This window comes from Pseudomonas sp. P7758 (assembly GCF_013386485.1).
Lineage (GTDB): Bacteria > Pseudomonadota > Gammaproteobacteria > Pseudomonadales > Pseudomonadaceae > Aquipseudomonas.
Window position 1 is genome coordinate 57672 of record NZ_JACARS010000078.1, and the last position, 46641, is coordinate 104312.

Consider the following 46641-nt stretch of genomic DNA (forward strand, 5'->3'; position numbering starts at 1 on the left):
CACTCAAGTCGGCACTCAGTTCGCGTTGCACCAGGCCGGCGCGATAGCTCTGCACTGACGGCCGAGGATGGTCGGTGGGCAGGGCCAGCAGCGGGCTGGCGTCACTGTCGCGACGCTCAAGAGTGTGGGTCCAGTAATCGAGTTGGCGCTTGAGTTCAGCACCTTGCAGATGCTCCCGTTGCCACAGGGCAAAATCCGCGTATTGCAGCGGCAAGACCGGCAATTGCGCGGCTGCACCATTGCAGCGGGCTTGATACCCCAAGGCCAGTTCGCGCAGGGCGATGGTGGCCGACCAAGCGTCGGAGACCAGGTGATGCAGCGCGATGCCCAGCACATGTTCGTCCGGCGCGACCTTCAACAGGCGGGCGCGCAACAGCGGCGGTGCGGTCAGGTCGAAGGGCTGTTCAAAGGTAGCTTGCAGTGCGTTGAACTGCGCGCCCTCACGGGCTGTTGCGCCTAAGCCGGAAAAGTCTTCAAACGGGAGCGCAAAGTCCAGGGCTTCGCTGATGTGCTGGCTCGGTACGCCATCCACGCTGCGGATGCCGGTGCGCAGGATTTCATGGCGCACCAGCAAGTCATTCAGGCTGGCGTGCAGTGCTGCAACGTCGAGTTGACCCTTGAGGTGCAGGGCAAACGGGATATTGAACAGCGTGGTGCCGGGCGTCAGTTGCTCGATAAACCACAGGCGTTGTTGCGAGAACGACAGCGGCAACAACGCCGGGCGTGCCTTGGCATGCGGTGTGTCGAGGACGGCGGTCTGCGGTGCAGCGGCTCTTGCCTCACGCTCAGCGATGGCCACGGCCAGCAGCGCGACGGTCGGCTGTTCGAACAGTACACGCAGCGGCAGGTCAAGTTTGAACTGGCTGCGCAAGCGCGCGACGATCTGGGTCGCCAGCAACGAGTGGCCACCAAGGGTGAAGAAGTTGTCTTCCACGCCGACGCTGTCGCGGCCGAGCACCTCGGCCCAAGTCCGGGCGATGGCGGCTTCGCGCTCGTTACGTGGCGCGAGACTTTCACGGGTGCCAGCCTGCCAGTTCAATTGCAGCGCGGCCAAGGCTTTGCGGTCGACCTTGCCGTTGTTGTTCAACGGCAAGCGTTCCATGCATTCGAACGCTGCCGGTACCATGTACGGCGGCAGTTGGGCGCGCAGGTGTTCGCTCAGGCCGGTGCTGCCCAGTGTGTCGTCATGGGCCGACCAGTAGGCCACCAGCCAGGCTTCGCCTACGTTGTTCTCGCGCAGCAATACCGCGGCTTCACGCACGTTGGGGTGTTGGGCCAGGCGGTGTTCAATTTCGGTCAGTTCGATGCGATGGCCGCGCAGTTTCACTTGTTGGTCGCGACGGCCGAGGTACTCGATCACACCGTCGGCACGCCAGCGGCCGAGGTCGCCGGTGCGGTACAGGCGACCCTCGATTTGTGGGTGTTGGATGAACGCTTCGGCGGTGCGCTGCGGATCATGCAGGTAACCCCGGCCGACACCCACGCCGCCGACGCAGATCTCCCCGACCACGCCAATCGGCACCGGGCGCAAGGCCTCATCCATCACGTACAGGCGGTTGTTGGCCGTGGGTTGGCCGATGGGCATGTGGCTGACGTTGGCGTGCGGAGCTTCGGTAATCGGCTGGAATGCCACGTCGTCGGCGCACTCGGCCGGGCCGTAGGCGTTCATCAGCGCGATGTCCGGGAAGCGCGCGAACCAGTCGCGCGCCACGGTCGGCGGCAGCGCTTCCCCCGTGGGCAGCACCCAGCGCAGGTCGGGTAACTGCAAGTCGCACGGGCTTAGCGCGAGCAGGGTGCGCATCAGGCTTGGGACGATTTCCAGCACGTTGAGCCGTTCGCTGGCGAGCACTTGCAGCAGGCGTTGCGGGTCGTGGGCCACTTCATCCGGCAAGATATGCACGGTGGCGCCCAGGACCGGTGCGGCGAGGAATTGCCACACGGAAATATCGAAGGCCACCGAAGCCGTCTGTGGAATGCGGTCGTTGGCGCTGAGCCCCAGGGCCGGGACTTTACCGAAGATGTTATTGAGCATGCCGCGTTGCTCGATCATCACGCCCTTGGGCATACCGGTCGAGCCCGAGGTAAACAGCACGTAGGCCAGGCTGGCCGGGCCGCCGGCCAGCGCCAGTGGTGTGTCGTTGGGTGAGTTCCAGGCAGCCTCGGCGAACAGTGCCGTGGGCGCGTGGTCGAGGCCGCTGAGCAGTTGATCGAGCAGGCCACTGCAACCTTCACTCGCCACCAGCAGCGGGGCGCGGGAGAGGTTGAGGATCTCGCGCAGGCGCTCCGGCGGGTGATTGACCTCCAGCGGCAGCATCGCGGCGCCGGCCTTGAACACGGCGAGCATGCTTGTCAACAACGCCAGGCCTCGGGGGGCGACCAGCGCGACCAACTGATCCTCTGCGGCACCGGCTGCAATCAGCGCATGGGCCAGGCGCGTGGAGCGCTGATCCAGCTCTGCATAGGTCAGGGATTCACCGGCGCAGATCGCGGCGATCTGATCGCCACGCTTGGCAACCTGGGCGGCAAACAGTTCGGCGTAGCTTTTATCCAACGGAAAATCGTGGGGGTTGAGTGCCCACTCGCCGAGCAATTGCTGGCGCTCGTCTGCGGCCAGCAGCTCGAAGCTGCCCAACGGCGCTTCAGGCGCGGCCAGCATGCCGCGCACCAGGCTGGCCAGGTGGCCGAGCAGGCGCTGCACCGTTTCCGCTTCAAACCGTTCGCGGTCGTAGGACACGCGAATGCCCAGTTGCTCGCCGGGCAGAATCACTACGGTCAAGCCGTAGTGGGTGTGCACGCTGTGGTCCATGCCGTCGAGGCTGAACTCAAAACCGCCGTCCAGAATCTGTTCATCGATCGGCGCGTTTTCAAACACCAGGATGCTGTCAAACAAGGTTTCGCCACGGGGGAAGTCGCTCCAACCCTGAATGTCGGTCAGCGGCGTGTGCTCGTAGTCGCGCATCTCGACGTTCAGTCCCTGCAACGCGCTGAGCCAGTCGCCCAGCGTCGCCTGCGGATCGACGCTGACCCGCAGTGGCAGGGTGTTGATGAACAGGCCAATCATCTCGGCGACGCCGGTCAACTCAGCGGGACGCCCCGCCACGGTAACGCCGAAGACCACGTCACGCTGACCGCTGTAGCGTGACAACAGCAATGACCAGACACCCTGGAAAAACGTATTGGGGGTGATCCGGCGGTGACGGCAGAAGGTCGCCAGGGCCTGGGTTTCGTCCTCGCTCAGATGGATCAACTGGTCGGCCACCAGCACCGCGTCGGTGTAGCGGTCGCGGCTCACGCCGTTGTCCACGGTCAGCGGCGTTGGTGCGTTGAGCCCGCGCAACTGACCGCGCCAGAACTGCTCGGCTTTGCCTGCGTCCTGGCGTTGCAGCCATTGAATGTAGTCACGAAACGGGCGTGGGCTTTTGATCTGTGGCGTACGGTCGTTGCACAGCGCCTCGTAGACCTTGAGAAAGTCCACGGTCACCAGGGAAATGCACCAGGCATCCATCAAGATATGGTGAAAGCTGCGAATGAACTCATAGGACTCATCCGCCAGGCGCACCAGGCGGAAGCGAATCAGCGGTGGCTTGGACAGGTTGAAGCCGATTTTCTGCTCATCTTCGAGCACACCGCGAATCCGCGCTTCCTGCTCATGGGGCGCCAGGCCGCGCAAATCGAGGGTGTCCAGCGGCACCTTGACCTCGCGGTGAATCACCTGCACCGGTTGCTTCTGGGTTTTCCACTGGAAGCTGGCACGTAGCGAGGGGTGCAATGCCACGACTTGACGCCAGGACTCAAGGAATGCGCCTTCATCAATGGCCCCACCGATGCGGTAGCGATCCTGCATCAAATAAACGCCGGAGTCTTCATGCAGCAGGGAGTGGAACAACATCCCCTGTTGCAGCGGTGACAGCGGGTAGACATCTTCGATCGGATTGCTGGTGGTCTTGTCGGTGGTCATTCAAAACGTCCTGCAGAAAAAGGGGCAACGGCGATACGCGCGGCGGTTACAGGTCGGCGTCGTTGAGCTCGGCCATCAACGCGTTAAGCTCGTCTTGCGACATGCCGGAGGCACTGAACTCGGCACTTTCGGGTTCGACGTGACGGGCCTCCAGCGGCTGCGCGACGTCGGCCATGGCCGCGATGGTCTGATGTTCGAATACATGCTTGGCCGACAGGGCAACACCTTGTTCGTGGGCCTGGGCCACCACTTGCAGGCTAAGGATTGAGTCGCCGCCCATGGCAAAGAAACTCTCGGTGACACTGACGTTGTCGAGCTTCAAGACCTTGGCGACGATGGCGTGTAGCGTGGTTTCCATTGGCGTACGCGGGGCGACATAGGCGCTGTGGTCGAACTGGTCCGGGTCGGGCAGCTGGCGGGCATCGAGTTTGCCGTTGGGGGTACGGGGGAAGGCTGATAATGTCAGCACCCGCGTTGGCACCATGTACGCCGGCAGTCGCTCGCCGAGGTAGCGCTTGAGTGCTTCCGAATCCGGCGCGTAGCCATGGGCGGCGAGGACGTAGGCGACCAGGCGCTTGCCCGCGGGCTGGTCCTGCACGATCACAGCGGCTTCGCGCACGTCACTATGGCTGCACAATTGACGCTCGATCTCGCCGAGTTCAATGCGATAGCCGCGCAACTTGACCTGGTGGTCCTTGCGCCCCAGGAACGCCAGGCGCCCGTCGGCGAGCCAGCACGCCAGGTCACCTGTGCGGTAGGCGCGGGTACCGTCGGCCAGGGTGACAAAAGCCTTGGCGGTTTCCTCAGGCTTATTGCGATAACCGCGGGCCAGGGTCGGGCCAGCGAGCACGATTTCACCCGGTTCACCGATGGCGCTGACGATGTCGTGTTCATTCAAGACGCGCAGGTCCATGCCGGCAATCGGGCGGCCGATGGTTAATGCGCGGTCGGGGCTGAGCACATCGTAAGTCGCCCACACGGTCGCCTCAGTGGGACCGTATTCGTTGACCAGCAGCGCGTGGGGCAGGGTGTTGCTGTGCTGGGCGATCAGGTGTGGCGGGCAGGCTTCACCGGCGACGATCCAGCATTGCAGGCTGGCAACGCTGCTAAGTTGATCCAGCAGCGCTTGATACAACGAGGGCAACGACAGGCCGTGGCTGACGCGGTGCTGGGCGATCAAGTGCGCCAGGCGAGGCATGTCCAGTTCTTCGCCGGGTGCCGGCAATACCAGGCGGCCACCTTGGGCGAGGGTCCAGAAGATACCGGCCACGGAGCTGTCGAAGGCAAACGAGGACAGCAACAGGTATGCGCTCATGGGCGCCTCATACGCCGCCATGCGTACCTGGGTGGAATAGCTCAAGGCCGCGTGAGTGATTTCGACGGCTTTCGGTGCGCCGGTGGAGCCGGAGGTGTAGATCAGGTACGCGAGGCTGTCGGCGCGGGGTAGCGGCAATGGCGGCAGGGTGTTGGAGGCGTGCAGGTCGTCCAGCACAAAGCTTTGCAGGCCGAATGGGACGCTGTCGGCCAACTCCGGGCTGACGACGATGTGCGCGATGGCACTGTCGGCGAGCATGTAGGCGCGGCGGTCCAGCGGGTAGCTCGGATCGATCGGCACATAAGCGCCACCGGCCTTCAACACGGCAAGCATGGCGACAATCGCGGCGTTGCTGCGTGGGAACAGAATACCGACCGGCACACCGGCACCGATGCCGGCAGCGACCAGTTGGTGTGCCAAGTGTGCAGAGCTTGCTTCCAGTTGCGCGTAGCTCAACTCGCCGTGCTGGTCGCTGAGGGCGATGGCTGTTGGCTGTTGCTGCACTTGGCGAGCAATCAGTTCTACCAGGGTCACCGCTTCAATCACCGGCGATTGCGCCTGGCTGGCGATGATGTGCGCTTGCTGCGGCCCGCTCATGGACAGGTGCGCCCAGGGTTGTTGCGGTGCGGCCAGAGCCGATTGCAGTAACTGCGCCCATTGCTCGGCCATACAAGCGGCAACCTCGTGGCTTAGCAGGTTGCGATCGTAGATGAGCTGTGCGTCGAGCTGGTCGGCGCCTTGGTGGACTTGCAGGCACGCCTTGGCCGGGTTCATCACCGCGCTGGCGTCGCGTTGGCGCGCATCACTGGCTCGCCAGGCGTAGGCATAACCGCCCTTCAACTCGTGGGTGTAATAGTCCTGCCAGCCTGCGGCATGCTCGATCACGGCGTTGATCTGGCGGCTTTGTTCCAGCAAGGTCGCCTGGGCTTGCAGATCGATGCGCACGGGCAGGGTTTGCTCGAACAGGCCCAAGGCGCTGTCGAGTTCCGGGCCGCGACTGGCATGGATCAGGGTGATCGGCACCTGCTGTTGGCCAGACAGACGACCGAGCAGCACGGCCCAGGCCGCCAGCATCAGCTCGCAAGTCAATGCCGGGTGGACGGGCAGGTTGATGTCGATACGTTCCGGGCTGAAGCCACCGGAACGGGGTGTTTCCAGCGACAGCTGCAAGCTGGGCTGTTCGCTGTCAGCCGAAGGCTTCCAGAACAGCGCGCCGGGGTGCTCGGGCTCGTCTTCGGCAAGGCTCCAGCGCCACTCGGCGTAATCGGCGTATTGCAGGGTTTCGGACAGGTCCGGCGGGGTGTCTTGCAGCAGGGCAATTGCCAGCAGTTTCAGGCTGGTGAGGTCAAGATGACTGCTCGCTGCGGCCAGGTGCAGTACGTGCCCCTCGGTCAACTGCACCAGCGTTACGGTCAGTGGCGCAACCCAGTCAAGGGTGGTCAGGGCAACGCGCTGGTCTGCCGGGCTGAGGTGGCGCAGGTCCTTGGTCGCGACGGTCAGCGCGGCCTCGTCATGAATCACTTGCACCGGGTGGCGCAGGCCGGGCACCGGTGTCAGTTGTGTACGCAGGATCTCGCTGCCGCTGGCCATTGCTTGCAGGCGCTGGGTGAGGGTGTCGGCGTCTACCGCCTGGTCGATCGTCCATTGCAGTTGGCAACTGAACGTGTGTTCGGGTGCGTCGTTGAGGTGCGGGTAGAGCGACGCCTGTTGCGGTGAGATTCGAAAGCCTTGAAGTCCGTTCATGTTCAACTCAACTGCAAAAAAGGGGTGGATAGCGGTCAGACAGCCACGTCGCTGGACAGCAAGGCCTCGGCCATGCCGGTCATGATTGCGCGGTTGCCGGTAAAGGGTTCACGACCGTGCACCGCGAGCATGTTGTCGATAAACAGCACGTCGCCTTGTTGCCAGGAGAAACGCACCAGTGAATCCAGGTAGGCGGCGCGCAGCGACTCCAGCACCTCTGGCTCGATCGGTGCGCCGTCGCCATAGAAGGTGTTGGTCGGCAGGTCGAGGTCGTTGAAGTTGCTTTGCAGCGAATCGCGCAGGGCCGGCGGCAGGGTGCTGATGTGAAAAAAGGTCGCGTGGTTGAACCAGACCTCTTCGCCGGTACGCGGGTGACGCACCACCGCCGGGCCGCGTTGGCGGGTGCGCAGGCGGTTGTTTTCTTTCCATTCCACTTCGATGCCGACGCTGGCGCAGTAGGCTTCGACTTCGCTGCGGTCGGCGGACTGGAACACGCTTTGCCACGGCAGGCCGAAACCGTCGCCGTAATTGCGCACGTAGAGCACGCCTTTTTCACGAAAGCGCGCTTCGATGTCGGCGCTGATCCTGGCCTTGACCGCGCGGGTTGAGCCGATCGGCGTTTCACCACCGGTCTCGGACGGCAGTTGGCAATAAAAGAACAGCCGCAGCGGGAAACGCGGCGAATAGGAATGTTCGTTATGCGGGAAAATCATCTGGTCGGCCGGGTAGTCGGTCGAGGTATAGATATTGCCGCCGACCCGCGTACGCGGTGAGGCGCGGAACATGTATTCCAGCGCGCCGGGCGACAGCGCAGCGATGACCTGATCGAAGTGTTCCACCGATGCGACGTCGAAACCGCGGAACAGCAGGGCGCCGTATTGCAGCAGTTTCTGTTCCAGGGCTTCGCGTTCGCCGGTGGCCCAGGCCACCAGGTCGACACCGTTGACTGCCGGCTCGATGACCAGCGGCAAGGCGTGATCGGGGCTGAGCAGGCGCTCGCTGACCAGTTGCTGGGGAGCGACGTTCATGGCTTTGCGGCGCACACCCCCCAGTGTGCGTGCGGCTGGGGGCACGATAGGCATACAAGCATCCACCTTGATCAAAGGGTCAGTGAGCGACGTTTGGTTTGCAGCAACTGGCTGCGACCGGCGAGGGCTTGGGATTGCTGGCGTTCATTGCGCAAAGCCTGATCCCAGGTGTCGATGCGTTGGGCCAATGCAGTCAGCGGCTCATCCAGCAGGTCGCGAGCTTCGTCGAGCAGGCGCGTCCACAAGTGTTGCAGGCGTTCGGCGCGTGCCTGATCGAAGTATTCCCCGCGGTATTTGAGCGTGGCGTCGATGCCGTGGCTGGCATGCACCAAGTCGAGCACCAAATGGAAGTCTCCCGGCGCCTGCGCGACGTCCACAGCCGTCAGCTGCGCCCCGGCAAGAGTGGTTGGCTCGACTCGCGAAGGTTGATAGTTGAGCTTGACCTGGAACAGCGGTGAATGGCCGGGGCGGCGTGTTGGCGCCAGCGCCGCGACGACCAGATCGAACGGCAGGTCTTGGTGGGCATACGCCAGGCGGGTCTGATCACGCACGTGCGCGAAAAAATCGGCCAGCGTGCCGTCCTCGCCGACCTCGCAGCGCAGGGTCAACTGGTTGACGAAGAAACCGATCATCTCGTTGTGCGCGGCCAGCGGGCGGCCGCTCACATCCGTACCCAGCAGGAAACGTTGCTGGCCGCTCAATTGCTTGAGCACCAGTTGATAGCTCGCCAATAGCAGCATGAACAGCGTCATGCCCTGTTCACGGGCGACACCGGCCAGGGTGTCGCATGTGGCTTGGGGCAGGCTGAAATTCACGCTGTGTTCGGTGTGTGTGGTGCCGCTGCCGCCCAGCTCCAGGGTTTGCGGCATATCGGCCAGGTGTTCGCGCCAGAAGTCCTGGTGGGTAGCGATGCGTTGAGCTGTCCAGTGCGCGGCTTCCCAGCGGGCGAATTCGAGGTACTGCTGCGGTGCGTCATCGGTGGCCTGAGTCGACAATTCAGCCAGTAGCAGTTGCGCGGAACGGCCATCGAAGGCGATGTGGTGCAGGGTCAGCAGCAGATCGTGCTGGTGATCGTGGCTGATCAGGTGGGCGCGCAGCAGTGGGCCTTGCTTGAGGTCGATCGGGGTCGCGTGCTCCTGGGCCAGGCAGTCCGCTAGATGATCGTGGAGGATCAACGGCACGTTGCTGGCCGCCAGCACCTGTTGCTGCGGGCCATCAACGCTATCGTGGTAGATCGTGCGCAGCACGCTGTGGCGCTCGACCAGGGCACTGAGCCGTTGCGACAACAGCGCCTTATCCAATGGGCCGTGCAGCTTCAGTTGCAATACCAGGTTGTGGTGGGTGTCCTGCGGGTTCAATTGATGCAGGAACCACAGGCGGCGCTGGGCGAAGGATTGGCGGCTATGGTGAGTAGTCGCGTCTGATTCGGGGCTGGCAATGGGCATTGGCGTGCCGAGGTACACCCGCAGCGCCTGCGCCCATTCGGCCAGGCTTTGTTCGCCGAACAGGCTCTGGGTGTCGAGGTTCCAACCCAGGTCGCGGTAAAGGCGGGCGGCAAAATCGGCGATGCCGATGGAGTCCAGCCCCAATCCGATCAGGCTGAGTTCAACGTCGACCGTGAGGTACGGATTGACCTCGTGCAAGACCTGCTCCAACCACTGACGGCAGGCAGACAGGCTCGGTTGCTCACGCAATTGCTCGGCCTCGATCCGTTCCACCGGCGCGCTTGCTTGCCCGCCGCTCTGGGCGATGATGCTCAAGGTGCCGGCCGCCAGTTGGCTACGTGCGCCTTGACGGGCGATCTTGCCGCTGGTGGTCATCGGAATGGTGCCGGCTTGCACCAGCACAATCTGGTCGATACCGCAGTCGGCCGCTTCACGCACGGCGGTTTGCATCGACGCGAACAGCGCCGGGTGATGCGCCGGGTCAACGAACTTGCGCTGCGGTTCGGCAACGATCACTAGTTTCTCGCGGCCCAGCAGCGGGTCCATCTGCGAGAAGGCGGCGATGCGCCCGGTGCGGATGCCCGGCTCGCTGTCAGTGATCGCAAACTCGATATCGTGGGGGTAAAGGTTGCGACCGTTGAGTATCAGCAGGTCTTTGAGGCGCCCGCAGATGACGATCTGACCTTCATGCATGAAACCCAGGTCACCGGAGCGCAGGTAATGGCCGGGTTCACCGACTATTTGCGCCTCAAACGCGTAGCGGCTGGCTTCGGGGTTTTTCCAGTAGGCCTCGGCGTTGCTCGGGCCTTGCAGCCAGACTTCACCGATGCGGTCCGCGGCGCAGCGTTCGTGGGTGTTCGGGTCCGCGATGGCGACAGCGTGAAGCGCTTGCGGGTAGCCACAGGCGACAAATTCAACCGCAGCAGCGTCGCCGGACGCCAGGGTGACCTGGCCGGTTTCCAGTACGCTTTTGTCCAGGCGCAACACCACCGGCAGCTTGTTCGCAGGTGTTGCGCTGACGCACAACGTGGCTTCGGCCTGGCCGTAACCGGGGCTGATGGCCAAGGGGTTGAGACCGCACGCGGCAAAGCGTTGGGTGAAGGCGTCGAGCGTGCCGGGGTGGATCGGTTCGGCGCCGTTGATTGCATGCTGCCAGGCGCTCAAATCGAGCTGGGCGATAAGATTGTCGCTGACGACGCGGTGACACAGGGCATAGGCAAAGTTCGGCGCGAAACTCGCGGTCGCGCGGTAGCGGCTCAAGGCCTGCAGCCAGGTGGACGGTGCATTCACGAAGGTTTGCGAGGCCATCAGGTAGCACGGCATGCCGCTGTAGAGCGGGGCGAGTACGCCGCCGATCAGGCCCATGTCGTGGTACAGCGGCAGCCAGTTGACCATGGCGCCGTGCTCATCGAAACCGTAGGCCTGGCGCATCAATTCGACGTTGGCGATCAGGTTGCGCTGGCGCACTTCGACGCCTTTGGGCGTGCCGGTCGAGCCCGAGGTGTATTGCAGGAACGCGACGGTAGCGCCATTGACCGACGGCCGTTGCCACTGGCTGGGCGCCGGTGTGCCGAGGTCTTTGACGGTCAACACCTCGACGCGGTTTTCCACCAGTTCGCGCAGACTGTCGCAATGTTCCAGCGGCGTGAGGATCAGCGCTGGCTGCGCGTCGATCACCACATTGCGCACACGGTCCAGATGCCGCGGTTTACGCGACGGCGGCGGGAACAACGGCACGGCGATCAGCCCGGCATATAAGCAAGCGCAGAACGCTCGGGCGTAGTCGAGGCTGCTGGGCAGCATCAACAGCACGCGGTCGCCTGGGCTGCAACGCGCCTGCAAGGCGGCGGCCAGGGATTGCGACTGCTCGTGCAATTGGGCAAACGTCAGGGTTTCGCCGATCTCGACGCCGTCGGGCAGGAAGTGCAAGGCAGCACGCTGTGGGAAGTGCAGGGCGTTAGCCTCCAGCACTTCGATCCAGTGATTGAATGCAAACATGGTGGGATTTACGCCATGGCCACGATGACTTTACGGTCACCGGTATAAGGATTGCGCCCGTGGGCGACCAGTCGGTTGTCGAGCATCAGGATGTCGCCGGGCTCCCAGGGGAAGCTGACGGCGGTCTGGTCATAGACCGCACGCACCGTATCGAGCATCGCATCGGGGATCGCCGAGCCGTCACCGAAATACACATGGCGCGGCAGGTTCTCTTCACCGACGGCCGCCAGCAGGCTGGCACGCACACCGGGTTCAATGGCCGAGACGTGGAACAGGTGCGCCTGATTGAACCAGACCCACTCACCGGTCTCGGGGTGCTGCAACACGGCGGCGCAGCGCTGGCGGGTGCGCAGGTCGCCGTCAGCTTTCCATTCCCACTCGATGTTGTTGTCCTGGCAGTAGCGCTCGACCTGGGCGCGGTCTTCGGTGTTGAACACCTTTTGCCAGGGCAGATCGAGGGCGCCGCTGTAATTGCGCACATAGAGCAGCTCACGGCTGGCGAACGCTTCGCGAATCTCGGCCGGCATGCGCTGGTAGGTCAGGCGGCTATCGCAAATCGGCGTTTCGCCGCCGGTTTCACTGGCCTTGATGCAGTGGAACCAGATGCGCGCAGGCCAGGGCCGGGTATAGGCCTGTTCGTTGTGCAGGGGGATGAATTGGTGAGCCGGGTATTCCGTCGAACTGTAGACCCCGGCGAACACTTTGCTGCGCGGGGTGGAGCCGAATTCGTAGCTGGCCAATGGCGCGCCGAAGCTGGCGGCGAAACGCTTGAAGTCGATGGGCGTGGCGACATTGAAGCCGCGAAACAGCACACCGCCCGCCGTACGCAAGCTGTCGTCGAGGCTGTCGCGGATCGACTGTTCGAGCGCATGGATCGACTGGCCCGGGCTGGCTTGCACGCGCCTTGGCAGAACGGCTGCGCCAGGGGCTTGATCCATGATTGAAACAGGCTCCGAACGTCCGTTCGGGTGTTCGATTGAAGTCATCCTTTGCACATCCTGTTTGTTTTTTTTGGCTCTGTAGCGACGTGACAGCAGGCCGTGAAAACTGGGCAGTGGCCTCGATGAAGCTTTGCAACGAAATGCTTACATCTCGTTACATGTGGTCATACTAGGTGTTAATGAGATGGATTATCAATACTATTCCTTTAATATTTTTTTTCGTCTAGACTCCGGCCCCGCTGGGGAAAAACAGCGATTTGCCAACGGATAAAAATACAAATAACTGCGGTAGGGGAGCGGGGCGTGAATTACAAAATTAATACACTTGCGTTGGCGGTAGGGTCTGCTATGTGCCTGTTGAACAGTGCATGGGCGGAGGATCAAACCTCGGCGGTGGAGATTGCGCCGATCACCGTCACTGGTGAAAAAATCAACCGCACACTTGAGCAGACCCAGTCGAGCGTCGCCGTTGTGACGGAACAGCAACTGCGCGACAAAGCCGATCACAACCTGATCGACGTGTTTGCCCGTACACCGGGTGTGTACAACCAGGCGGGCAACGAAAACTGGGGTATCCGTGGTGTGCCGGTGTCCGGTTTCGATGACCAGGGCCCGGCGACGCTGAACGGCGCAGTGTCGGTGTATGTCGATGGCGCGCAACAACCCAACCGTGCGCTGACGCTAAGCCCGATCGGCCTGTGGGACACGGAGCAGGTCGAGGTTTTCCTTGGCCCGCAGTCCACCACCCAAGGTCGCAACTCCCTGGCTGGTGCGGTAGTAATTCAGACCAAGAACCCGACCTTTGAACCGTCCTTCTCCGCCCAAACCAACATCGGCAACTACGGTGAACGCGGCGTGGCCGTGGCTGGCGGTGGCTCGATCGTCGACGACAAGATCGCCGGCCGTATCGCCATCGACACTCAGGACGGCGACGGTTATATCCGCAACACCACTAACCACGACGATGCCAACCCGCACCGCACCAGCAACTACCGCGGCAAGTTGTTGATCACGCCGAACGATGACACTGACGTGCTGCTGACCTACGCGCACAACGAACACCGCCAGGGCGACAACTCGATCACCCGCATCGGCGACAAGGTCCAGTATTACAAGATTGCCTCGAACACCAAGGCCTACGACAACCTTAACCAGGATACGGTGAGCGCGAAGATCGACTGGCGCCTCAACGAGGCCTGGACGCTGACCAACCTGACCACTTACACCCATTCGTCCTATACGGCGCGCAAGGACTTCGACCAGACCGCCACGGTGAATAACGAAATCCTGCGTAACCAGGCCGGTGACATGTTCAGCCAGGAACTGCGTTTGGGCTATACGTCCGACACCATCCGCAGTTTCGGCGGTGTGTACTACGGCCGTACCACCAACAGCTTCCACGACCGCCTGCTGTTCAATAACGTTCAGCGCGGCGCCGCCAAGGGCGATGTCGATATCAACAACGCCGCGTTGTTCGGTGAAGTGGACTGGGATTTCGCGCCGAACTGGACCCTGATCACCGGCCTGCGCTACGACTACGAAACCAACGATACCGACATCGAGCAGGATGACTTCTCCAGCCCTGGCAAGGTCAAGAAGACCTTCCACGCGCTGTTGCCGAAACTGGGCGTCGACTATCAATTCATCCCCGACCAGTACGTCGGTTTCATGGTGCAGAAAGGCTACCGTGGGGGTGGCGTCAACGTGCGAGCCGGTGGCGGTCACCAGGCTTACGATCCGGAATACACCACCAACTACGAGCTGTCGTACCGGGGTTCGTTCCTCGAGAAGAGCCTGCGCGCACGTGCCAACCTGTACTACACCGACTGGAAAGACCAGCAGGTCAGCGTGCTTGACCCGTCGGGTGATTTCTTCCTCGTCTACAACGCCGGTCGCAGTGACATCAAGGGCCTGGAAGTCAGCGTCGAGAAAGACTTCGGTGAGCAGTTGACCTTGAACATCGGCGGTGCCATCACCGACGCCAAGTACAAGGACTTCAATACCGGTGACGGCCTTGACCGCAGCGGCCAGCCGTTCCTGTACTCGCCGAAATACAAGATGTCTGTGGGCGGTACCTACCGTTGGAACGATCGCTTGACCCTCAACACCGACCTCACTTACCAGAGCACCGCGCCGTCTGACTTCGAATTTGACGCCAACGGCAACGTGAGCAAAGTGCGCCGCAGTGACAACTACGTCCTGACCAACTTCAGCACCGAGTACAAGGTGACCAAGAACGTCGCCGTGTCCGGCTACCTGAAAAACGCCTTCGGCAAGGAATACGTCACCAGCAACCGCATCGGCGACATCATCGATGTGGGCGCCCCGCGCACATTCGGCCTGGTACTGCGTTACGACATGTAAGTCGATGGGCGCAGGGGTGCGCATTCCCTGCGTCTGGTTTCAAGACTTTTGCTGCCTGGCGCGTTCGTGTCCAGGCAGCGCTGCTTGCTTCCAAACCCAGCCTCCATGGAGGACCTCATGAACGCTTTTTCGAATGCCACAACCGGTGGTGCGCAACAGCTACGCCTGTTGCACACTGGGCTGTCCCAACCTTACTGCCTGGACCTGACGCCGATACTCGAGCGCCAGCAACAGCAAGAATCCAACGCCCGCAGCTACCCACGACGCATCCCGCTGGTGCTTGAACGCGCCCATGGGATTTACGTACAGGACAGTCGCGGGCAAGTGTTTGTCGATTGCCTGGCGGGTGCCGGAACCCTGGCGCTGGGCCACAATCACCCGGTGATTATCGAAGCAATCACACAACTGATGGCCGCCGGTGTGCCGATGCACACGCTGGACCTGATGACGCCGGTCAAGGACGCTTTCGTTCAGGAAGTCTTCGGCTGCCTGCCGCCCGACTTTGCACGCAATGCCCGCATCCAGTTTTGCGGCCCCAGTGGGGCCGATGCGGTGGAAGCTGCACTCAAATTGACGCGCACCGCGACCGGGCGCCATTCGGTGCTGGCCTTCGAAGGCGCCTATCACGGCATGACCCTCGGCACCTTGGCCATCAGCGGCAACCTGTCCCCAAAAAATGCCCTCGGCGCGTTGATGCCGGGCGTGCAACGCCTACCGTACCCGCATGATTACCGCTGTCCGTTTGGTGTCGCCGGCGATCAAGGCGTGACCCTGAATGTGCGCTACCTGGAACACCTGCTCAACGACCCGGAAAGCGGCGTCACCTTACCGGCCGCGATGATTCTTGAGCCGATCCAGGGCGAAGGTGGGGTGATTGCCGCGCCGGATCGCTGGTTGCAGGAACTGCGACGCTTGACCCGCGCCCACGGTATCCCGCTGATTGTCGACGAAATCCAATGCGGCATTGCTCGCAGTGGCCGTATGTTCGGCTTCGAGCAATCGGGCATTACCCCGGATGTGATCACCCTGTCCAAGGCCATCGGTGGTGGCTTGCCGTTATCGGTCATGGTCTATAACGATTCGCTGGATGTCTGGCAGCCCGGCGCGCACGCCGGCACCTTCCGTGGCAATCAGTTGGCGATGGCGGCCGGTACGGCGACCTTGCGCTTCATTCGCGACAATGACCTGGTGGCGCACGCCGAGACCGTCGGCGCGCACTTGCGCAAACACTTGCAGGCGCTGCAGAGTGAATTCGCCTGGGTCGGTGACGTTCGCGGTCGCGGCCTGATGCTCGGCATGGAAATCGTCGACCCGCACGGGGTATCTGATGTACAAGGGCACCCACCGGTGGACACTGCGCGGGCCAAGGCTTTCCAGCAAGCGTGCCTCAAGCATGGGTTGATCGTCGAGCTGGGTGGGCGTCATGGAGCAACGGTGCGCTTCCTGCCGCCGTTGATCATCACCGAGCAAGAAATCGATTTTGTTGCGCAAATCCTGTTCCAGGCTGCCCACGCGATCACCACGCGGCCCTGATCGAGCCATGCCCGGTGCCTGCCAAGGGAATGGAAGGGCGCATTTTTCAGCGAAAGGACGACACATGCACAAGGCTGTATCGACACTGCTGTTTGCTGCGCTGACCCTGGGCGGCTGCGATGTTAGGCCGCTGCCCGTTGCTTCCAAGACGCTGCCGCCGCAGGTCAAGACCCTGACCGTACAACCCCGCGCCTTCGCCATGACTGCCGAATTACCGGGCCGCATTGAGCCGGTGCGCGTCGCAGAAGTGCGCGCACGGGTCGCCGGGGTGGTGCTGGCGCGGCATTTTGTCGAAGGCAGTGACGTCAAGGCGGGCCAGTTGCTGTTCAGCATCGACCCGGCGCCGCTCAAGGCCAAGTTAATGCGAGTTGAAGGTGACCTGGCCAGGGCCGAGGCGGATGTCTATCGCGCCAACGCCCATGTGCAGCGCTATACGCAACTGGTCGAGATCAATGCGGTCAGCCCGCAATTATTTGATGACGCGATGGCCGATCTCAAACGCGCCAAGGCCGACCGCCTGGCCGCAGAGGCCGACCGGGCCACCGCGCAACTCAATTTGGACTACTGCCAGGTGCGTGCGTCGATCAGTGGCCGCATAGGCCGTGCGCTGGTCAGCGAAGGCGCACTGGTCGGCCAGGACGAGGCCACACAGATGGCACGGATTCAACAACTGGACCCGATCTACGCCGACTTCACCCAGCCCGCCGAACAGGTCGTGGCGCTGCGCCAAGCCGTCGCCAACGGCCGCCTGGTGTTGACCGGGGAGGGCGCGGCCCAGGTCTCGTTGCAGGTCGGCAACCCGATGCAGACCCGCGCGGGCAAGCTGTTGTTCTCAGATATCTCCGTAGACCGCAGTACCGGCCAAGTCACTTTGCGCGGTGAGTTTCCCAACCCCGATAACGTGCTGCTGCCTGGCATGTACGTCAGGGTAGTGGCACCGGCCGGGGTGGACCCACAGGCGATGTTCGTGCCGCAGCAGGCGGTGCAGCGCGGCACTGACGGGCAGGCCCGGCTGATGCTGGTCGACGCCCAAGGCGTGGTGCAGGAGCGCATCGTCAGCACCGGCGCGATGCTCGGTCCCGACTGGCAGATCACTCAAGGCCTGAAGGCAGGTGAGCGGGTGGTGGTGGAGCGGGTCGACAAGCTCAGCGCCGGTAGCAAGGTCAGCGTTGTTGCTCTGGCTGCGCGACAGGCCGCAGACTGAGATGGCCGACTTCTTCATTGATCGTCCGAATTTCGCCTGGGTCATCGCGTTGTTTGTCGTGCTGGCGGGTGCGCTGACGCTCGGCCGTTTGCCCGTCAGCCAATACCCCGACGTTGCGCCGCCACAAATCAGCGTCAGTGCCAGCTACCCGGGTGCCTCGGCGCAGATCATCAACCTCAACGTCACCAGCCTGCTGGAAGAAGAACTCAACGGCCTGCCTGACTTGCTGTACTACGAGTCCACCAGTGCCAATGGCAGTGCAGACACCACCGTCACCTTTAAACCGGGCACTGACCCGGACCGCGCGCAGATTGATGTGCAAAACCGTTTGCAACGGGTGGTGGGGCGCTTGCCCCAAGCGGTGATCGAGCAGGGCTTGAAAGTCGAGCAGGTGCGCGCCAACTTTCTGATGATTTATGCCCTTTCGTACACCGACGAACAGCAGGATTCGGTCGGCCTGGCCGATTTTGCTGCCCGCGCAGTGAATAACGAAATTCGTCGTGTGGCCGGCGTCGGCCGCGTGCAGATGTATACCGCCGAGCGCGCCATGCGTATTTGGGTCGACCCGGCGAAGCTGGTGGGTTATGGCCTGTCGATGGCGGATGTGAGCAAAGCCATCGCGGCGCAGAACGTTCAGGTGCCGGCCGGCAGCATGGGTGAACGCCCGGGGCCGGTGGACCAGCAGATTACCGCTACCGTCATGGTTCAGGGCCAGTTGGAGTCGGTGGAGGCGTTTGGCAATATTGTGCTGCGTGCCAATGACGACGGCGCCAGTGTGCGAATTCACGATGTGGCGCGGGTGGAACTGGGGCGCCAGGACTACCGCTTCGATGCCCGTCTGAACGGCAAGCCCGTGGCGGCCATGTCGGTGCAACTCGCGCCGGGTGGCAATGCGTTGCAGACCGCGCAGGCAGTCAAGGCGCGTCTGGACCACCTGTCGAGCACCCTGCCGAGCAACATGCGCTTTAGCGTGCCGTACGATACGGCGCCCTTTGTCCAGGCCGCGATCAAGCAGGTCGTCTACACCTTGATCGAAGCCATGGTGCTGGTATTCCTGGTGATGTGGCTGTTCTTGCAAAAGCTGCGCTACACCTTGATTCCGGCGGTGGTCGTGCCGGTATGCCTGTCGGGCACGCTCGCAGTAATGGGGGTGTTGGGCTTTTCCATCAATATGATGACCCTGTTCGGCATGGTCCTGGCCATCGGCATGCTGGTGGACGACGCCATTGTCGTGGTGGAAAACGTCGAGCGCTTGATCAACCAGGAGCGCCTGTCACCCCAAGACGCGACCCGCAAGGCCATGGGCCAGATCAGCGGCGCCATTGTTGGCATTACACTGGTGCTCTCAACGGTATTTTTGCCACTGGCCTTCATGGGCGGTTCGGTGGGCGTGATCTACCAGCAGTTCGCCCTGGTATTGTCGGTATCGATTCTTTTCTCCGGGTTCCTCGCGCTGACCCTGACGCCGGCGCTCTGTGCGGCATTGCTCAAGCCTTTTGATCCGGCACAGCGGCTGAATGGGTTCAACCGACACTTTGACAGGTTGACTGCACACTATGAGCGCATCGCCGGCAGCTGGGTGCAGCGGGGCACTCGCAGCGTGTGTCTGTACCTGTTGTTGCTGGCGGTGCTGGTGTTTGCCTACCACCGCTTGCCATCCTCCTTCATTCCCAGTGAGGACCAGGGCTACACCGTCACCGATATCCAGTTGCCTCCAGCGGCCTCCGCAGCGCGTACCGAAGTGACGGTGAACGCGTGGGAGCAATATGCCCTGGCACAACCGGCCACCCAACAGGTGCTGAGCATTCTGGGCTTCAGCTTTTCCGGCGAGGGAGCCAATGCCGCCTTGTCGTATATCAGCCTCAAGGACTGGTCGGTTCGCGGGGCCGACCAGGCCAGTCGCGCCGTGGCACAGCGCGCAACCCAGGCCTTTGAAGAGGTCAGCGACGGCACCGTATTTAGCACGGTGCCGCCGGCGGTCGATGGTCTTGGTACGTCTGCCGGCTTCGAACTGCGCCTGCAAGACCTGACCGGTCACAGTCACGCCGAGCTGCTGGGCGCCCGCGCGCAACTGCTCGCTGCCGCAAAAGAGTCCCCGGTGATCGGCAGCCTGCGCGATGAAGGCCTGTCGGACGCGCCGCAGATAAAAGTCGACATCGACCGGGAAAAAGCCGAGGCCCTTGGTGTGAGTTTCGATGTGGTCAGCGCTGCGTTATCGGCGGCCCTCGGTTCACAGCAAATCAACGAATTTGCCAACCAGGGGCGTATGCAGCGCGTGATTGTCCAAGCTGACGGCGGTAGCCGCCAGACACCCGAAGCGCTGCTGCGCCTGCAAGTGCTCAACCGGCAGAACACGCTGGTGCCCCTCGAAGCCTTCAGCCGTTTTGAATGGCAAGTCGGCCCGCTGCAGATCGTGCGTTACAACGGCTCGCAATCGCTGCGCTTTACCGGTGACGCCGCGGCTGGCTACAGCACCGGCCAGGCCATGCAGGTATTGCAGAACATCGCGGAGCAACTGCCGGGCGGTTTCAGCCTGGAGTGGGCCGGGCTGTCGCTGCAGGAGCAACAATCCGGTGCCCAGGTGCCGCTGTTGATGGGATTATCACTGTTGACGGTCCTGCTGGTACTGGTGGCCTTGTATGAAAGCTGGGCGATACCGTTTGCCGTGCTGTTGATCGTACCGGTTGGCGTGCTGGGGTCAGTGGCGGCCGTCACCATCATGGGCATGCCCAATGACGTCTATTTCAAGGTGGGTTTGATTACCATCATCGGCCTGTCGGCGAAGAACGCGATACTCATTGTCGAGTTTGCCAAAGAGCTGCACGCCCAAGGCGCACGTCTTGCAGATGCGTCGGTCCAGGCTGCACGCCTGCGCTTTCGCCCGATCATCATGACATCACTGGCATTTATCCTGGGCGTAGTGCCGCTGGCGCTCGCCACCGGGCCGGGCGCCGCCAGCCAGCAATCGATTGGAACTGGGGTGATTGGCGGAATGCTCGCGGCGACAGTGCTGGGCGTGTTGTGGGTGCCAGTGCTATTTGTAACGGTGATGGCGGTTTCTCAAAGACTCTCGGGGTCGCCGAAGAACATCTGAATCCGCGACCTTAACCACCGTTCCCCCGGATCATTGTCCTGTGACCCACGCCACGCCATGTGCAATTCAAAGGTGCGCACCGGCAGTGGCGGCTCCTCAGCCCGCAAGCCACCCGCTGAAGTCAACGCTTCAGCGGCATAGTCCGGCACGGTCGCGACAATATCGGTGCCCGCCAGCAACGTCCCCAGCCCATTGAACTGCGGCACAGCCAGCACGACATGGCGCTTGCGGCCCAGTTTTTCCAGTTCTTCATCCAGAAACCCGCTCAAATCCCCGGCGAATGACACCAGGGCATGGGGTCGGGCGCAGAAGTCATCCAGGCTCATGGAACCCGGCATGCTGTCGGCCCGCAGCAGCATCGGCTTGCTGCGGCGCAATACCTTGCGCTTGGCGTTGGCCGGCAAATCGGTGGTGTAGCTCACGCCGATGGAGATTTCGCCGGAGGCCAGCAGGCCGGGCATCAGGATGTAGTTGACGCGGCGCACTACCAGCACGATGCCGGGGGCTTCGGCCCGCAGGCGCTTGAGCAGCAGCGGCAGCAGGGCGAATTCGACGTCGTCCGACAGGCCGATGCGGAATACCGCGGTGCTGGTGGCCGGGTCGAATTCGGAGGCGCGGCTGACGGCCGTGGAAATCGAGTCCAGGGCCGGGGAGAGCAGTGCGAAGATTTCTACCGCACGGGCCGAGGGCTCCATGCTGCGTCCGGTACGCACGAACAACGGGTCGTCGAACAGGCCGCGCAGGCGTGACAGGGCTGCGCTGATGGCCGGCTGGCCAAGGAACAGTTTCTCGGCAGCGCGGGTCACACTGCGCTCATGCATCAAGGTTTCGAATACGATCAACAGGTTGAGGTCGACACGACGCAGGTCGTTACGGTTCATCTTGTGTCCCAGGCGGCGTCAGTAAACTTGACGGGAGCGGTCATATAAGAACAATGACCGGCATGAATCTTACGGGGAAAGGCTGGTACTCTGCACCGGCTAATTCAGTTTTCCTACATGGCTTGGCACCTTTTCCGTATGTGCGGAATCAATGACAGGCATGTCGACTATTAACGGCGACCGGTGGTCTTGCCCCGAAAGCCCAGATAGAGTTCATGGCAATAGAGGTTACTTTGACGAGGTTTGCGATGTCCCGCACGATCCGTTTTCACAAGTTTGGTCCGGCCGAGGTGCTCAAATGCGAAGAGCATGCAGCCGCTAAGCCCGCACCGGGCGAAGTGCAGGTGCGCGTCGAGGCGATTGGCATCAGCTGGTACGACATTCTGTGGCGCCAGAACCTGGCGTCGTCCCATGCCCGCTTGCCTTCCGGCCTTGGCCATGAAATGGCCGGCGTGGTTGTGGCCGTTGGCGAGGGTGTCGACGACCTGGCGGTGGGTGACAAGGTCGCCAGCTTCCCGGCCGAGAGCCCGAATGACTACCCGGTGTACGGCGAACAGATCGTCCTGCCGCGCTCGGCGCTGACCCGCTACCCGGATGTCCTGAGCCCGATCGAAGCCAGCGTGCACTACACGCCGCTGCTGATTGCCTACTTTGCGTACATGGACCTGGCGCGGGTCAAACCCGGGCAATTCGCCCTGGTAACGGACGCCAGCCACTGTGCCGGCCCATCGTTCGTGCAACTGGGCAAAGCCCTGGGTGTGCGGGTGATTGCTGCGACCAAGACCAGTGATGAGCGCGAATACCTGCTGTCCCTCGGGGCCGAGAAGGTCATCGTCACCGAAGAGCAGGACCTGCTGATGCAAGTCAACAAGTTCACCGACAACCGCGGCGTAGACGTGGTGTTCGATGGCTTGGGTGGCCCGCAGATGTCGTTGCTGGGTGATGTGCTGGCGCCGCGTGGCAGCCTGGTGCTGTACGGCCTGCAAGGTGGTAACCAGACGCCATTCCCGGCCTGTGCGGCGTTCCAGAAGAACATTCAGTTCTTTGTGCACTGCATCGGCAACTTCACCGGCAAACCGGAACTGGGCATCATCCAGGACCAGGTGGCCTTGCAGCGAGCCCTGCGTGACATCAACCAACTGACCGCCGACAAGGTGCTGGTACCGCTGAAAACCACGGTATTTCCGTTCAGCCAGTTCGTTGAAGCGCACCGCTATATGGACGAATGTCCGTGCCGTGAACGGGTTGCCTTGCAGGTAGAAACTGTTTGATCTGTGGGAATATTCTCAAGCGAGTATTCCTGCCCCCGGGCGCATGGGGCAAATGCGCCATTTGACAGGACTTAACCTGCCCACCGCTTGAATCGGGATTTCAGTACTTCAGCCCGATAAACCAGATGTATGCCCCTGACGCCGCCCTGAATCCCAGCGCGGCGTTGTCGTGTCTGCACACTCGATACCCCATGCAAGCCCCCATCTGAACCGGTTTTAGCCGGCGTTCTGTATCTGTTAATCATTATTCAAGTGCCGATAATTGCCCCGTCACTTTTATCTCAAGGATTGAGCAATGATTGAATATATGAAATCACCCCGTACATCCGTCAAGCCCAATAATGTTTCCCATGGCTGTTTTGCCGGAACATCAATATTGAAGTGGGTTATGTCGGATGCTTCTCTAGTTTGTAAGTTAAAGCAGCGTAGGAAGTTGTCAGAGCGTTCCTAAGACTTTCGGTTTGGGCTGCGTGCCCCTTGGCTTGGCGCCTTTTCGGGACTGGAAGCCCCCAAAGGCAGGCTTGGCAGGTAGGGCCCGGTGCTAATCTCCATTGAATGTCACATGTTGTAACGCCCCTACAGAAACAACAGGTCAGGCAAATGCCGTCAACGATTGCCCGAAACTGATATTTCAACTCAGGTAGTAGAACTATGAGCGCTATTCACGAACAAGCCATGAACTATGTCTATCAACAAGTATTGCAACGCTTGATAGGGCATTTCTCTCGAACAGAACGTACCTCGCTCCAGTTATTGATCCAACGAATCGTGGTAGCGGCAGGCGGCATGGAGCGGATCGGTGAATACAAGGTGCTGGTCGCTCACGGCGCAGGCGCCGGCAGCAGCTATGTCCTGGCGTTGTTGCGCGCAGCCCAGCTGACGCTTGCAGGCCGGGCGCCGCGGACGTTTCAACTGCGGGTCGCGACCTTGCGCCATGCCGGCATGTCGCAAAATGCCCTGGACACGCTGCATCGCGGCTACAGCGCGCTGTTCCTGCATGACGATGCGCGTGTCGAATTGCTGATGGTCGAGAATCAGGAAGTCTTGCCGTTCAACCACCTGCGGCCGGCCTCCAGTGCGACGCGCGACACCAGCCGGCGCAATATGCTGATGGTGGGGCACCTGACTTCGGGAGATCTTCGCCAAACCCTGTGCAACGACGCCTACCTGGCCCTCGGTGACTTTTACCAGCGCGTCACCACCTGCAATGGCGGCGTGCACGCGCTGGTCAGCGGTGACTCCGCGCGCAAGCAGCGGGAGTACCTGGCGTGGCTGAAGAAGGCTGCGCTGGCGAGCGGTGCAGAGATCCCGCCGCGACAGCCCCTGGTGCTCAGCGGGCTGTTCGCGCGCATGGATGAGTGGAGCAACGCCTATTACTGTGACCTTTACGGCGAGCGCTACGCCGTCGCCGATAAGTCCGACACGGACAACCATCGCCACTTGGCCTATATCGGCGCTGCCGACCTTAAGGACGCGGCCGAATACACCTCCGGGCCGCTGTTGCGTCAGTTCATGGGCTATGAACCGGACGAGTTTGGCTTTCATTTCAGCCACGCGAGCTATGCGAACCCGTTGCTGATGGCCCATCTGCGGGGCCTGCAGGCCGAGTGCCTGCGGGAACTGGATTACGAGGAGGGCGCACAGGGCTTCATGCAGCAGGCCGCGCTGTTCATGCGGCGCAAGCAGATTCCCGAACACCTGATTGCCCAGGCAGCGACCCAGGATGGCCGAGCGCTGGCGGCCGACTACGCCCAGGCGATGTTCCGATTGGATGAAAGCCAACTGAACTGCCTGATGTTTTCGCCGTTTATCCGTCACGGCGAGCGTCTCGAAAGCTTTTTGCGCCAATGCCACCCCGGCATGCTGGTGGCGCTCCCCGAGCTGCACAAGGCGCTGCAAGGCAAGCCGGTGGCCGAGATGCTGGTGCAATGGGCCATCGACACCAGCGGGTTGCCGATCGACCTGCTGCAACATCTCTATCGCAAGCGGCCAGCCACCGGCGTGCCGGGCATGGCCGAGACGCCACAGCAAGGTGCGCCCGCCCTGGCAGCCTACCAACTGGCGGGGCGTTAAGCGGGTGGCGGCGGGTGACCAGCGATGAACCTCAGGGACGACCGGCAAACCGACTTCGCCTACCAGGCGGTGTATCGCTACATGATCAACCTCATCGGCGAGGTGGGCACGGATGCCCGGGTAAAACTGCCATCATTGCGGCAGCTGGCGGAGCGCCTGAATGTGTCGATCTCGACCATTCAATACGCTTATTCGTTGCTCGAGAAGGAGGGCCGGGTGTACTCGGTGCCCAAGTCGGGCTACTACGCCTGGCCGGTGTTGAATAAACCGCCAGGTAGCAGCGGTGGCGACCTGCTGGAGCGCCTCTATGCCAGTGCGCGACGTCCGGGAATGCGCATGCTCAGCGCCGATGAGCCGGCACTTGCGGCGTCACTGGACGCAGCGCTGTTGCTGCTCGAGCGCGAACTGTTGCGGCATTACCCGCATTATCTGCAGCCATGGTCGCAGCCCTGTGGCGTGTGGGAACTGCGGGCGACGCTCGCGGCGCGCTATACCTCGTCGCCGACCCGTTGCTGGCAGGCGGACGAGGTATACATCGGCGCCGACTTGCGCGGGGTACTGGAAATCCTGATCGAGGTGCTGGGTCTCAAGGGCGCTGCGATCATCGTCGAATCCCCGTGTGACTGGCTGATCCTGCGGTTGTTGCAGGGGGCAGGCGTGAGGGTTCTCGAATTGCCATTCACGGCGGACGACGGCCTGGACCTGGCGTTGTTCGAGCAATTGCTCAGCACCGAGCCGGTGCAGCTGGCGTTGCTGTCATCCGGTGTCAGCCTGCCGTCCGGCGTAGTCCTGTCCACCCATGACCGCCTGCAGCTAGTGCGATTGCTGGACCAGCATGGCTGTTGGTTGTTAGAAAATGACAGCCATGGTGACCTCGGCTTCGGGCAGCCAATCACCGCGTTACGGGACCTGGCCAATCCCGAGCGGCTGATGGTGTTTTCCACGTTCGAGAAGATGCTCGGGCCGGAAGCGCCGTTTGGCTATTTGCTGTCGCGCCACCTCAGCGGCGAGCTGCAGCGCCAGTTCCTGTTGCGCGCATTCCGGTTGTCCTCTATCCGCCAGCGCGCGATTGCGCGGCTCTATCAAAGCGGGCGCATCGACCAGCATCTGCGGGAGTTGCGACCGCAACTCAAAGAGCAGGCCCGGCTCATGGGCCTGCGGCTGGACACGCATCTGGGCAACCAGGTGAGCTACCGAATGCCCGCCGCTGGCGCGACCTTCTGGTTGCGCTCAGAGGCCCCGGTGGATATGCGCCAGGTGTTCCAGCGCCTGCTCACCCGGCAGGTGGTGATTGCGCCGGGGGAGTTGTTCAGCCTCAGTGGCCTGCACTGCCAGCATCTGCGGCTGAGCCATGCCGTTGACGGCGCCCATAACCTGGAGAATGCCCTGGATGAGCTGGCTCTGGCGCTCAGGCAGGCACAGACCGGCACTGAATGAAATTTCGCTGATTGCTGTAGGATTTATAACGTCGCGGAGCAGTCCAAGTCCCAGTAAACTGCACTTTTTTCCGAATCCTTCTCTTTCCGAGGTTTATGCATGACTCTCAGTCCTTTTGCGGGCAAGCCGGCACCAGCTCAATTGCTGGTAGACATCCCGCGACTGGTAACGGCCTATTACACCGGCCAGCCTGATGCAGCGATCTCCACCCAGCGCGTCGCCTTTGGTACCTCCGGGCACCGCGGCAGCTCGTTCGACCTCAGCTTCAATGAATGGCACGTGCTTGCCATCAGCCAGGCCATTTGCCTGTACCGTGAAGCCCAGGGCATCAACGGCCCGCTGTTTGTCGGCCTCGACACCCACGCGTTGTCCACCCCGGCCGGCGCCAGTGCGCTGGAAGTGCTGGCCGCCAATGGCGTGCACGTGATGCTCGCCGAAGGCGATGAGTACACCCCGACACCGGCGATTTCCCACGCCATCATTTGCTACAACCGCGGCCGCACCAGTGGTTTGGCCGACGGCATCGTGATCACGCCGTCCCACAACCCGCCACAAAGCGGCGGCTACAAGTACAACCCGCCCAACGGCGGCCCGGCCGACACCCACATCACCAAGTGGATCGAAGCCAAGGCTAACGAACTGCTGGCCAATAAGCTGGCCGGGGTCAAGCGCATCACCCATGCCCAGGCGCTGAAGGCCGACACCACTCATCGCCACGACTACCTCAACACCTACGTGGCCGACCTGGTCAACGTCATCGACTTCGATGCCATCCGCAACGCTGGCTTGCGCCTGGGCGTCGATCCGCTGGGCGGAGCAGGGGTGCGCTACTGGTCGGCCATCGCCGAGCATCACCGCCTGAACCTCGACGTGGTGAACACCGAAGTGGATTCGACCTTCCGCTTCATGAGCGTCGACTGGGACGGCCAGATCCGCATGGACCCGTCCTCCAGCTACGCCATGCAGGGGTTGATCGGCCTCAAGGACCGTTATGACGTGGCCTTCGCCTGCGACCCGGACCACGACCGCCATGGCATCGTGACGCCGTCCGGTGGCTTGCTGGCGCCGAACAACTACCTGGCCGTGTCCATCGACTACCTGTTCCAGAACCGCCCCGAATGGCGCGCTGATGCTGCGGTGGGCAAGACCGTGGTCAGCAGCGGCTTGATTGATCGCGTGGCCAAGCGCATTGGCCGTCGCCTGTACGAAGTGCCGGTGGGCTTCAAGTGGTTTGCCGATGGCCTGTTTGACGGTTCGCTGGGTTTTGGTGGCGAAGAAAGTGCCGGCGCCTCGTTCCTGCGCAAGGACGGCAGCGTGTGGAGCACTGACAAGGACGGTTTGATCCCGGCGCTGCTGGCGGCGGAAATGACCTCGCGCAAAGGCCAGGACCCAAGCCAGATTTATCGCGGGCTGACCGATGCACTGGGCGAGCCGTTCGCCATTCGGGTGGATGCCAAGGCGACTCCGGCGCAGAAGGCCTTGTTGGGCAAGCTGTCGCCAGACCAGGTGACGTCCACGCAGTTGGCCGGGGAAAGCATCCAGCAGATCCTCAGCCACGCGCCGGGCAATGACCAGGCGATCGGCGGGCTGAAAGTCATGACTGAAAACGGCTGGTTCGCCGCACGGCCATCGGGCACCGAGGACATCTACAAGATCTACGCCGAGAGCTTTATCGGCGAAGATCACCTCAAGCAACTGGTGGAAGAGGCCCAGGTGTTGGTAGACGGGGCGATCTCGGCTAACTGATACCCAACCTATGACTGATTAACCTGTGGCGAGGGAGCTTGCTCCCGCCGGACTGCGCAGCAGTCCCATTTTTGGGGGCGCTTCGCACCCCAGCGGGAGCAAGCTCCCTTGCCACATTCAAGCTCGGTCAGGCGAGGTCGACCAACACGATCTCGCTGTCCTCAACCGCTGTCACCCGCAGTACCTGCTCATCCTCAACCGCCACACCGTCTCGAGCTTGTGCACGCAAGCCATTGACTTCAATCACCCCGGTGGCCGGTACCAGGTACGCCCGGCGTCCGTTGTCCAGCCGATACTCGGCACTTTCACCGGCTTTCAGGTTTGCCGCTACCAAGCGTGCATCGGCCCGAATCCGCAGGCTTTCGCTGTCTCCGGCCTTGCCACTGGCCAGGGTCACAAAACCTTCGCGGTCACCTTTCGGAAACGGCTTCGCGCCCCACGACGGCGGCAAACCGGCCTCATTGGGTATGATCCAGATCTGGAAAATCTTGGTCGGCGTAGCTTCCAGGTTGTACTCGCTGTGGGCGATCCCGGTGCCGGCGCTCATTACCTGGACGTCGCCGGACTCGGTGCGGCCCTGGTTGCCCAGGTTGTCGGCATGGCTGATGGCGCCTTCACGCACATAGGTGATGATTTCCATGTCCCGGTGCGGGTGCTGCGGGAAGCCGGTGCCCGGTGCGATGAGGTCATCGTTCCACACCCGCAGGTTGCCCCAGTGCATGCGCTTGGGGTCATGGTATTCGGCAAACGAGAAGTGGTGGTGAGCGTCCAGCCAACCGTGATTGGCGCCGCCCAGGGTGTTGAAAGGTCGAAGTTCAAGCATGATCGTCTCCTGTGGATGGGAGCCATCATCCAGCAGCGCCAGATCGATAAAAAGCGTAAAAAATGCTGGATTCCTATCGAATGCTTCGATGCCGATGCTCAGGACTTGTCTTCACTTCATCGCCTAACTGCATGAGCGCAAAGCAATTGGCTGGAACTGTGGGGCATTTGCGGCGACCATAGGGCTCTTGTCCGAGTTAAAGCATCGCAGGAGTCCGCGTGCCGCAACACACCCCCGATCTGCCTCCCGAACTGCGGCCACTGGCCGAAATGCCCCTGTTGAAACGGCTCGCCGCCCGATTATTCGGTCACGGCCTGACGCGCCTGCGGGCACAGCACCGTTTCTCATGGCTGCATGGCCAGGCCGACGGCTTTCGCAGTGGCCACACGGCCGGCGTGGAGTATGGCTATAAGGAAGGCAAGGCGGATGGTATCGAAGAAGGCCGCCAGGTCCTGCTGATTCGTGACTTCCGGCCGGATGAGCACACTGCGCCGGGTGTTGACGACAATCTGTTCGATGATTGGCGCCTGCCGCTGACCGCCGAGTTGAAAAAACGCATCAAGGCTGATGTGGCGCGCCTGCTGCCGGCCCATGCCCAGCCGAGTGCGGCGCAATGGAAGATGATCTTCAGCGACACGCCGTCCACCTCGGTGATCGCCGGCGCCGGCGCGGGTAAATCCACCTCGCTGGTGCTGCGTATCCTGCTGCTGACCCATTACCTGGGCTTCGAGCTGAGCTCGATGACGGTGGTGACCTTCACCCGTGAGTCGCGCAAGGACTTCATCAACAAGCTCATGGAAATTCTCGCCTTGTGGGGCCAACCCCTTGGTATGAAAGAAGCGCAAGCGGTGGTGCGGACCTTTCACTCACGCATCCTGCCAATGGTGCGCAGCCTGCCGGGCCTTGAACGGCTGCAGGCGTTCGAGAACCTCAATGCGCGGACCGAAGCGGGCTTTGATGAGGCCGACAGCAACCCCTTCGAATTGCGGATCAACGACGCCCAGCGCCAGCAACTGAATGCCTGCTATCACCGGCTGCATGGCCGCCATGAACGCTTCCGCGAACTGATCGCCCCGCTGGCGCGCCATGCCCTGCAACTCAAGGAGCTGGAGCGGGATCACCCGGACGTGCAAAAACGCGTGGCGGTGACCGAACTGGCGGCCAAGCGCGATGAAGAACTCTGCGATGTGATCGAAGACCTGTGGTTTCGTGCCGGCGCCTGGCCGATCAAGGGCATCGAGCCCAATCGCCAGACGTTCGATATCAACGGCGCGAAGTTTCACTGCCATGGCTACATTGCCGAACTGGATGCCTGGGTCGTACTGGGCTTCGACCCGCGGGAAAATGCCCAGGTCAGTCGACCCGGGTCCAAGCTGTCAGTACGTGCCGAATGGGCGGTAAAGCGAACCCTATTTCAAGCTTTCTGTCGTAAGCCATTGATATGGATAGAAAGCTACGAGTCTTCCAAGCGGCTTTTAAGCAGCCTGGCAGGTGACGCAACAGCGGGCCCGGGCTTCGATTACAAGGTCAAGGGCGAGCTGGGTTCGGCACCGTTGCTGGACAGCTTTGTTGCCGCCGCCGGGTTCATCGAGAACCTCGGGCTGGATGTGCCCACCGCCGTGGGCAAGATGAGTTTTGCCAAGGATGATCCAGACCGTTTTTACTTCGAGGCACTGAGCATTTTCTGGAAGGCCCTCGAAGATCACTTGCTGGACCAGTCGCCACCGGTCATGACCTACAACCGGATGTTCTCGCTGTTTGGCGAAAACACCCCGGAGAACCTGAAGTTGCTCAGCGACCCGCTGCTACGGCCGATGTCGCACCTGATGATCGACGAATTCCAGGACGTATCGCCGCAGATCGTCTCGTGGATCCGGGCCAGCCTGCGGGAGATCCGCAGCCGTGGGCCGGCCATGCACGTGGGGCGCGGGGCCCAGCGCTCTTCGCTGTTGTGCGTGGGCGATGACTGGCAGTCGATCTATGGCTGGCGTGGCAGTTCGCCCAAGTATTTCATGGAGTTCAACAAGGAGTTCCCGTCACCCACGACCACCCGGGTGATGCTGGGCGAGAACTACCGCAGCCATCAGCACGTGATCGATGCTGCCGAGCACATTGTGCGGGCGGCCCCGGCCATCAGCGGCAAGAAAGCCAAGGCCAGTGGAACCGTGAAGGAGTTGGTGCCGGTCACGGTGCGTGACCGTGACGATGCGGCGCTGGGCCAACAACTGCTGGCGCACTATCAAAAGGGTGATTCGGTGTTAATGCTGTATCGAAAAAGTAGCGATAAGTCATTGATGCAAGAGCATATTCAGTCGGTAGTTAATGTGGATTCTAGTTTGCCGTACGGCAGCCGCCGACTCAAGCAACTGACCTATCACAGCGCCAAGGGCTTGCAGGCGGATGCTGTATTCCTGCTGGGCGACTGCCAGCACTTGACCAGTTCGCCGTACAAGAACCAGGTCTACCGCATGGCAGGACTGGGCAAGGACGGCGATACCGAAGCTTACGACAGCGCGCAGAAAGACGAAGTGCTGCGCCTGGCCTACGTGGGCATTACCCGGGCGGTGAGCCATTGCTATTGGTACGTCGACGGCCAGGATGGCCAAGGGGTGAATGTGCCAAAGGCTTCGGACCGTGTTGCCGGGGACAAACCGTTTTTTGACGACCAGCGCATCAGCAAATCATAAGGGGTGACGTTGAATCCTGTGGCGAGGGAGCNNGGAGTGCGCAGCGCTCCCAGGGTTTTGGGGCTGCTACGCAACCCAGCGGGAGCAAGCTCCCTCGCCACAGGATACCTGCTTCTCCAGATCAAGCCCGTAGCGACAGCGGCGGCACAAACGACTCCAGTTCATCCTCAACCGCCTCGATGATCCGCTCCACGTCAGCAGCGTTCATCACCGTGGCGCAAGGGATACCGGCAATTGCAATCAGGGTTTCCCCGCTGGCGCGGTCGAACAGGCGGGCGATCATACTGCCGGGAGCATCCATGCTCGCCTCAAAGCCCATGGGATGAAAGTGCCAGCGCATCAACTGGCAGGCATTGGGGAATGTCACTTTGTTCATGTTGCCCACCTTGTTCATTGAGCGCTTCCTTTAGCTCGCTGCAGGGGCGCCATGACCGTCACTGGTCCTGGCCGTCGTGAGCACTAAAAATAGCATTCGTTCGCATCGGGCATGGGAGTTTTTTCGTCCCGTCCGGCAGTTGTTTTCAATAACGTTGATATGGGTCACGTGCTGCGTGGTATTAAGCGAAAGGCCATTAGTCGGAAATATCAAATGGCCGTTGAGCGGGTACGGGCAGTTGGGCAAGCTGCCTCTTTTTTCACCGGCGTAGAGCGCTCAATGCAAGACATCATTCCGGATGACTCCCAGAAAACCCAAGCTACGGCCAAGCTGGTACTGCGTCACCATCTGTGCTGGCGGGATCGGGACCTGGATGGAGTGATGTCGTACTACCATCCGGACATCCAGTACCACGATTTCTTCCAGAACCGCGTGGTGGGTGCCGGCGAGCTGCGCGAATACCTGCAATCCAGCATGCCCCGTGGCGCCGACGAAGCGATCGAACACACCGACCGCATCCGCGCCGACGGCGACACCGCGTTCATCCAATACCGCATCACCTTGCGTGGCGGCCAGGGCCTGGTGTCGTTTCGCACCAGCGAAGCGATTACCGTGCGCGATGGCTTGATCTGGCGGGTCAACGAGTACGCCTCCCTGGTCCACGAGCAGTCTGCCAGCCGTCGCGAGACCACACGCCCGACCGTCAGCCGCCTGGGCCTGTCGCCGCAGCAACTGAGCTACATGGCCAACGACCTGCAACAGTACTTCGAGCGCCAGCAACCCTATCTGGACCCCGAGCTGGACCTGCAACGGGTGGCGAAGGAGTGCGGGTACAGCCGCAATCAGATTTCCTACCTGTTGAACCAGGTGCTGGGGCAAAGTTTTTATCGCTACGTCAACCAGGCACGCCTCCAGCATTTGCTGGCTGCACTGGAAATGGCCGCGCCGCCGATCCGCATCGACGAACTGGCGTTTGCCGCCGGCTTCAATTCGACGTCGGCGTTCTACAGCAGCTTCCGCCAGCACACCGGCCAGTCGCCAAAGGCCTACGTCAAACAAATTTCCCTGCGTGCACGCGCGCAAGACAGCCCCTGAGGCCAGGCTCTAGGATCACTGCCATCGAAGTGTGGTGGTGGAGCTTGGCATGCCTGCATGGCGCAATATCAGTTTATGGATGGACCAGCTGGACGAGCCGCTGCTGGCACGCGCGTCCCTGGAGCAGGACCTGGACGTCAACGTGGCCATCATCGGCGCCGGCTACACCGGGCTCTGGACCGCGTATTACCTGAAGCGCCAGGCGCCCGAGCTGAAAATCGCAATCATCGAGGCGCAAACCGCCGGGTTCGGTGCCTCGGGCCGTAACGGCGGCTGGCTGATGGGCAACCTGCTGGGAGAGGACCGCCTGTTGGCCGGCCTGACCCCGGAACAGCGCCGGGCCTCGTTCGACCTGCTGCACGCCATCCCCGACGAAGTCGCGCAAGTGATCGAGCGCGAAGGCATCGACTGCGACTACCGCAAGGGTGGTGTGCTGTATTGCGCCGCGCGCTACCCCGAACAGGAAGCCACCCTGCGTGCGTACCTGGCCAAACTTCACAGCCAGGGCCTGACCGACGACGATTACCGTTGGCTTGGCCCGCAGCAACTGGCCGAGCAGATCCGTATCGCCAAGCCTTATGGCGGCATCTATGCACCCCACGTTGCCACGATTCACCCGGCCAAGCTGGTGCGCGGCCTGGCGCGGTTGGTGGAGCGGATGGGCGTCAAGATCTACGAAAACAGTCCCGTCACTCATTGGCAGTCCGGCAGCCTGCGCACGGACAAAGCCTCGGTGCGCGCCTCCTGGGTGGTGCCGGCGGTGGAAGGGTATGCCACCACGCTGGCTCCGCTGGGGCGCTATCAGTTGCCGGTGCAAAGCCTGATCGTTGCCACCGAGCCGTTGCCGGCCAGCACCTGGGACGAGATCGGCCTGAATCGTGGCCAGGCGTTCGGCGAGAGCAGCCGGCAAGTGACTTACGGCCAGCGTTCGGCGGACAACCGCCTGGTGTTCGGCGCTCGCGGGGGTTATCAGTTTGCCGGCAAGTTGCGGCACAACTTCGAGCTCACCGACAGCGAAGTCGAACTGCGTCGCTACCTGTTCGGCGAACTGTTCCCGCAGCTCAAGAAAGTCCGGATCACCCACGCCTGGGGCGGCAACCTGGGCATGTCCCGGCGCTTCAAGCCGCACATGCTCTGCGATCACGCGGCAGGCATCGCCCTGGCCGGTGGTTACGGCGGCGAGGGCGTAGGCGCCAGCAACCTCGGTGGCCGCACCCTGGCGGACTTGATCCTGGGGCTCGATACGCCGTTGGTTCGCCAGCCATGGGTGATTCAGCCGGGCCGGCTGGACGGGCTCAAGGCCTGGGAACCGGAACCCTGCCGCTGGCTGGGCTACAACGCGATCATCCGCAGTTTTGTGCATGAGGACCAGGTGTTGGCCAACCCCAATACCGCCCCGTGGCGCCGCAAACTGGCCAGCGGGGTTGCCGGGTTCATGGAAGGTTTCATGCACTAAGTCGTTTCAATCACCACAGGTATGAACATGAGCATTATCCAGTTCAAAGACACACTCAGCGCCCATTTGCCGGACTCCTCGCCCGTCGCCGTGCCACTGGGCACACCGGTCGCGGTGGCCTCGACCTTGAGCGTGGAACGTAGCGACGGCGTCGAAACCGGCATCTGGGAATGCACGCCCGGGCGCTGGCGCCGGCAGATCAAAGCCCAGGAGTTTTGCCACTTTATCCAGGGACGGTGCACCTTCACCCCCGACAACGGGGAAATGCTCCACATAGAAGCCGGCGACGCACTGATGTTGCCGGCCAACAGCACCGGTATCTGGGACATCCAGGAAACCGTGCGCAAGACCTATGTATTGATCCTCTGATTCTTTGATCTTTGATCGCCTGCCATAAAAACAGCCCTAAAACCGCCAGGAAATCGAACCATGAGACCCATTGCCCTGTTGCCGCTGGTATTCGTCGCCACCCTCAGCCAAGCCGCCGAGACGGTGAAGATCTACAACTGGTCGGACTATATCGCCCCCGACACCACCAGGAACTTCCAGAAAGAAACCGGCATCGGTTTCACCTACGACGTGTACGACAGCAACGAAACCCTCGACGGCAAGTTGATGACCGGCAAATCCGGCTATGACGTGGTGTTCCCCTCCAACCACTTCATGGCCCGGCAGATCCAGGGCGGGGCGCTGAAGAAACTCGACAAGAGCCAGTTGCCCAACTGGAAGAACCTCAACCCGGTGCTGCTCAAGGCCCTGGAAAACAACGACCCGGGCAACGCCCACGGCTTCCCGTACCTGTGGGGCAGCACCGGTATCGGCTACAACATCGACAAGGTCAAGGCGGTACTCGGCGACAACGCCCCAGTGGATTCCTGGGACCTGATCTTCAAGCCCGAGAACATGCAAAAACTGCAGAAGTGTGGCGTCGCCATCCTCGACAACGGCCCGGAGCTGCTGCCGGCGGCGCTCAACTACCTGGGCCTGCCGCACCACAGCAAGAAGGCGGAAGACTACAAAAAGGCCGAGGACCTGCTGATGAAAGTGCGGCCATACGTGGCGTATTTCCACTCCTCGAAATACACCGCCGACCTGGCCAACGGCGACATCTGCGTGGCCGTCGGCTTCTCCGGCGACATCCTCCAGGCCGAAAGCCGCGCCAAGGAAGCCAAGAATGGCGTGAATATCGGCTACAACATTCCGAAAGAAGGCGCCGCCATCTGGTTCGACATGGTCGCCATGCCCGCCGATGCCCCGGATGAAAAAGCCGGCTATGCCTTCATGAACTACCTGCTACGCCCGGAAGTGATGGCCAGCATCACCAACTACGTGCACTACGCCAACGGCAATGCCGCGGCGGACAGCCTGGTGGACCCGGCAATCAAGAGCGACACCAAGGTGTACCCAAGTCCGGAAATGATGGGCAAGTTGTTCGCACTGGAAGCAATGCCGCTGAACATCGACCGGATTCGTACGCGGGTGTGGAACACCATTCGTACCGGGCGTTGATGATCGTTCCCACGCTCCGCGTGGGAATGCATCCTGTGACGCTCCGCGTCACGACTTCAAAAGCGCATGCGGAGCGTCCAGGGCGGCGTTCCCACGCCGCGGAATCAAGGATTCTCCAAGTCATGCCCCAACGACTGGATAAACAACGAAAACAGCTCCGGCTGCGACGAGATATCCAGCTTGGCATACAGGTGCCGACGATGAACCTTGACCGTATCCGGCGAGATATTCAGCCGTTCGGCCATGGCTTTTGACGAAAACCCGCGCAACACCAATCGCGCTATTTCCAGCTCCCGTTCCGACAACACACCACAGCCGAAATGACTCAACGCGTCCCGTATCTGGCTGGCCATTTCCGCCGGCGCGGCCACTCGCTGGGTGCTTTGCTGCCAATGCTGCTGCATCAACGGCAACACCCAGGCCGCGAGCATGGTCATCAACCCCGTTTCCTCGCCGGTAAACAACCGCTGCATCCCCAACGACAGCGATAACGTCCCCGCACCCGGCAATTGCAGGATGAATTGCACCTCGTCTTCCAGCACGTTGTCGTGGAAGTAATTGAGGAAGTATTCACTCTGGCGAAAATGATCCGGCGCCACTTCCTCAAGGCGGTACACGCCACTGGCATACCCCTCGCGACACGCCTGGAAAAACGGGTCCAACAGGTACAAGCCATTCAGATAAACCAGCATCGACGCCGGTTTGCTGCTCGGTTGTGCGTCGTATTCTTCCAGCGCTTCGGGCGGGCCATCGGCGGGGTAGAAGATCGCCAGGGCATTGTCGAAGGGCAGGCATTGGTGCAGCAACAGCACCAGTTGCTTCCAGAAACGCCCGGTGCCGATCTGTGCGACGGTACGCCCCAGGCCCGCGTGCATGCCGACTTCCCTGAACAGGCTCATGTGCAGCTCCACGCTAAGGATTCAGGCCGCAAGGGTTCGACTTTTGCCCGGCGGCGTCAAGGGGAGTACTCCAATAGGGGAATTGGCCGATTTACACAGAGTGTTTAAGTTGGCCGTCAGTCAGTGGGGAACATACCCTGCGCCGCTTCACCTTTTCGTTTCTGCCTCAAACCAAGAACAATCAAGAGGATAACGATATGAGTGCTCCTTCCACGCCCGACGGCGTGCTGAAACCCACCCTGAGCGTATTCGATGTAGTGGCCATCACCGTCTCGGCGGTCACCCCGGCCAGTTCAGTGTTCGTGATTGCGCCGTTTGCCATCCAGCAGGCCGGCAGCGGGGTGTTCCTGGCCTTTGTGATGGCCGCCTTGCTCGCGCTGATGTTCGCCTTTTGCTACGCCGAACTCGGGCGTGCCCACAACAGCGCCGGCGGCGAATACGTGTATGCCAAGCGGGTGTTCGGCGGCATGGCCGGCTACGCGACGTTCCTCACGGTACTGGTGATGCTGCTGTTTATCCCGCCGGTACTGGCCACCGGGGCGGCGACTTACCTGAATAACGCCCTCGGCACCCAATTCGATTCGCAAACCGTGGCCCTGGTGATTGTGGTGTGCAGCTACGCCCTGGGCATCCTCAATATCAAGCTGAATGCCTGGATCACCGGCACCTGCCTGCTGCTGGAAGTGGCGGCGTTGCTGGTGATCGTGTTTATCGGCTTCGGCAACCCGGTGCAGCCGGTCAGCGTGCTGTTGCAACCGCAAATCGTCGAGAACGGCGTGCTGCACCTGGCGCCCTGGGCGCTGGTCATCGGCGCGGTGGGCATCGGCCTGTTCTCGTTCAATGGCTACGGTCCCGCCGTCTTGCTGGCCGAAGACATGAAGTGCGGCGGCAAGGGCGTGCACAAGGCGGTGTTGTGGTCCCTGGGCCTGGTGGTGGTCATCGAGCTGGTGCCGATCACCGCCTTGCTGATCGGTGCGCCATCCCTCAGCGCGATGATCAGCAGCCCCGACCCGATCGGCTACCTGCTGACCAGCCACGGTAACGAAACCCTGTCGCGGCTGGTCAGCGCCGGGATCTTCCTGTCGGTATTCAACGCCATCGTCGCCATCGTCATCCAGATTGGCCGGGTGGTGTTCAGCAGCGGCCGCGATGCGCTGTGGACACCCACCATCAACAAACTCTTCACCCGGATTCATCCACGCTGGGATTCCCCGTGGTTGGCTACGCTGTTCCTGGCGGTCCCTTCGGCATTGCTCAGCTTCAGCTCCAACCTGGCGGACCTGACGTCTTTCAGCGTGCTGCTGATCATGCTGGTGTACCTGATCGTGGCGTTGAGCGCGTTGATGAGCCGGGTGTTGCTGCGTGACCGCGAGCACCCGTATCGCATGCCGTTGTGGCCGGTGCCGGCCTTGCTGGCGGTGCTGGGCGCCGGCTACCTGTTGGTGACCCTGGCGATTGCCGCCTCGGTTCGCGACATCATGATTATCATCGGCCTGTTGGCACTGTCGGTGATCCTGTATTGCATCAGTGGCCGGTTGAGTCCGGCGTTTCAGAAATTGTAAGGAGTGGTTATGCGTGCACGTCAATTGGGCATCACCTTGGGACTGGGTACGCCCGGTGAGTTGAATGCCATCACCGACGTTCCAGGGGTTCGGGTCGGCCACAGTACGATCAAGACCCGCATCGACGGCAAACAGGTACGTACCGGCGTGACGGCGATCCAGCCCCGGGCCGGTGCCGCGCGGTATCAGCCGTGTTTTGCCGGCTACCACGTGCTCAACGGCAATGGCGACGCCACGGGGCTTGAGTGGATCAGCGAATCGGGGTTGCTGACCACGCCGCTGGCGATCACCAACACCCACAGCATCGGGATTGTGCGCGACACGCTGATCGCCCTGGAGCGCGAAAGCCTCGAAGACCCCGCCGTGTACTGGTGCATGCCGGTGGTGATGGAAACCTACGACGGCTTGCTCAACGATATCTGGGGCCAGCACGTCGGCCCGGAGCATGTGCGCGAGGCGCTGGCCAACGCCGAATCCGGGCCGGTGGCGGAGGGCGCCGTGGGCGGCGGCACCGGGATGATCTGCCATGAGTTCAAGGGGGGCATCGGTACCGCGTCACGGCGCTTGCCGGCGGAGCAGGGTGGCTGGACCGTCGGTGTGCTGGTGCAGGCCAACCATGGCAAGCGTCAGGAACTGCGCGTGGATGGTTACCCGGTAGGCCGGCAATTGATGGACATCCCGTCACCCTTTGCCGATCGCGGCACACCCGGCATGGGATCCATCGTGGTGATCATCGCCACCGATGCGCCGTTGCTGCCCCATCAATGCCAGCGCCTGGCACAACGCGCGTCCATCGGGATTGCGCGCACGGGTGGCGGTACCGAGGACTCCAGCGGGGACCTGTTCCTGGCGTTCGCCACCGGCAATCAGGATTTGCCGGTGGCCGACTACGGGCGCAAGGGCTCGCCCCTCAGCACAGCCCTGCAAATGGTCAATAACGACCACATTTCACCGCTGTTCAGCGCGGCGGCGGAGGCCGTGGAAGAGGCGATCATTAATGCCATAGTGGCCGGCGAAGACATGACCACCGACCAGGGTGTGCGGGTGCCCGCGCTGGATGCCCACACGCTCCTGCAGGCATTGCGCCAAACCGGCTGGCGCGGCCAGTAAGTAAACTAAGTCTTGTCCCGGTAATACGGGACAAACACTTAAATAGTGGCCAATCAATACTAACAATGACACGGTGACACTTTCTTAGTGCACCTCAGTCAATACTTTGGATCCATTCGTGGCTAAATGTCTTTAGGAGTATTTAATATTTAAATAGCTGGATTTAAATAAGGCGCTATTTACCAGTGTTTGCAGGTTTTGTTCACCGGCCCAACTTTATCCTTGGATAAAAACCGCTGGACGAATGATTTCAGGTTGTGTCAGTTTTCTTTCGCCTTCAAAAGGGGCGAGTGATCGGACTTACTCGCCAGAGTGGGTCCGGTCGGACAAAAACTGTTCCACTTGCAAACAAGGAAGTACGTTTATGTCAAAAGTAAAAGACAAAGCTATTGTGTCGGCGGCTCAAGCAAGTACCGCTTACACCCAGATCGATAGCTTTAGCCATCAATACGACCGCGGTGGCAACCTCACGGTCAATGGCAAACCGTCGTTCACCGTTGACCAGGCCGCCGACCACCTGCTGCGTGAGAACGCCGCGTACCGGGACGTGGATGGCAACGGCAAGATCGATCTCACCTACACCTTCCTGACTTCGGCTTCGAACGCGACCATGAACAAGCATGGGATCACCGGGTTCAGCCAGTTCAACACCCAGCAGAAAGCACAGGCCGTACTGGCCATGCAATCCTGGGCCGATGTGGCCAATGTCACCTTCACCGAGAAAGCCTCCGGCGGTGACTTCCACATGACCTTCGGCAACTACAGCGGCGGCCAGGACGGCGCAGCGGCCTTTGCCTACCTGCCAGGCACCAACGCCAAGTACAACGAAAGCGGCCTTGACGGCACTTCCTGGTACCTGACGAACAACAGCTACACGCCGAACAAGACCCCGGACCTGAACAACTATGGCCGGCAGACCCTGACCCACGAAATCGGCCACACCCTGGGCCTGGACCACCCTGGCGACTACAACGCCGGGACCGGCAACCCTTCGTACAAAGACGCGGACTATGGACAGGACACGCGTGGCTACAGCGTCATGAGTTACTGGAGCGAGAGCAACACCAACCAGAACTTCAGCAAAGGCGGGGTAGAAGCCTACTCGTCCGGCCCGCTGATTGACGACATCGCCGCGATCCAGAAGCTCTACGGCGCCAACTACAACACCCGTGCCGGTGACACCACCTATGGCTTCAACTCCAACACCGGGCGTGATTTCCTCAGCGCCACTTCATCGGCCGACAAGCTGGTGTTCTCGGTGTGGGACGGTGGCGGCAACGACACCCTGGACTTCTCCGGTTTTACCCAGAACCAGAAGATCAACCTCAATGAAACCTCGTTCTCCGACGTTGGCGGCCTGGTGGGCAACGTTTCCATCGCCAAGGGTGTGACCGTGGAGAACGCCATCGGCGGTTCGGGCAACGACCTGCTGATCGGTAACGCAGCCGCCAACGTCCTCAAGGGCGGTGCCGGCAACGACATCATCTTCGGCGGCGGCGGTGCAGACCAGCTGTGGGGCGGCTCAGGCAACGACACCTTCGTGTTCGGCGCCAGCTCCGACTCCAAGCCGGGTGCGGCGGACAAGATCTTCGACTTCACCTCGGGTTCCGACAAGATCGACCTCACCGGCATCACCAAAGGTGCAGGCCTGACCTTCGTCAACGCGTTTACCGGTCATGCCGGCGACGCGGTGCTGTCCTACGCTTCGGGTACCAACCTGGGCACATTGGCCGTGGACTTCTCCGGGCACGGCGTGGCGGATTTCCTCGTCACCACCGTTGGCCAGGCAGCCGTCAGCGACATCGTGGCCTGATACACGCGTAAAGGAGGGTGGCGCACACGCGCCGCCCTCTGCCCTTGCATCCACCCCATGAACGGGCGAAGGTGATGACGCTATTTCGCAGTACCGTGGCCTGGAGTTTCCAGGTGTTGCTTATGTCGGCAGGAGCCACAGCAATGGCAAGCAGTCTGGTTTTACCTACTTCCGCGCAGTTGGCCGGGCATTGGGCGCTGCATCAGCAAGAGCAGGTGTGCGCACTGGACTTGATTGAGCAGGCTAACGCGTTGGGGGGCGATGTGGAGTGCGCCGGACAATGGCTGGGGGAAGCCCCCGTTAGTTGGACGCCTACTCCCGATGGTATTTGGCTGATGAATGCCGAAGGCACCGGCATAACCCATTTGAATCGCCAGAAAGAAGGCGAATATGAAGGTCGCGCAAAAAACGGCGCGGTATTGATATTGCAACGTGCACCGTAATAGTTCGTTATAACGATATAACCCGATTTTAATGTTTGCCCGCCCCTTATTGGGGCGCTCGGTAAACTATTGCGCGTCATTCGGCTCAGGGAAGATCAGGCAACATGGCGAAGACCACTCCCGTTGCACCACTGTTCAAGGCACTCGGCGACTACAAAAGTATTCTGATCAGTATTGGCTGTTTCACGGCATTGATTAACGTATTGATGTTGGTGCCGTCGATTTATATGTTGCAAGTCTACGACCGCGTGCTGTCTTCACAGAACGAAACCACCCTGGTGATGTTGACGCTGATGGTGGTGGGGTTCTTCGCCTTTATCGGTGTGCTGGAGGTGATCCGCAGCTTTATCGTGATTCGCATCGGCAGCCAACTGGAGCGGCGTTTCAACCTGCGGGTCTACAAGGCCGCTTTCGAGCGCAACCTGCAACGGGGCGAAGGCCATGGCGGGCAATCCCTGGGGGACCTGACCCACATCCGCCAATTCATCACCGGGCCTGCGCTGTTCGCGTTTTTCGACGCGCCGTGGTTTCCGATCTATCTGTTCGTGATTTTCCTGTTCAACGTGTGGCTGGGTGTCTTGGCCAGTGCCGGTGCCGTGCTGCTGATTGCCCTGGCGTGCCTTAACGAATACCTGACCAAAAAGCCTCTGGGTGAAGCCAGCGGTTATTCCCAGCAATCCACCCAATTGGCCACCAGCCACCTGCACAACGCCGAAACCATCCAGGCCATGGGCATGCTCGGTGCATTGCGCAAGCGCTGGTTCAAGGTGCATTCGCAGTTCCTGGGCCTGCAGAACAAGGCCAGCGACACCGGCTCGATCATCAGTTCCCTGAGTAAATCCCTGCGCCTGTGCCTGCAATCGTTGGTGCTGGGCCTGGGTGCGCTCCTGGTGATCAAGGGCGACATGACCGCCGGGATGATGATCGCAGGCTCCATTTTGATGGGTCGGGTGTTGAGCCCCATCGACCAGTTGATTGCCGTGTGGAAGCAATGGAGTTCGGCCAAACTGGCCTACCAGCGCCTGGACAACCTGATGCGCGAGTTTCCGCCCCAGGGCGAGCAGATGGCCTTGCCGGCGCCCAAGGGCAATGTGAGTTTCGAGCAAGTCAGCGCAGGCCCGCCGGGGCGACGCGTGCCAACCTTGCATCAAGTCAGCTTCAACCTGACTGCGGGCGAAGTGCTCGGCGTGCTGGGTGCTTCCGGCTCCGGCAAGTCGACGCTGGCCCGCGTGCTGGTGGGCGTATGGCCAACCCTGGCGGGCACCGTGCGCCTGGACGGAGCCGACATTCATCGCTGGGACCGCGACGACCTCGGGCCGCATATCGGTTATCTGCCCCAGGACATCGAACTGTTCAGCGGCAGCATCGCCGACAACATCGCGCGCTTTCGCGAAGCCGACCCGGATTTGGTGGTGCAGGCCGCCCAACAGGCAGGCGTGCACGAATTGATCCTGCGCTTGCCCCACGGCTACGACACCGTGCTCGGTGACGAGGGCAGCGGCCTGTCCGGTGGGCAGAAACAACGGGTCGCCCTGGCCCGCGCGCTGTACGGCGGGCCACGCCTGATCGTGCTCGACGAGCCCAACTCCAACCTCGACACCGTGGGTGAAGCCGCCCTGGCCAGCGCGATCATGCAGATGAAAGCCCAGGGCAGCACGGTGGTGCTGGTGACTCACCGTTCCTCGGCGTTGGCCCAGGCCGACAAGCTGCTGGTGCTGAACGAAGGTCGTTTGCAGGCATTTGGTCCGAGCCAGGACGTGCTGCGCGCACTGTCCGGCCAGCAGGAAGCACCACGAGAAAAGGCCGGGGTCAGCCTCAGCCGTCAGTATCAAGCCGGAAGGAATCCAGGCGCATGAGCAGCGACAGCAGCATTCAAATCAACCGCGATTACGAACAGACCCACCCCGAGCACGACGCGCGTTTCTTCGCCCGCATGGGCTGGCTGCTGACGGTGGTCGGCGCCGGCGGGTTTTTCCTCTGGGCCAGTCTGGCGCCGCTGGACCAGGGGATCCCGGTACAAGGCACGGTGGTGGTCTCGGGCAAGCGCAAGGCGGTGCAAACCCTGAGCCCCGGCGTGGTCAGCCGGATCCTTGTGCGTGAGGGCGAGGCGGTGAAGCAGGGCCAGCCGCTGTTCCGTCTCGACCAGACGCAGAACCAGGCCGACGTGCACTCCCTGCAAGCCCAGTACCGCATGGCCTGGGCCAGCGTGGCACGGTGGCAGAGCGAGCGGGATAACCAGTCGACGATCACCTTTCCGCCCGAGCTGAGCGGCAACCCGGATCAAGCCCTGGCACTGGTCCTCGAAGGCCAGCGTCAACTGTTCAGTAGCCGCCGCGAAGCCTTTGCCCGGGAACAGGCCGGGATTCGCGCCAGTATCGAGGGCGCTACGGCGCAACTGAACGGCATGCGTCGCGCCCGTAGTGACCTGACGGCCCAGGCGCAATCCCTGCGTGACCAGTTGAACAACCTGCAACCCCTGGCCGACAACGGCTACATCCCGCGCAACCGGCTGATGGAATACCAGCGGCAACTGTCCCAGGTGCAACAGGACCTGGCGCAGAACACCGGCGAAAGCGGGCGGGTGGAGCAGGGCATCCTCGAGTCGCGCCTCAAGTTGCAGCAGCACAGCGAGGAGTACCAGAAGGAAGTGCGCAGCCAACTGGCCGACGCGCAGCTGCGCAGCCTGACCCTGGAACAACAACTGACCTCCGCCGGTTTCGACCTGCAGCACAGCGAGATCAACGCGCCCGCCGATGGCATCGCGGTCAACCTGGGCGTGCACACCGAAGGCGCCGTGGTGCGTGCCGGTGAAACCCTGCTGGAAATCGTGCCCCAGGACACCCGCCTGGAAGTCGAAGGGCGCCTGCCGGTGCACCTGGTGGACAAGGTCGGTGCGCACTTGCCGGTGGACATTCTCTTCACCGCCTTCAATCAGAGCCGCACGCCGCGGGTGCCGGGGGAGGTGAGCCTGATCTCCGCCGACCAGATGCTCGACGAAAAAACCGGCATGCCTTACTACGTGCTGCGCACCACCGTCAGCAGCAGCGCCCTGGAGAAACTCCATGGCCTGGTGATCAAGCCGGGGATGCCCGCCGAGATGTTCATCCGCACCGGCGAGCGCTCCTTGCTCAATTACCTGTTCAAGCCGCTGCTGGACCGCGCCGGCTCGGCATTGACCGAGGAATGAGCATGAAGCCGATGTTCATCGCCTTGCTGCTCGCCTGCAGCAGCGCCCAGGCCGCCATGGGCCCGTTCGATGTCTACGAACAGGCCCTGCGCAACGACCCGGTATTCCTTGGTGCCATCAAGGAGCGCGACGCCGGCCTGGAAAACCGCACCATCGGCCGCGCCGGCCTGCTGCCCAAGCTCTCGTACAACTACAACAAGGGCCGCAACAACTCCCAGGCCACCTTGCCCGACGGGCGCGGCGGCAATTATCACGATGACCGCAACTACAACAGCTATGGCTCCACGTTCACCCTGCAACAGCCGCTGTTCGACTACGAAGCCTATGCCAACTACCGCAAGGGCGTGGCCCAGGCACTGTTTGCCGACGAGAGCTTCCGCGACAAGAGCCAGGCGCTGCTGGTGCGGGTGCTGACCTATTACACCCAGGCGTTGTTTGCCCAGGACCAGATCGACATTGCCCGCGCCAAGAAAAAGGCCTACGAGCAGCAGTTCCAGCAGAACCAGCATCTGTTCCAGCAGGGTGAGGGCACCCGCACCGACATCCTGGAAGCCGAGTCGCGCTATGAGCTGGCGACTGCCGAGGAGATCCAGGCGCTGGATGAACAGGACGCCTCGCTGCGCGAACTCGGGGCGCTGATTGGCGTGCAGAGCGTCAATATCAACGACCTGGCGCCGCTGAACCCGGGGTTTGCCGCCTTCACCCTAACCCCGGCCAATTACGACACCTGGCACGAACTGGCGCTGACCAACAACCCCAACCTGGCCTCGCAACGCCAGTCCGTGGAAGTGGCGCGTTATGAAGTGGAGCGCAACCGTTCGGGGCACCTGCCACGCATCACGGCGTATGCCAGCTCGCGCCAGCAGGAATCCGACAGCGGCAACACCTACAACCAGCGCTACGACACCAACACCATCGGCATCGAAGTCAGCATGCCGTTGTATGCCGGTGGCGGCGTCTCGGCTTCCACCCGCCAGGCCAGCCGCGCCATGGAGCAGGCCGAGTACGAACTGGAAGGCAAGACCCGCGAAACCCTGATCGAACTGCGGCGCCAGTTCAGTGCTTGCCTGTCGGGCGTCAGCAAGTTGCGGGCGTATCAAAAGGCGCTGACCTCGGCCGAAGCGCTGGTGGTCTCGACCAAGCAAAGCATCCTCGGCGGCGAGCGGGTCAACCTCGATGCGCTGAACGCCGAGCAGCAGTTGTACAGCACCCGTCGCGACCTGGCCCAGGCACGGTACGACTACCTGATGGCCTGGACCAAATTGCATTACTACGCGGGCAACTTGCGTGACACCGACCTGGCCAAGGTGGACGAGGCGTTTGGTCCTGAGAGCCGCTGATGCCTGGACGAGTAGCACTTGGTGCAAGGGAGCTTTGGTGGCATGGGCGTTTGTTTTGGCAAGGGAGCTTGTTGTGGCAAGGGAGTTTTCTGTGGCAAGGGCGCTTGTTGTGGCGAGGGAGCTTGCTGTCGCGAGGGAGCTTGCTCCCGCTGGGGCGCGAAGCGCCCCCAAAATCCCAAACCCAAAAAAACACAAACCCCGCTCAAAAGGCGGGGTTTGTGTTTATAGACACTCCAGCTGCGTGGGGCTGGTTATCTACAGGATCTCAGAGTTTCAGGAGCTTCGCGCCTGGCGTTTCATCTCAGGGGTC

At 61.7% G+C, this 46641-nt stretch carries 29 protein-coding genes (1 of these 29 cut by a window edge); 20 read left to right on the forward strand and 9 right to left on the reverse strand.

Annotated elements, in window-relative coordinates:
- The 5 genes in view from HX873_RS17665 to HX873_RS17685 are tightly spaced (at most 46 nt apart) and all read right to left on the reverse strand, a layout consistent with a single transcriptional unit that may run on beyond the window.
- Positions 1–3958 carry the 5' end (the start) of a non-ribosomal peptide synthase/polyketide synthase gene (locus HX873_RS17665; RefSeq protein WP_177122976.1) on the reverse strand. It extends 9953 nt beyond the left edge of the window, so 3958 of the gene's 13911 nt are visible here — the first part of the coding sequence; the start codon lies at positions 3956–3958; the stop codon falls past the left edge of the window.
- Between the two features lie 46 nt (positions 3959–4004).
- Positions 4005–7016: an amino acid adenylation domain-containing protein gene (locus HX873_RS17670; protein WP_087694515.1), complete on the reverse strand. Its 3012-nt coding sequence runs from the start codon at positions 7014–7016 to the stop codon at positions 4005–4007.
- Between the two features lie 35 nt (positions 7017–7051).
- A complete protein-coding gene (locus HX873_RS17675; protein WP_087694514.1) occupies positions 7052–8098 on the reverse strand; it encodes a TauD/TfdA family dioxygenase in 1047 nt (348 codons plus the stop codon).
- Between the two features lie 17 nt (positions 8099–8115).
- Positions 8116–11487, reverse strand: coding sequence for a condensation domain-containing protein (locus HX873_RS17680; RefSeq protein WP_106803963.1), 3372 nt, complete (start codon positions 11485–11487; stop codon positions 8116–8118).
- Between the two features lie 8 nt (positions 11488–11495).
- Entirely contained in the window at positions 11496–12425 is a 930-nt protein-coding gene (locus tag HX873_RS17685; RefSeq protein ID WP_218170331.1) for a TauD/TfdA family dioxygenase, read from the reverse strand.
- Between the two features lie 306 nt (positions 12426–12731).
- On the opposite strand from HX873_RS17685, the gene HX873_RS17690 reads away from it, so the two are divergent.
- The 4 genes from HX873_RS17690 (at position 12732) to HX873_RS17705 (ending at position 20623) form a co-directional block, all read left to right on the forward strand.
- On the forward strand, positions 12732–14792 hold the full coding sequence (locus HX873_RS17690; protein ID WP_087694511.1) for a TonB-dependent receptor: 2061 nt from the start codon (positions 12732–12734) through the stop codon (positions 14790–14792).
- A 117-nt stretch (positions 14793–14909) separates the two neighbouring features.
- Positions 14910–16325: a diaminobutyrate--2-oxoglutarate transaminase gene (locus HX873_RS17695; protein WP_087694510.1), complete on the forward strand. Its 1416-nt coding sequence runs from the start codon at positions 14910–14912 to the stop codon at positions 16323–16325.
- Between the two features lie 64 nt (positions 16326–16389).
- The gene (locus tag HX873_RS17700; RefSeq protein ID WP_087694509.1) at positions 16390–17529 is read left to right on the forward strand and encodes an efflux RND transporter periplasmic adaptor subunit; all 1140 of its coding nucleotides are present in this window, start codon (positions 16390–16392) and stop codon (positions 17527–17529) included.
- A gap of 1 nt (position 17530) precedes the next feature.
- Complete coding sequence (locus HX873_RS17705) at positions 17531–20623, forward strand: multidrug efflux RND transporter permease subunit (protein ID WP_177122978.1); 3093 nt, start codon at positions 17531–17533, stop codon at positions 20621–20623.
- On the opposite strand, the gene HX873_RS17710 is transcribed toward HX873_RS17705, so the two are convergent.
- Positions 20590–21504 carry a LysR family transcriptional regulator gene (locus tag HX873_RS17710; protein ID WP_008433801.1) on the reverse strand — a complete coding sequence of 305 codons (915 nt, stop codon included), beginning with the start codon at positions 21502–21504 and terminating at the stop codon, positions 20590–20592. The two genes, HX873_RS17705 and HX873_RS17710, sit on opposite strands and share 34 nt — an antisense overlap.
- 248 nt (positions 21505–21752) lie before the next feature.
- On the opposite strand from HX873_RS17710, the gene HX873_RS17715 reads away from it, so the two are divergent.
- The 4 genes from HX873_RS17715 to pgm all read left to right on the forward strand — a co-directional run bounded on the left by HX873_RS17715 (position 21753) and on the right by pgm (position 28031).
- Positions 21753–22775 (forward strand): zinc-dependent alcohol dehydrogenase family protein, encoded by a 1023-nt coding sequence (locus tag HX873_RS17715; RefSeq protein WP_003217140.1) that lies wholly within the window; start codon positions 21753–21755, stop codon positions 22773–22775.
- Positions 22776–23426: 651 nt separating this feature from the next.
- Positions 23427–24848: a hypothetical protein gene (locus HX873_RS17720; RefSeq protein WP_177122979.1), complete on the forward strand. Its 1422-nt coding sequence runs from the start codon at positions 23427–23429 to the stop codon at positions 24846–24848.
- A 24-nt stretch (positions 24849–24872) separates the two neighbouring features.
- Entirely contained in the window at positions 24873–26285 is a 1413-nt protein-coding gene (locus HX873_RS17725; protein WP_177122980.1) for a PLP-dependent aminotransferase family protein, read from the forward strand.
- A 99-nt stretch (positions 26286–26384) separates the two neighbouring features.
- Positions 26385–28031, forward strand: coding sequence for a phosphoglucomutase (alpha-D-glucose-1,6-bisphosphate-dependent) (gene pgm, locus HX873_RS17730; protein WP_087694418.1), 1647 nt, complete (start codon positions 26385–26387; stop codon positions 28029–28031).
- A 127-nt stretch (positions 28032–28158) separates the two neighbouring features.
- Here pgm and HX873_RS17735 read toward each other — a convergent pair whose 3' ends face one another.
- The gene (locus HX873_RS17735; RefSeq protein WP_177122981.1) at positions 28159–28854 is read right to left on the reverse strand and encodes a pirin family protein; all 696 of its coding nucleotides are present in this window, start codon (positions 28852–28854) and stop codon (positions 28159–28161) included.
- Between the two features lie 218 nt (positions 28855–29072).
- On the opposite strand from HX873_RS17735, the gene HX873_RS17740 reads away from it, so the two are divergent.
- Positions 29073–31541, forward strand: coding sequence for a UvrD-helicase domain-containing protein (locus tag HX873_RS17740; protein WP_177122982.1), 2469 nt, complete (start codon positions 29073–29075; stop codon positions 31539–31541).
- A 121-nt stretch (positions 31542–31662) separates the two neighbouring features.
- Here the strand turns inward: HX873_RS17740 and HX873_RS17745 are convergent, their stop codons facing one another.
- Positions 31663–31935: a DUF1652 domain-containing protein gene (locus HX873_RS17745; protein ID WP_003217129.1), complete on the reverse strand. Its 273-nt coding sequence runs from the start codon at positions 31933–31935 to the stop codon at positions 31663–31665.
- Between the two features lie 261 nt (positions 31936–32196).
- Between HX873_RS17745 and HX873_RS17750 the strand changes: the two genes are divergently transcribed.
- Genes HX873_RS17750 through HX873_RS17765 form a run of 4 tightly spaced genes read left to right on the forward strand, consistent with a single transcriptional unit; the run spans position 32197 to position 35977 of the window.
- The gene (locus HX873_RS17750) at positions 32197–33012 is read left to right on the forward strand and encodes an AraC family transcriptional regulator (protein ID WP_177122983.1); all 816 of its coding nucleotides are present in this window, start codon (positions 32197–32199) and stop codon (positions 33010–33012) included.
- A gap of 49 nt (positions 33013–33061) precedes the next feature.
- Positions 33062–34468: an FAD-binding oxidoreductase gene (locus tag HX873_RS17755; protein WP_177122984.1), complete on the forward strand. Its 1407-nt coding sequence runs from the start codon at positions 33062–33064 to the stop codon at positions 34466–34468.
- 27 nt (positions 34469–34495) lie between these two features.
- Positions 34496–34837, forward strand: a complete 342-nt coding sequence (locus tag HX873_RS17760; protein ID WP_177122985.1) for a cupin domain-containing protein — start codon at positions 34496–34498, stop codon at positions 34835–34837.
- Between the two features lie 60 nt (positions 34838–34897).
- Entirely contained in the window at positions 34898–35977 is a 1080-nt protein-coding gene (locus HX873_RS17765) for a polyamine ABC transporter substrate-binding protein (protein ID WP_003217120.1), read from the forward strand.
- A gap of 104 nt (positions 35978–36081) precedes the next feature.
- Here HX873_RS17765 and HX873_RS17770 read toward each other — a convergent pair whose 3' ends face one another.
- Positions 36082–36876 (reverse strand): helix-turn-helix transcriptional regulator, encoded by a 795-nt coding sequence (locus HX873_RS17770; protein WP_008433783.1) that lies wholly within the window; start codon positions 36874–36876, stop codon positions 36082–36084.
- Between the two features lie 197 nt (positions 36877–37073).
- On the opposite strand from HX873_RS17770, the gene HX873_RS17775 reads away from it, so the two are divergent.
- The 7 genes from HX873_RS17775 to HX873_RS17805 all read left to right on the forward strand — a co-directional run bounded on the left by HX873_RS17775 (position 37074) and on the right by HX873_RS17805 (position 46331).
- On the forward strand, positions 37074–38438 hold the full coding sequence (locus HX873_RS17775; protein WP_177021716.1) for an APC family permease: 1365 nt from the start codon (positions 37074–37076) through the stop codon (positions 38436–38438).
- Between the two features lie 9 nt (positions 38439–38447).
- A complete protein-coding gene (locus HX873_RS17780; protein ID WP_003217115.1) occupies positions 38448–39548 on the forward strand; it encodes a P1 family peptidase in 1101 nt (366 codons plus the stop codon).
- A 364-nt stretch (positions 39549–39912) separates the two neighbouring features.
- A complete protein-coding gene (locus tag HX873_RS17785) occupies positions 39913–41361 on the forward strand; it encodes a serralysin family metalloprotease (protein ID WP_003217113.1) in 1449 nt (482 codons plus the stop codon).
- A 74-nt stretch (positions 41362–41435) separates the two neighbouring features.
- Positions 41436–41804 (forward strand): AprI/Inh family metalloprotease inhibitor, encoded by a 369-nt coding sequence (locus tag HX873_RS17790; protein ID WP_050550305.1) that lies wholly within the window; start codon positions 41436–41438, stop codon positions 41802–41804.
- A 104-nt stretch (positions 41805–41908) separates the two neighbouring features.
- Positions 41909–43660, forward strand: coding sequence for a type I secretion system permease/ATPase (locus HX873_RS17795; RefSeq protein ID WP_003217110.1), 1752 nt, complete (start codon positions 41909–41911; stop codon positions 43658–43660).
- Positions 43657–44991 carry an HlyD family type I secretion periplasmic adaptor subunit gene (locus HX873_RS17800; RefSeq protein ID WP_134326661.1) on the forward strand — a complete coding sequence of 445 codons (1335 nt, stop codon included), beginning with the start codon at positions 43657–43659 and terminating at the stop codon, positions 44989–44991. Before HX873_RS17795 ends, HX873_RS17800 begins: the two co-directional genes overlap by 4 nt.
- 2 nt (positions 44992–44993) lie before the next feature.
- Positions 44994–46331 (forward strand): TolC family outer membrane protein, encoded by a 1338-nt coding sequence (locus tag HX873_RS17805; RefSeq protein WP_087694409.1) that lies wholly within the window; start codon positions 44994–44996, stop codon positions 46329–46331.
- The last annotated feature ends 310 nt before the right edge of the window (positions 46332–46641 follow it).

Excerpts from the sequence above, each read along its gene's own strand:
- HX873_RS17670 (WP_087694515.1), bottom strand. The coding sequence starts at position 7,016 with ATGAACGGACTTCAAGGCTTTCGAATCTCACCGCAACAGGCGTCGCTC.
- HX873_RS17675 (WP_087694514.1), bottom strand. The coding sequence starts at position 8,098 with ATGCCTATCGTGCCCCCAGCCGCACGCACACTGGGGGGTGTGCGCCGC.
- HX873_RS17680 (WP_106803963.1), bottom strand. The coding sequence starts at position 11,487 with ATGTTTGCATTCAATCACTGGATCGAAGTGCTGGAGGCTAACGCCCTG.
- HX873_RS17685 (WP_218170331.1), bottom strand. The coding sequence starts at position 12,425 with ATGGATCAAGCCCCTGGCGCAGCCGTTCTGCCAAGGCGCGTGCAAGCC.
- HX873_RS17695 (WP_087694510.1), top strand. The coding sequence starts at position 14,910 with ATGAACGCTTTTTCGAATGCCACAACCGGTGGTGCGCAACAGCTACGC.
- HX873_RS17700 (WP_087694509.1), top strand. The coding sequence starts at position 16,390 with ATGCACAAGGCTGTATCGACACTGCTGTTTGCTGCGCTGACCCTGGGC.
- HX873_RS17705 (WP_177122978.1), top strand. The coding sequence starts at position 17,531 with ATGGCCGACTTCTTCATTGATCGTCCGAATTTCGCCTGGGTCATCGCG.
- HX873_RS17710 (WP_008433801.1), bottom strand. The coding sequence starts at position 21,504 with ATGAACCGTAACGACCTGCGTCGTGTCGACCTCAACCTGTTGATCGTA.
- HX873_RS17715 (WP_003217140.1), top strand. The coding sequence starts at position 21,753 with ATGTCCCGCACGATCCGTTTTCACAAGTTTGGTCCGGCCGAGGTGCTC.
- HX873_RS17720 (WP_177122979.1), top strand. The coding sequence starts at position 23,427 with ATGAGCGCTATTCACGAACAAGCCATGAACTATGTCTATCAACAAGTA.
- HX873_RS17725 (WP_177122980.1), top strand. The coding sequence starts at position 24,873 with ATGAACCTCAGGGACGACCGGCAAACCGACTTCGCCTACCAGGCGGTG.
- pgm (WP_087694418.1), top strand. The coding sequence starts at position 26,385 with ATGACTCTCAGTCCTTTTGCGGGCAAGCCGGCACCAGCTCAATTGCTG.
- HX873_RS17735 (WP_177122981.1), bottom strand. The coding sequence starts at position 28,854 with ATGCTTGAACTTCGACCTTTCAACACCCTGGGCGGCGCCAATCACGGT.
- HX873_RS17745 (WP_003217129.1), bottom strand. The coding sequence starts at position 31,935 with ATGAACAAGGTGGGCAACATGAACAAAGTGACATTCCCCAATGCCTGC.
- HX873_RS17750 (WP_177122983.1), top strand. The coding sequence starts at position 32,197 with ATGCAAGACATCATTCCGGATGACTCCCAGAAAACCCAAGCTACGGCC.
- HX873_RS17755 (WP_177122984.1), top strand. The coding sequence starts at position 33,062 with ATGCCTGCATGGCGCAATATCAGTTTATGGATGGACCAGCTGGACGAG.
- HX873_RS17760 (WP_177122985.1), top strand. The coding sequence starts at position 34,496 with ATGAGCATTATCCAGTTCAAAGACACACTCAGCGCCCATTTGCCGGAC.
- HX873_RS17765 (WP_003217120.1), top strand. The coding sequence starts at position 34,898 with ATGAGACCCATTGCCCTGTTGCCGCTGGTATTCGTCGCCACCCTCAGC.
- HX873_RS17770 (WP_008433783.1), bottom strand. The coding sequence starts at position 36,876 with ATGAGCCTGTTCAGGGAAGTCGGCATGCACGCGGGCCTGGGGCGTACC.
- HX873_RS17775 (WP_177021716.1), top strand. The coding sequence starts at position 37,074 with ATGAGTGCTCCTTCCACGCCCGACGGCGTGCTGAAACCCACCCTGAGC.
- HX873_RS17780 (WP_003217115.1), top strand. The coding sequence starts at position 38,448 with ATGCGTGCACGTCAATTGGGCATCACCTTGGGACTGGGTACGCCCGGT.
- HX873_RS17785 (WP_003217113.1), top strand. The coding sequence starts at position 39,913 with ATGTCAAAAGTAAAAGACAAAGCTATTGTGTCGGCGGCTCAAGCAAGT.
- HX873_RS17790 (WP_050550305.1), top strand. The coding sequence starts at position 41,436 with ATGACGCTATTTCGCAGTACCGTGGCCTGGAGTTTCCAGGTGTTGCTT.
- HX873_RS17795 (WP_003217110.1), top strand. The coding sequence starts at position 41,909 with ATGGCGAAGACCACTCCCGTTGCACCACTGTTCAAGGCACTCGGCGAC.
- HX873_RS17800 (WP_134326661.1), top strand. The coding sequence starts at position 43,657 with ATGAGCAGCGACAGCAGCATTCAAATCAACCGCGATTACGAACAGACC.
- HX873_RS17805 (WP_087694409.1), top strand. The coding sequence starts at position 44,994 with ATGAAGCCGATGTTCATCGCCTTGCTGCTCGCCTGCAGCAGCGCCCAG.